Here is a 57,671-nt window from a genome sequence, read left to right as displayed (position 1 = left end):
CAGCGCCCAGCAGCAGGACTGGCTGGCCGGGGTCCTGCTCGGCAACGGCCGGATCGCCGCCGCCTACACCGACCTCAGCACCGGCAACGACGTGACCCGCACCGCCTTCCGGGCCGAGGTGCGCCGCGACGAACTCGTGCTGAACGGCCGCAAGGAGATCATCAACAACCTGGCCCGCGCCGAGGCGGTCACCGTGCTCGCCCGCACCAGCGAGGAGCCGGGCAGCCGCAGCCACTCGATGGTGCTGGTCGACATGGCCGCCGCGCCGCGCGACCGGCTGCGCTTCCTCCCCCGCTACCGCACCTCCGGCGTGCGCTCGATGTACCTGGGCGGCCTGGAGTTCCGGGACTGCCCGCTGCCGGTCACCGCGATCGCCGGCGGCACCGGCGAGGCGATGGAGACCATCCTGCGCGCCTTCCAGATCACCCGGGCCGTCCTGCCCGCCGCCGCCCTCGGCGCGGTGGACCAGCAGCTGCGCACCGTCACCGACTTCGCGCTCGGCCGCCGGCTCTACCACCGCACGGTGGCCGACCTCCCGCACGCCCGCTCGGTCCTCACCGGCGCCTTCCTCGACCTGCTGGTCGCCGACTGCTTCACCACCACCGTCTGCCGGGCCCTGCACGTGCTGCCCGAGCGCACCAGCGTGTACGCGGCCTCGGTCAAGCACCTGGTGCCGACGCTGTACCGGGAGTCCGTCGACCGGCTCGCGGTGCTGCTCGGCGCCCGGTCGTTCCTGCGCGAGGGCCCGTACGGGATCTTCCAGAAGCACGCCCGGGACCTGCCGGTGGCCTCGCTGGTGCACGCCGGCGGCACGGTCTGCCAGGCCACCGTCATCCCGCAGCTGCCCCGGCTGGCCCGGCAGAGCTGGCTGACCGGCGACCCCGCCCCGGCCGCCCTGTTCCACCTGGCCGGGGACCTGCCCGAGCTGGACCTCGGCCGGCTCGGGGTGACCGCCGGCCGGGAGGACCCGCTGCTCGGCACCCTGGTCGACGCCGCCGCCCGGCTGGCCGCCGAACCCGTGCTCGGCCCGCTCTGCGCCCAGCTGCTGGACGAGCTGCGCGCCCTCCGGCGGTCCTGCCTGGACCTGGCGCCGCGCGACCGCACGCCCCTGGCCGGACCGGTGAGCTTCCGGCTGGCCGAGCGGTACGGGGTGCTGCTGGCGGCCGCGAGCTGCCTGGGCGTCTGGCTGCACAACCCGGACCACCCGGGCGCGTTCCTGCGCGGCACCGGCTGGCTCGCCGCCGCGCTCGCCCGGCTGACCGCCCGGCTCGGCTGCCCGCCGGTGCCCGGCGCCGACGCCGCGCACGCCGAGGTGTTCGCCGAGCTGATCGAACGCCACCAGGACGGCCGCGGCTTCGACCTGGTCGGCCGGCAGCTCGCCTGAGGCCCGGGCCCGCCCCCGATCCCGAGGAGGAGGAGAGACAGTGGGCACATTTCTGCGGATCGAACCGGACGCCGCGACGGACGGGGCGGTGGCGACCGTCCGGCTGCTGCGGCCCCGGATCAGCGGCACCGACCCCCGGGTGCCGGCCGAACTTACCGCCGCCGCGCAGCAGTTGGACGCCGACCCGGCCGTCCGCGCGGTGGTCCTGTACGGCGGGCGGCGGGTCTTCGGCTCCGGCGCCGACGTCAAGGACCTCGCCGAGCGGAGTCCGGCCGAGGTGGACGCCTACACCGGCCGGTTGCACACCGCCCTGGACGCGCTGGCCCGGATCGGCAAGCCGGTGATCGCCGCGATCACCGGGTACGCGCTCGGCGGCGGACTGGAGCTGGCGCTCTGCGCCGACCTGCGGGTGGCCGGCGAGAGCGCCGTGCTCGGGCTGCCGGAGATCGAGCTGGGCGTCATCCCCGGCACCGGCGGCACCCAGCGGCTGCCCCGGCTGATCGGCGCCGGACCGGCCAAGCGGCTGATCCTCACCGGCCGGCGGCTGACCGCCGCCGAGGCCCTGCGGATCGGCCTGGTCGACGAGACCGTCCCCGACCCCGAGGTGTACGAGGCCGCACTGCGCACCGCCCGGCGGTTCGCGGCCGGTCCGACGGCGGCCCTGGCCGCCGCCAAACGGGCCGTGGACGACGGCCTCGACCTGCCGCTGGCCGCCGGACTCGACCTCGAACGACGGCAGTTCACCGCCCTGTTCGCCACCCAGGACCAGCGGACCGGCATGCGGGCCCAGCTCGACGGCACCCGGCCCGCCTTCCTCGGCCGCTGACCCCGGAACCCGGAACCCGGAAACCCGGACTCCCGGAAACCCCAGACTCCCGGAACCACAGACCCCCGGAACAGAAGACGACGATGACCGATCCACAGCAACTCTCCCACGCGCAGCAGGCGTTGTGGTTCCTCTACCGGCTCGCCCCGGACGCGGCGGTGTACAACACCGGCTGCGCGCTGACCGTGCGCTCCGCCGTCGACCTGCCGGCCCTGCGCGCCGCCGTCGAGGCGCTCGCCGAGCGGCACGACATGCTCCGCTCGGTGTTCCACGAGATCGACGGGCAGGCCGTGCGGCTGGTCCGGGAGCGCCACCCGCTGGGCCTGGAGGTCCGCGAACTGCCCGGCACCGATCCCGAGGGGCTCGCCGCGGCGGCCCGGGCGGCGCTGCGCGAGCCGTTCCGGCTGGAGCGGGACGGCGCCTTCCGCTTCGTCCTGCTGCGCCGGGGCGAGGCGGACGCCGTCCTGCTGACGGCCGGGCACCACATCGGCACCGACGCCACCTCCAACTGGCTGATCGTGCGCGACCTGCTGCACGGCTACCGCCGGCTGACCGGCGCCGACGGGCCGCAGGACGCTCTCGCGGTGGCCGGACCCCCGCCGCCGAAGGGCACCTACGCCGACCATGTGGCCAAGGAGCGCACGGTGCTGGACTCGCCGCGCGGGGCGCGGATGGAGCAGTACTGGCACCAGGTCTGCGCCGACGCCGCCCCCGCCGAGCTGCCCACCGACCGCCCCCGGCCCGCGAGTCCGAGCCGGACCGGCGCCACCCACCACCTCGACCTGGCGGACGGCCGGGTCGAGGCGCTGCGCGAACTCGCCCGCAGCAGTGGCGTCTCGCTGTTCTCGGTGCTGCTCGGGACGTTCCAGAGCCTGCTGCACCGCTACTCCCGCCAGAACGGCTTCCTGATCGGCTGCCCGACCACGACCCGGATGAGCCCGGTGGTCCGCGAGGTGGTCGGCAACTTCGTCAACACCCTGGTCTTCCGGGGCGACTTCGACCCCGGCACGACCTTCCGCGAGGCCGCCGCGGCAGCCGACCGGCAGGTGAAGGCCGGACTCGGCGGCGCCGGCTACCCCTTCGAGCTGCTGACCCGGACGGTCAACCGGCCGCGCACCGGCGCCGGCTCCTCGCTCTGCCGGATCACCTTCAACCTGGTCGGCACCGCCACCCCCGAGCCCCTGCTGCGGCTGCTGCTGGACGCCGACGGCGGCCGGCCGGCCGAGTTCGCCGGGCTCACCGTCGCGCCGTTCGAACTCCCGCAGGCCGAGGGGCAGCTGGACCTCGCGGTGAGCGTGCGGCAGAGCGCCTCCTCGCTCGCGGTGGACTTCCGCTACGACGTGGACCTGTTCGACCCCGCCACCGTCGAGCGCTTCGCCGGCCACTTCCTGCGGGCGGTCGACGCCGCGCTGGCCGACCCCGACGCCCCGGTGGCCCGGCTGCGCCTGGTCGACGGCGCCGAACTGGCCGGGCTGATGGGCTTCGGCGCCGAGCCCGCCCCGCGACGGAGGGCCCGCCGTGGCTGAGCCCTCGGAACTCCCGGCGCCGCCCGCACTCCCGGCACCCCTCGAACTACCCGCACTGCCCGAGTTCCCCGAGTTCCCCGAGTTCCCCGAACTGCCCGGGGTCACCCACCGGACGCTGCGGGTGGCCGGGCGCGCCATGCACGTCGCGGAGGCCGGCGAGGGGCCGCTGGTCCTGCTGCTGCACGGCTTCCCCGAGCTCTGGTACTCCTGGCGCCACCAGCTGACCGGGCTGGCCGCGGCCGGGTTCCGGGCCGTCGCCCCCGATCTGCGCGGCTACGGCCGGACGGACTCCCCCGCCGGGGCCGACCAGTACACGATCCACCACCTGGTCGGCGACGTCGTCGCGCTGATCGGGGCGCTCGGCGAGCGCCGGGCCGTGCTGGCCGGGCACGACTGGGGTTCGCAACTGGCCTGGCACACCGCGCTGATGCGCCCGGACCTGGTCCGCGGCGTGGCCGGGATGAGCATCCCCTACCGGCCCCGGCCCGGACTGCCGCCGCTGCCGGCGATGCGGCGCGCCATGGGTGAGCGCTTCTACATGCTGTACTTCCAGGAACCCGGCCGCGCCGAGGCCGAGTTGGGCCGGGACGTGCCGGCCGGACTGGTCCGGCTGCTGGCCGGCACCTCCGGGGAGGCGCCGGCGTTCGACCCCGCCGTCCCCGCGGGCGGCGGCTTCCTGGACCTGTTCCCGGCGGACGCCCGGCGGCCCGACTGGCTGACCGGGGCGGACCTCGCCGTGTACGCCGGCGAGTTCGCCCGCACCGGCTTCACCGGCGGCCTCAACTGGTACCGCAACCTGCACCGCAACTGGGACCTCACCGCCCCGCTCAACCGGGCCCGGATCGAGCCGCCCGCGCTCTACCTGGCCGGGGACCACGACTTCGTCGTCCGGGATCTCGACCACGCCCGGCTCGCCGACGACCTGCGGCTGTGGGCGCCCGGGCTGCGGGAGGCCCGGATCCTCCCCGGCTGCGGGCACTGGACCCAGCAGGAGCGGCCGGACGAGGTCACGGCCGCACTCGTCGAATTCGCCTCCGCGCTCGACTGACCCACCATCCCCGAGCACCACCCCTGATCACCCCTTCCGATGGAGATGTCCACCATGAGCACCACCGCGCCCGCCGCCGAACTGACCACCTGGCTGACCGAACGGGTCGCCTTCTACCTGGAGATCCCGGCCGAGCAGATCGCCCCGGACGTCAAGCTGGTCGAGTACGGCCTGGAGTCCGTCTACGCGCTGGCCCTGTGCGGCGACGTCGAGGACGAGTACGGGATCGAGGTCGAGCCGACCCTCGCCTGGGACTACCCGACGGTCGAGGCGCTGGTCGGCCTGCTCCAGGAGCGCCTGGCCACCTCGGCGACCCCGGTCTGATCCGGACGCGACGGAAACAGGAGGCCGGTCACATGCGCGCAGCCGTCACCCGTGCGGGGAAGCTCGTCGTCGAGGAGGTCCCCGACCCGGTGCCCCGGGCCGGGCAGGTGCTGGTGCGCACCCTGGCCTGCGGGATCTGCGGTTCCGACCTGCACGCGCTCGACGATCCCGAGGCGTTCAACGACGTCGTCCGGCGTTCCGGCGGGACGGCGCACGACATCCGCGACGGGCTCGTGCTCGGGCACGAGTTCGCCGCGGAGATCGTCGACTACGGCCCCGGCACGGTCGGGGCGCTGCCGGTCGGCACCGTGGTCTGCGGCCCGCCGATCGGCGCCGGGCCGCAGGGCACCGGGATCGTCGGCTACACGCCGGCCTACCCGGGCGGCTTCGGCGAGTACATGATCCTCTCCGAGGCCTTCACCCTGCCGGTGCCGAACGGGCTGGACCCGCACACGGCCGCGCTCACCGAGCCGTTCTCGGTGGCGGCGCGCGCCGTGCGCCGGGCCGAACTCGCCCCGGGCGCGGTCACCATGGTGATCGGCCTGGGCCCGGTCGGCCTGGCCGTGGTCGCGGTGCTCAAGGCCCGCGGCCACGGCCCGGTGGTCGCGGTCGACTTCTCCCCCCGGCGCCGGGCGCTGGCCGCGCAGCTCGGCGCCGACCTGCTGATCGACCCCGCGGTGGAGTCCCCGTACGACCGGTGGACCTCGCTCGGGGTGATCCCCGGCATGATGGACCGGATGGCCGCCGAGTACCGGGGCCTGCGCCCCACCGAGGCCGCCGTCTTCGAGTGTGTCGGCGCCCCCGGCATGCTCGCCCGGGTCGTGGAGGGCGCCCCGGCCGCCGCCAAGATCGTCCTGGTCGGCGTCTGCCTGCGCCCCGACCCCATCGACCCCGGGCTGCTCGCCAACAAGGAGCTGGACCTCAGGGGCTCCTTCGGCAGCAGTCCGGCCGAGTACCGGCAGACCCTGCGCGAAATCGCGGAGGGCCGGATCGACGCCGGTGCCGTCATCACCGGCACCACCGGCCTGAACGGGCTGACCGGAGCCATCGCCGAACTCGGTGAGCCGGACCGCCACGCGAAGATCGTCGTGGATCCTTCGCTGGACCGTGCAGCCATTCGGTGAACGCGATCCGACACATCTGGAGGACCAGTGATCACTGAACCCACATATCGGCGACTGCTCGACCTGTTCGACCGCGACCAGGTGCCCTACCGGCTGATGGACCATCCGCCGGAGGGCCGCACCGTCCACGCCAGCGAGCTGCGGGGCCACAAGCTCTCCGCCGCCGCGAAATGCATGGTCGTCACCGTGACCAGGGCCGGCGCGACACCGTCGCACCGGCACGTGCTCGCCGTCGTGCCCGGTGACCGCCGGGTGAAGCTCAAGCAGGTGGCCCGCGCCTGCGGCGGCGGCCGGGCCCAGTTCGCCGACCAGGACACCGCCGAGCAACTCGGCGGCACGGTGAGCGGAACGATCACCCCCTTCTCGTTCCACACCGAACTCGCGGTGTTCGCCGACCCGGCCCTCTTCGAGGAGCCCGAGCTGTACTTCAACGCGGCCAGGCTGGACCGGTCGGTGGCCATACCGGCCGCGGACTACCTGCGCGTCGCCGCCCCGCAGGTGGTCACCATCACCTGATCCGGCGGCGGATCCGGCCGGTCGGCGCCCCTTCACCCCGGGGGCGCCGGCCGGCCAATTCCCATTAACCATTGCGGCTCCGCACCCCCCGCCCGCTTTGCCCGGGTCGCGGATTCCCAAGAAATAACCAAGAGATCGCGCTCCGCTTGACTACCCAGCGCCCGGTGCCAGAGACTCAGAGCGAGGTCGGCAAGGATTCAACCGGGGGATTGATTCGCCGTGCGCACTCTTCGCGCAAGGCCATTTCATGCTGCCCGCGCACATTCCCTGGCGATCCGCCCATTTCTCCACTCCGCGCGACTTTTGGACGAGGGAATGCTCAGATCGCTCGGCCTTGATGCGCTGACCGAAGCCGTGTACAAGGAAATGCTCAAGGCGCCGACGAGCGGCACCGCCGCCATCGCGCAACGGCTCGGCCGCCCCGAGACCGAGATCCGCTCCGCCATGGACGAACTGGCCCGGCTGCTGCTGGTCAGGCCGTCCTGGCAGGAACCCGGGGAGCTGCGGCCGGTGGAGCCCGAGGCCGGGCTGCGCTCCCTGCTCGACCGTCGCGAGGCCGAGCTCCAGCGGCGACTGGAGGAGGTCGAGTACGGCCGGCGCGAACTGGCCCAGGTGGTCGCCGACTACGCGGACCTCACCAACACCCGGCAGCATCCGGACAGCGAGATCCTCACCGGGATCGACGCCGTCCGACTGCGGATCGAGTCGCTGGCCTCCGGCTGCACCGAGGAGGTCATGGGCTTCGTCCCCTCCGGGGCGATGTCCCCCTCCAACATCGAGGCGAGCCGCCCGCTGGACACCTCGGTGCTGAGCCGCGGCGTCCGGATGCGCTCGATCTACCTGGAGAGCATCAAGAACGACAACGACACCATGGCCTACGCCCGGCGGCTCACCGAGCAGGGCGCCCAGGTCAGGGTCGCGCCGACCCTGCCGCCGCGGATGGTGATCTACGACCGCGCCACCGCGATCGTGCCGGTCGATCCGGAGCAGAGCCGCAAGGGCGCCCTGGTGCTGCGCGGCCACGGCGTGGTCAGCGCGCTCTGCGAACTCTTCGAACGGGTCTGGCAGGGCTCCCAGCCGGTCGTCGACACGCCCGCCACCGCCGGACCGGGGCTGTCGCCGCGCTCCCAGGCGATCGTGGTCCTGCTCGCCAAGGGCCACACGGACGAGATGATCGCCCGCCGGCTGGACGTCTCGGTGCGCACCGTCCGCCGGGAAACCGCCGACCTGGCAGCCCAGTTGGGCGCCCGGACGAAGTTCCAGGCCGGAATGATGGCCCTGCTCCAGGGCTGGGTCGATCCGGGCCTCGTGGGCTAGATCCCCCCCGTGGCCACACCCTGCCACGTCAAGGTCCTGACGGTCGTCACACCTGCCCCCCGCCGAAATGTGCGCACAGAATCGCTGCTGGGCGGAAGGCCGGCACTCCGGTGCCGGACTCCTCCGCCCGTCGGCTCATCGTCCACAAACAGCAGGGGGAGACATGCACCTCGGTGTCCTGGGTCCGGTGGAGGTCCACGACGACGACGGCAGGATGGTCGAGCTGCCCGGCACGAAGGTGCACACCGTGCTGGCCACGCTGATCCTCGCCGACGGGCAGACCGTCTCGGACGACCGGCTGAGCAGCATGCTGTGGGCCTGGGACCCTCCGACCACGATGAGCGCGCAGATCTACACCTACGTCTCGCGGCTGCGCAAGCGGCTCGGCCCCGACGTCGAACTGATCCGCCGCCCGCGCGGCTACCTGCTGCGGGCCGACCGGGCCGGACTCGACCTCACCGAGTTCGAGCGCTCCGCCGGGGCCGGCCGGACGGCACTGGCCGGCCGGCGCTGGGCCGAGGCCGCCCGCGAACTGCGCAGTGCGCTGGACCTGGTGCGCGGCCCCGCCCTCACCAACGTCACCGAGCACCTCGCCGACGTCGAGCGGCCGCGCCTGGAGGAACTGCACCTCGCGGCCCTGGAGGACTGGTTCGAGGCCGAGCTGGCACTCGGCCGGCACCACCGGCTGGTGCCCGACCTCACCAGCCTGACCGCCGAGCACCCGATGCGCGAGCGGATGCGGGCCCAGCTGATGACCGCCCTCTACCGCTGCGGCCGGCAGTCCGACGCGCTCGCCGTCTTCCACTCCGGGCGCCGGATCCTCGCCGAGGAGCTGGGCGTCGACCCCGGCGAGGCGCTGGCCGGCGTCCACCTGGGCGTCCTGGACGGCAGCCTCGCGCAGAACGCGCCCGAGCCGGCGCCGGAACCGGTCGCGCTGCGGCCCGCCACCCCCGCCATGCTGCCGCCGGACCTGCCCGACTTCACCGGCCGGCAGGACGAACTCGGCCGGCTGCTCGGCCTGGTGGAGCCGCACCCGATCGCCCGCACCCGGCGCGCCTTCCTCACCGGCCCGGCCGGCATCGGCAAGTCCGCGCTCGCCGTGCACGCCGCACACCTGTTGCGCGAGCGGTTCCCGGACGGCCAGCTCTACGCCGACCTCGGCGACGGCGAGGGCGGGGCCAAGGACCAGGCCGAGGTACTGGGCTGCTTCCTGCGCGCGCTCGGCGTCGAACCGGCCGGCCAGGACCTCGGCCTGGACGAACTCACCCGGCTCTACCGCACCCACAGCGCCGGCCGCCGGCTGCTCGTCCTGCTCGACAACGCGCCCGGCACCGGCCGGATCACCGCGCTGATGCCCACCGGACCCGACGCGGCCGTCATCGTCACCAGCCGCCGCCACCTGACCGGCGCCTCGGCCCGCGACACCACCGTGCTCACGCCGTTCACCGAGGACGAGTCGACGGACCTGCTCGCCGCCGTCGCCGGGGAGCGGATCGGGGCCGACCCGCGGGCCGCCCGGGAGATCACCGCCGCCTGCGCCGGACTGCCGCTGGCCGTCCGGATCGCTGGGGTCCGGCTGGCCGCCCGGCCGCAGTGGTCCGCCGCCCGGCTGGCCGACCGGCTGGCCGACCCGAACACCCGGCTCGACGAGCTGAGCTTCGGCGAACTCCGGGTCCGCGACAGCCTGCTGCGCTCGCTGGACGGCGTCGACGAGCGGACCCGGCGGGTCCTGCCCGCGCTGGCGGCGTTCGGCACCCGCGTCTTCCCCGCCGAGGCCGCCGCCCGGCTGCTCCGGCTGCCCGGGGCCACCGCCGAAGGCGCCCTGGAGGAGCTGGTCGACGCCCGGCTGCTGGAGCCCGTCGCCGTCCCCGGGCGGCCCGGCGGGTCCGCCTACCGGCTGCCCGAGCTGGTGCTGCTGCTCACCCAGGGCCTCGGCGACGACGCCCGGCACGACTACCCGGACCCCTGGCGCGGCATCGCCCGCGCGGTGGTCAACCTCCGCCCGACGGGCTGAGCCGATCCGGCACCGTCCTGGCCCGGCCGTGGGATCCCCGCGGCCGGGCCCGGGCGCGTCCGGGTCCGCGTCCGGGTCCGCGTCCGGGTCCGCGTCCGGGTCCGCGTCCGGGCGGGCCCTCCGGGCCGGGCGCCTCAGCCGCGGGTCTCCGCCCTGACCGTCGGGCTCAGCGCGACCGTCAGGGTCAGCACCAGCAGCACCGCCCCGATGCCCAGCCCGGTCCGGGCGGCGCCCAGGTGGGCCAGCGCGTAGCCGCCCAGCAGCGAGCCGAGCGCGTTCGCCCCCGAGGTCAGGAAGGCCGAGGTGCCCATCACCCGCCCCTGCAGCTCCTCCGGCGTGGTCCGCGCCATGTAGACGCTGCCGGAGACGTTGAACACGCTCGCGACGAACATCACCACCGTCGCCACCGCCGCGATCACCACCACGTCGTGCTGGACGGCCAGCAGCGGGATCAGCACCAGCCAGATCAGATGGCCGAGCACCGCCGTGGCGTACAGGCCGAACCGCGCCGACCACCAGCCCGCGGCCAGCGCGCCCAGCAGGGCGCCGGTCCCGCCGACCGCCGACACCACGCCCAGCACCGTCGGGGTGCCGCCGTTCTCCTTGATCACCACCATCAGGGTCAGGCCGAGCACCTGGAACACCAGGTTGCTGCCGGCGAAGACGCCCGTCATGATCCGCAGGAAGCGCCGCCGCCAGAGCCAGACCAGGCCGTCCTTGATGTCCACGTGCAGCCGCTTGGGCGGCTCCGTCCTGACCGGGCGCAGATCCCGGCGGATCAGCAGCAGGCAGACCAGGGCGACCGCGTTGAGGGCCGCCGTCAGGGCGAACGGCAGCCAGCGGACCAGGGTGAACACCAGACCGCTGAGCGGCTGCCCGAGCAGGCCGATCGCCGCGCCCCGGGCCTGGTTCTGCGACAGCGCCGCGGGCAGCTGACCGACCGGGACGACACTGCGCACGGCCGCCTGCTCGGCGGTCCCGTACAGGATGCCCAGGGTGCCCTCGACGAAGGCGGCGGCCAGCACCAGCGGCAGCCACACCGCCCCGTGCCAGGCCGCCACCGCCACGGCGGCGAAGGCGAGCAGCCGGACGAGGTCGCACCAGAGCATCACCCGACGGCGGTCCCAGCGGTCCACCAGCGCCCCGGCCGGCAGCTGGACCAGCAGATTGGGCAGGGTCGCGGCGAAGCCCACCGCACCGGTGGCGGTCGCCGAACCGGTCTGCCAGAGCACCAGCATCGGGTAGGCCACCATGCTGACGGTGGATCCGAAGCGGGAGACGCCCGCACCGATCCAGAGTCGGAGGAAGTCCTTGTTCGCGCGCAGCGGTTGATCGGGCCGCGGATCGGGCCGCGGATCGTTCCGGCCGTCGGCGTCGGTCGCCCCGGGGGCGATCAGGTCGGTCATGTCCGGAGTCTGGCCGCCGTGCCTATCCCGTCCCTATACGACCGGACGGCGGCCCCGTCGGGGCCGGGGCCCGCCGCGAATATCGGCCGCGTATAGGACCCCCGGCGATCCTGTCCGGCGGCCACCGGTCCGGGTGGCACCGAGCGATGCGAAGGGGCCCCCGACAATGGGTGCGGGCACTGGCTGGAAGCCGTACGAGATCTACCCGGAGACCGGTGCGGCGGGCGTCGACGGGCTGCTGTCCCGGCTCGCCGCCGACGGCGACCCGGAGGCGCTGCTCGACCGGGAGAAGGCGCTGGTGTTCCGCGGCTTCGGCGTGACCGAGGAGCGGGTCGACGAGGTGCTGGACCGGCTGCTGCCGAACCGGCTCGCCTATGTGCACGGCAACTCCCCGCGCACCAAGGTCGGCCGGAACGTCTACACCTCCACCGAGTACCCGGCCGAGTTCACCATCTCGATGCACAACGAGCTCTCCTACGCGCACAGTTGGCCGGCCCGGCTGGCCTTCTGCTGCGTCACCGCGGCGGAGACCGGCGGCGCCACCCCGGTGGTCGACGCGGCGCTGTGGCTGGAGTCGCTGGACGACGCGGTGCGCGAGCGCTTCGCCGGCGGCGTCCGGTACACCCAGAACCTGCACGGCGGACTCGGCCTCGGCAAGAGCTGGCAGGACACCTTCGAGACCGACGAGCGCGACCGGGTGGACTCCTTCCTCGCCGCCGCGGGCGCCGAGGCCGAGTGGCGCCGGGACGGCGGCCTGCGGGTCACCCAGCACCGGCCGGCCACCGTCCGCCACCCGCGCACCGGCGCCGAGGTGTGGTTCAACCAGTCCGACCAGTGGCACCCCGCCGCCCTCGGCGACGAGACCGCCGCCGCCCTGGCCCGGCTGCTGCCGGTGGACCAGCTGCCGCAGTCGGTGGCCTTCGCCGACGGCTCGCCGATCCCCGCCGAGGACGTGGTGCAGATCCGCGACCGGGGCCTCGCCGCGGCGGTCGACGTCGACTGGCGCCGGGGCGACGTCCTGCTGATCGACAATGTGCTGGTCGCACACGGACGGCGCCCGTTCGCCGGGGCCCGCCGGGTCCTGGTGGCCATGTCGGACTGACCGCCGGAACGCCCCCTGGCAGCACCCTGCCATGGCAGCACCATGGCTCCGGGATCTGCTGACACCCCGTTCCACCCCGTGTGAGGATCGATTCCAGACGGCAGGAAACGCGCCGAACCGCGCGAAACCGCCGCAAACACATTGGATCTGGTGCATGGCCGACGCCGACGCACCGACACTGGGGGTTCCATCGTGACCAGCACCGCCTTCCTCGCCCGCCGCCTCTCCCCGGCCGCCGGCCTCCTGCTCGCCGCCGCCGTGTTCGCCGGGCCCGCCGCCACCACCGCGGCCACCCACTTCCCGACCACCACCGCCTCCGTCGCCGACGGCCTTGGCATCACCGCCGCCGTCGACGCCGCCCCGGGCGGCACCGTCGTCGTCGCCATGAACAACGGCTGGGACTGACCTGCGGAAAGGCCGTAGAGTCCGGTGTGCCGGGGGTACCACGCCCGGCCCCGGAGCACCGCCCGGGGAACGACCCGGGCACCCGTCCGGGGAACGACCCGGGCACCCGTCCGGCGAGCGGTCGGGGAACGACCCGGGCAGCGGCCCGGCGAGCGGTCGGGGAGGGGATCCGGGTGACGTCGGCGAGCGAAACCGCACGACCGGCCCGGCGGCCGCACCGGGGGCCGACGGCACCGGACCTGTGGCGCGCCGGCGCCCACCTCGCCACCGACGGCCTCGCCGCACTCGCCGGCCTCGCCGTCCTGCTCACCCTGGTGACCGGGGTCTGCCTGCTGCCCGTCGCCCTGACCGGCCTGCCGGTGATACTCCTGGCGGGCCGGGCCCTGCACCTCCTCGCCGCCGCCGAACGCGCCCGGCACGCCGCCACCGGCGGCCCCGACCTCCCCGCCCCACCGCTCCCCGGGCTCTCCGCCGCGGCCCCGCTGCGCTCCGCCCGCACCCTCGCCACCGACCGGGGCACCCGGCGGCAGGCCGGCTACTTCCTCGCCCTGCTGCCGCTGTCCGTCCTCACCAACGGCGGCGCCGTCCTGGCCTGGGCCGTCCCGCTCACCCTGCTCGCCCTCCCCGCCTACTGGTCCCGGCTGCCCGACGGGCACGCCGTGCTCGGCCCGCTCACCGTGGACAGCACCGGGACCGCCCTGCTCGTGGCCCTCGCCGCGGCACTCACCGGGCTCTTCCTCTCCCCGCCCGCGGTCCGGGCCCTGCGCGCCCTGGACACCGCCCTCGCCCGGGCCCTGCTCGCCCCGCCCCGGGACCAGCAACTCACCCGCCGGGTCGAGGAACTCACCGAGAGCCGGGCGCAACTGGTGCGCGCCGTCGATGAGGAGCGCCGCCGGATCGAACGCGATCTGCACGACGGCGCCCAACAGCGCCTGGTCGCCCTCTCGATGGCCCTCGGCCGCGCCGTCTCCCGGCTGCGGAAGAGCGGCGACGACGACACCCGGCAGATCGTCGAACAGGCCCGCGCCGACGCCCGCGCCGCCATCGCCGAACTGCGCGACCTGGCCCGCGGCCTGCACCCGCCGGTGCTCACCGACCGGGGCCTGGAGGCCGCGCTCTCCGCCGTCGCCGCCCGCTCCCCCGTGCCCGTCCGGCTGGACGTCCGGGCCGAACCGCGCCCGCCCGCGACCGTCGAGGCCGTCGCCTACTTCGTGGTCAGCGAGGCGCTGACCAACGTCGCCAAGCACGCCCGGGCCCGCAACGCCTGGGTGGAGATCCGCCGGGCCGGCGACCGGCTCACCGTTACCATCGGCGACGACGGCCGCGGGGGCGCCGACCCCGCCGGGGGCAGCGGGCTCTCCGGACTGGCCGGGCGGGTCGCCGCCGTGGACGGCCGGCTGCGGGTGACCAGCCCCGCCGGCGGACCGACCCTGATCGAAGTGGATGTGCAATGCGGGTAGTGATCGCCGAGGACTCCACCCTGCTGCGGCAGGGCATCGCCCTGCTGCTCACCGAGGCCGGCCTGGAGGTGGTCGCCGCCGTCGCCGACGGCGAGGCCCTGCTGCGCGCCGTCGCCGAGCACCACCCCGACGTCGTCGTCACCGACGTCCGGATGCCGCCGACCTTCGTCGACGAGGGCCTGCGCGCCGCGCTCGCGATCCGCGCCGAACGGCCCGGGACCGGGGTGCTCGTGCTCTCCCAGTACGTCGAGGAGCGCTACGCCGTCGAACTGGTCGGCAGCGGCGGCAGCGGCATCGGCTACCTGCTGAAGGACCGGGTCGACGACGTCGACGACTTCGTCGCGGCCCTGGAGCGGATCAGCGCCGGCGAGACCGTGCTCGACCCCGAAGTGGTCAAGCAGCTGCTGGCCCGCGGCGGCCGGCGCGACCCGCTGGCCGCGCTGAGCGCCCGCGAACTGGACGTGCTCAAGCTGATGGCCGAGGGCGCGTCCAACACCGACATCGCCGAGGGCCTGACGATCAGCATGAGCGCCGTCGGCAAGCACATCAACAGCATCTTCACCAAGCTCGACCTGCCGAAGGTGGACGGCGGGCACCGCCGGGTGCTGGCCGTCCTGCGCTACCTGGGAGCCTGAGATCACTGCCCCGCCCGGCCCGAACGGGTCGACACCCGCCCGGGCCCGCTGGATCGTCGCCGCCGGGCTCGCCGTCCTGGCCCTCTCCGTCGCCGCCGCCTCCTGGGGGATCGTCTCGCTGCTCTCCTCCGAGCGCCACTACACCGAGACGCTGCGCGCCGACGCCGCCGACAGCACCCGGCTGCGGATCGAGTCCGCCAGCGCCGGGGTCGTCCTCGTCCCGGGCGACGACTCGGTGGTGCGGGTCTCGGCGACCAGCAGCTACCAGGGGACGGCGCCCGGCGTCGCGGTCACCACCGCCGGCGGCGAGGTGCTCGTCCGGGCCGACTGCGGGACGGTGTGCTCCCTGCAGCTGCGGGTCACCGTGCCGGCCGGGCTGGCCGCCTCGGTCGAGTCCTCCACCGGCGAGGTCACCGCGAGCGGACTCGGCGGAGCACTGGACCTGACCAGCCGCAGCGGGGCGATCAGCGTCGTCGGCTCGGCCGGTCCGCTGGCGCTGCGCAGCGACTCGGGCAGCGTGACGGTGACCGACAGCCGCTCGCCCGGCGTCCGGATCACCACCGGGAACGGCACGGTCCGGGCCGCCTTCGCGGCTCCGCCCACCGGTGTGGAGATCACCACCGGCGACGGCGGCGCCGACCTGTCGGTGCCCGGCGGGGCCGAGTACTCGATCGACGCCCGCAGCACCGCGGGCACCCCGCCGCAGATCAACCTGCCGGTCGACCGCAACGCCACCCGCACCATCACGGTCCGCACCGCCGCCGGCGCGATCACCATCAGATAGTCGCCCGCTCGCCTCCGGGCCGGGGCGGCTCGGGGCGGGGCATCGTGTCCCGCTGTTCCGCGACGACGCGCTCGACCACCGTCATGGCGTTCAGGGCGCGCGGGAAGCCGGCGAACGGCACGATGTGCATCACCGCCTCGACCACCTGCTCGAGCGTCAGGCCCACCGTGAACGCGGCCCGGACGTGGGCGGCCAGCTGGGGTTCGGCGTCGCCGAGGGCGGCGAGCACGCCGAGGGTGATCAGCTGGCGCTCCGGGGTGGTCAGCCCGCCCCGGGCGTAGATGTCCCCGAACGCGAACTCCACCGCGTACCGGGCGAGGTCCGGCGCGATGCCGTCCACCGCGTCGAGGTGCGGGGTGTGGCCGCCGGTGATCCTGGCCATTTCGGCCAGGCCCCGGTCCAGCCGGTCGTCAGTGGTCGGCGGCGTACTCAATGCTCTCCTCCAGGGTGAGGTCCGGTTCCGGGGTCGGTCCTGCGTTCGGTCCCGCGGTCGGTCCTGCGTTCGGTCCCGCGGTCGGTCCCGCGGTCGGTCCCGCGGCCGGTCCCGGGCGGCGGACGGTGACCAGGCCGGGCGGCGCGGTCACCCGGGCTCCCGCCGGGACGTCCTCGGTGACCAGGGCCCCGGCGCCGATCAGCGCGTCGTCGCCGATCAGGACCGGCCCGAGCACCGTGGCACCGGCGCCCAGCACCACCCGGTCGCCGACGACGGGGTGCCGCCGGGCGCCGGGGGCCCGGCCGTTGTCGCGCCACCAGCCCACGGCGCCGAGGGTGACCTGGTGGTAGATGGTGACGTCGTCGCCGACCACCGCCATCTCGCCGATCACCACTCCGGCGCCGTGGTCGACGAAGACCCGCCGGCCGAGCGTCGCCCCGGGGTGGATCTCCACCCCGCCGGACGCCAGCCGGCCCAGGTTGCCGACCAGCCGGGCGGCCAGCCGGTGCCCGCGCAGGTGCAGCGCGTGCGCGAGCCGGTACGTCCACAGCGCGGGCAGCGCCGGGTGCAGCAGCGCCTCCCGGCGCCGCCGCACCGACGGGTCCCGGGCCACGATCACGTCCAGGTCCTCGCGGGCGGTCGCGACCGCCCGTACCGGCAGCCGCTCAGGACGCCGCTCAGGACGCCGCCCGGGCATACGCCCGCTCCCACTCCTCGGCGGCTCCGGCGTCCGGGAACACCGTCACCACCAGGTCCTCGGGGCCGAGCGCCGCCGCCGTGTCCCAGGCCACCTGCCAGTTGGCGGCGGCCGAGGTGCCGATCCGCAGCCCGGTGCGGGCCTCGAACCGGACCATCGCGTCCAGTGCCGCGCCGTACCCGACGCTGCGGTGGTCCGCGTCGGCGGCCAGACCCGCCACGAAGGGCTGGCGCACCCCGTGGCCCAGGCCGCCGGAGCCGGCGAACTTGGTGAGCCCGTTGGGCGGGCCCTCGGTGCCGTAGGGCATCTCGCCCGGGGTGTTGCCGACGACGACCAGGTCCGGGAACTCCCGGCGCAGGGCCCGGGCGACGCCGGTGAGGGTGCCGCCGGTGCCGATCGCCGCCACCCAGTGGGTGGGCCGGCGGCCGTCCAGCTGGGTGAGCACCTCCTGGCCGGTGGTCCACTCGTGGACGGCCACGTTGGCCTCGTTGCGCATCTGGTGCAGCAGGGTCCAGGACGGGTCCTCGGCCTTGGCGGCGAAGGCCCGGTCGATGATCCCGGCGATGCCGAGTTCCACCGGGACCGGGTCGACCCGCACCCCGCTGGCGGTGATCTGCCGCAGCCAGCTGTCCGGGATCGTGCTCGGCACGGCGAACCGCATCGGGATCCCGGTGATCCGGCCCAGCTGCCCGAAGGAGCGGACCAGGCTGCCGCCGGAGTAGTCCAGCAGCTTCAGCGGCCCGGGGCCCTCGTGCTCCAGTACGGCGCGGCAGAGCAGCGCGTACGCCACCCGGTCCTTGACCGAGCCGGTGGGGTTCTCGAACTCGCACTTGGCCACGATCCGGGCGCCGCCGGCGGGCGCCGGGACGTCCAGCAGGGTGGTGCCGCCGAGCCGGGCCCGGAAGTAGCGCAGGTCCGGGTGGCGCTCCAGGACGGGGGTGTCGTCCGGGAGCCCGGCGGCGCCCGCGGTGACCGGTTCAGCCATCCGAGGCCCCCCGGCCACCGCCACCGCCGCCGGTGCCTCGTCGAGCCGCGTCATGCGTTCGCCTCCTCGCGGGGCCGTTTGCGGAACAGCACGTGCAGGGTCATCCGGAACACCGGGCGGCCCGAGGTGTCGGTGAGTTCGCACCGGTGCCGCAGCACCGAGCAGTCCGGGCGGCTGAGCGAGGGGCCCGGTTCGCCGACCACGGTCGCGGTGCCGCGCAGGACGTCGCCGGGCCGCACCGGGCTGAACCAGCGCAGTTCGTCGACCCCGGGCGAGGCGGCGACCGCGGCCCCGCTGAGCAGGCCGTCGACGTAGAGCCGCTGGAACATGGCCGCGGTGTGCCAGCCGCTGGCGATCAGTCCGCCGAAGCCGTGCTTCTCGCCCGGCTCCTCGCCGAGGTGGAACGGCTGCGGGTCGAACTCGGCGGCGAACGCCAGCAGTTCGTCCGCGGTGACCTCGACACTGCCGAGGTCGAAGGTGTCGCCGGGGGCGAAGTCCTCCGCGTAGCGCATCTCGGCCCCCATCAGTCGACGCCGGCGAGGAGGTACTTGTCGGCCACGCGGCGCAGCGTGCGGAAGTCCTCGATGTCCAGGTTCTGGACGTCGACCGGGACTTCGGTGAGCCGGCCGAGCAGGTAGACGAACTCGGCGAAGGCCAGCGAGTCGACCAGCCGGTTCTCGATCAGGTCGAGGTCCGGGTCGATCTCGGTGTACTGCGGATTCTTGTCCAGGATCCACTGCTCCAGCCGCTGCAGGGGCGTCGGCACGGTGTCCTCCTCGCTCTGGGTGCCGTCCGGGGCCGGACGGTCCTGTCTGGTGGTTCGGGTCGGGCTGGAGACCGCCATCGCGACCGCGTAGTCCCCGTCGTGGCTGATGCTGATGTCGATGGCGTGCACGCCCGCCTCCTCTGCGAGCGCGGCGATCCGGCCGCTGAGCGTCGCCAGGGGGGCGCCGCCGGGCTGCCGGCTGACCTCGACGTCCAGCCACGGGAGCACGATGTCGCGGGCGCGCAGCAGCTTGAAGACCGCCTCCTTGGCGGCGATCCGCCCGCTCGCGGTGAGCAGGTCGAGGCCCACCGCGGTGGCGCTGTCCGCGAGTTCGCGCGCGGTCAGCATGGTGGTCAGAATGCCGGGACCGTGGTCGCGCAGGAGGTCCCGGACCCGGTCGGTGCGGACGATGTCCACGCCGACGCGGACGGCTCCCTCCGCGGGGATCCCGTCGGTGCCCCGGGCCGGCCTCGGCCTAGCCGACATCGGCCCGCGCACGGACGACGGCGGTGAGGGCCGCGTCCCAGTCCCCGGCGAAGTGGTCGGCCAGCGCGTGCACCCAGCGTTCGAAGCCGAAGCCGACGCAGCTGGTGAAGGCCGGCCCCTCCTGCCCGTCGAGGCTGATCCCGCAGCGCTCGCCGAAGAAGTTGCGGTGGGTGTTGACCGAGGCGATGGCCGTGCCGCCGTACAGGAACTCGTACTTGACCGGGATCAGCCGCTGCATGAGGGCGCGCGGCCCCTCCCGGTCGAAGAACGGGTCGGTCGCGGCCTCCTTGACCACCGGCAGCCCGATCGCGCGGGTGAACCGCTCGGTGAGGTCCGCGTAGTGGTCCACGTGCCGCTGGGCGAACTCGGCGCTGCCGAGTGCCACCACCTCCCGCATCCGGAAGGACATCAGGCGGCGCAGCCCGTCGTAGTGCTCCTCGTTGCGGAAGCACTGGCCGACCAGGGTGACCGCGGTGTTCTCCGCGAGCACGGCGCCGGTGTGGCCCAGGTAGACGCCGTAACAGACGGTGGAGGGCAGGGCGAGCGCCGCCGGGTCCAGGTCCGCCCCTGGGACGGCCCCGGCGGCGGCCGCGCCGGTGGGCGCCGGGCGGCCGTCGGCGAGGTCGAACCGGCTGGCTACCAGCGCGAGTTGGGGGAAGTTCTGGTAGAAGTCGAGCTTGGCGAGCCCGGCCACCGGCAGTAGCGCCGGGGCCGTCATCGGGCGGGCGCCGTCACGCAGGGCCCACTCGCGGAAGGTCTCATCCAGCAGCCGGACCAGCTCGGTCGGCTCGGGGCCGAGGGTGGCGAATCCGCCCTCCGTGCTGTACGGCGGGTGCAGGGTTTCGGTCCGCATGGCGTCAGACCGCCGCCGGGACGAGCAGTTCGGCGTCCTTGAAGATGCCGGACTTGACCATGAACGAGACCGGCTTGCGGACCATCCGGCGCTCGAAGGCGCGGCGGTTCGGGTCGCGCATGACGGCCGCGCGCACGGCCAGCGGGTCGGCCAGACCGGCGTCCTCGTAGGCGTTGAGGCTGTAGAAGGAGTGCAGGCAGAACTGGATGTACTCCTTGAGGTAGCGCTCGACCCCGGCCAGCTCCTCCTCGTTCTTGGTCCGCTCGAGCTCCGCGTACAGCAGCGAGACCAGCTCGCGCCCGAAGGCGATGTGCCGGGACTCGTCGCGGTGGTGGATCCGGTTGACCTGGCGGACCGTCTCGGGCAGCGTCGCGTCGTCGGCCATGTGGGCGTTGTAGAAGTCGACGATCTCCTCGAACAGCAGGATCCGCGCGAAGACCAGGAAGTTCTCGGTCGCCTCGTCGCCGGGCACGGTCGTCTTGACCCGCGGGAACGGGTAGATCTTCTTCCCGTAGCGGCGGCAGAACTCGGCGAAGAACCACATGTGCTCGTTCTCCTCACCGATGAAGTGGTGGAAGAACTCCGAGGGGGCCTCGAATCCGGGCATGTGCACCCGGTTGACGACCTCGATCAGCAGTTCACGGATTCCGTGCACATTGAGGCTGTAGAAATTGACGCTCTCCCAGCGGGCGAGCCGCAGCAGCTGCTCCCGGTCGAGTTCGTCGAAGGCCGGCGTGCCGTGGAGGCTGATCAGCTCCTTGCTCATCCACAGCTGGTCGGCGGGGAGTTCCTCCGGCCACTCGAACATCCGGTACGGGTTGTAGTAGTCGTCGATGGACATCCGGCCCAGACGATCCAGAATCTCGCGGAACCGGTCGGATCCTTCGATGGCAGTCCTCATGACCGCGAAGCTCCATATTCGTTGGGGGAGAATTCATGCACGGGTATCTTCGGGAGCGGCACTATAGGGGTCCTATATCTCCTCGACCGGGGTCCTACATCTCCTCGACGACCGTGCCGCGCACGGAGATCAGCCGCTGGGCGCGGTCGAGCAGTTCCTCCGCGAGGTCATCCGAGGGCTCGCCGTCGACGAGCGCGGTGACCGCGTAGTGGTCGAAGCCCGCCGCCAGCAGCCCCGCCCAGCCGGCCGGATCGGACAGCAGGTGGGTGATCCGCTGCCGGTCGACCAGGTCGACCAGCGCGGCGGCGTCCGCCCCGGGGGCGAGCACCGCGCGGGCGCCGGTGGTGAGCGCCAGGTGGGCGTCCACCCCGGTGATCCCGGCCACCAGCCAGGCCGCCCGGCCGCCGGAGCCGACGGTCCCGCGCCCGGCCTCCAGCAGCGCGTGCAGCTCCCGGTGGCTGACCGTGACCCGTGCGCCGTCCCGGTCGACCACCCAGGCGGCGCGGTCCGGCGCGGTGGGCGGCAGCGGGGCGTCCCCGTCCACGGTTCCGGACGCGATGTCGTCCGTCACCACGAGGGCCCCGGCGGCGGGCGCGTCGGTGTACGCCGCCCCGGCCTGCCAGATGCCGTACAGGGCGGACAGCGGCTCGGCGCCGCGGATGCCGACCTCGTCCCCGGGCCGGACGCCCGCGGCGAGCAGGTGCCGGGCGATCCGCCCGGCCCGCCCGGCCAGTTCGCGGTAGCTGACGGCGGCGCCGTCCACGACCACCGCGGTCGCCTCCGGGGCGGCCTCGGCCCGGGCCGCGAACAGCTCCGGGGTGAGCGGCTCCGCGGCCGGCCCGGCCGCGGCCCCGGCCGGCTCCTCCGGCAGGTAGGAGGCGGCGGCGTCCCCGTCCGGGTCGGCGGCCATCGCCTCCAGCACCAGCCGGTACATCCGGCCCAGCCGGGCCAGCTGCTCGGCGCCGATGACGGCGGTCGAGGTGCTCAGGTTGAACCTGCCCCGGTTCGGGACGACGTTCAGGGTGAACTCGTTGACGCCGTCGTTCAGGCCCTCGGCGACGTCCACGGTGTCGGTGTCGACGTGGTGGAAGTCCAGGTACTCGAACAGGATCGACAGCAGCTCGCGGGTGTTCCCGGCGGCCCGCTGGATCGCGGGCAGCGGGTAGCGGCGGTGCGACCAGATCTCGGTCTCCCGGGCGTACACCCGCTCCACCAGCTCGCGCCAGGTCGCCGCGCCGCCCCGGGTGGCCGGGAACGGCAGGGTGTTGAGGTGCATGCCCAGCACCCGGTCCGCGCCCGGCGCCTCCAGCCGGCCGTGGTAGACCACGCCGGTGTGGAAGGACTCCTCCGCCGACAGCATGCCCAGCACCTTGAGGTGTACGGCGAGCAGCACGCTCTTCATCGAGGTGCGGGCCTCGCCGGCCAGCCGGCGCAGCCCCTCCTCCAGGTCCTCGAACGGCACCTGCACGGCGTGGCCGCGCGGCGCGGCCCCGGCCTGCGCCCAGCCCTCCGGGATCGCCACCGGGGTGTGCGTGTCCACCAGGTCCTGCCAGAACTCCTGGTCACCCGGGTCGGCCAGGGAGGCCAGCTCGGCGGCGACGAAGTCCGCGTAGCGCACGGCGGGCGCCTCGTACGGCGCCGGCTCGGCACCGTCGCGCAGGCTCCGGTAGCACTCCAGCACCTCCATCAGCAGCGAGTTGTAGCTCCAGCCCTCCGAAATGGCGTGGTTGTAGGTGAAGTTGAGCCGCCAGGCGGCGTCCGACTCGACCACGGCCGAGATCCGCATCAGCGGCGCGGTGGCCAGGTCGAAGCGGAACTCCTGCTCCTGGCGCAGGTATCCGCGCTTGGCCGCGAGCTGCTCGGCCTCCGGCAGGCCGCGCAGGTCGACCGTCCGCACCGGGTACGGCGCGGTGGCGTGCACCAGCTGCATCGGGCGGGCGAAGCCGTCCAGGTGCATCGAGGTGCGCAGGATGTCGTGCCGGGCGACCACGGTGTCCACCGCCCGCTGGAGCGCCGCCGCGTCGAACGGCCGCTCGTCGCGGATCATGAACGAGTTGAGGTTGTGGTACAGGCTCCGCCCGTGCGGCGACTCGGCGGCCAGCATCTCCACCAGCATGCCGGTCTGCACCTGCGACATCGGGTACGCGTCGACCACGTCGGCCGGCAGCTTCGCCCGGTCCCGCCCGTCGATCAGCGCGAACGGCGCCACCGCCCGCACCAGCGACTCCCCGGCCGCGAGGCCGGACGCCTTCCCGGCCAGCGCGGCGATCGTGCGCAGCTGGAACACGTCCGGGATCGACACGTCGAACCCGGCCGCCCGCAGCGCGCCGACCAGGCGCACCGCCCGCATCGAGTCGCCGCCGAGGTCGAAGAAGCTGTCCTCGACCCCGACCCGCGCCAGGCCCAGCACCTCGGCCCAGATCGCGGCCAGCCGCTCCTCGGCCGGCGTGCGCGGGGCGACGAAGGACGCGGAGCCGAAGGCCGCCAGGTCGGGCTGCGGCAGCGCACTGAAGTCGATCTTCCCGCTGGCGTTCAGCGGCAGCGCGTCCAGCACCACGAAGGCCGACGGCACCATGTACTCCGGCAGGCTCTCCGCCAGGTGCTTGCGCAGCTGCACCGGGTCGGCCTCCCGGCCGTCGCCGACCACGTAGGCGATCAGAGACTTCTCGCCCTGCGGGTTGGCCCGCACCACGACCACCGCGTCCAGCAGCTCGGCGCGCTCACGCAGCGCCGCCTCGATCTCGCCCAGCTCGACCCGGTAGCCGCGGATCTTGATCTGGTTGTCCGCCCGGCTGAGGAACTCGATGCTGCCGTCCGCCAGCCGCCGTCCCAGGTCGCCGGTGCGGTACAGCCGCGCACCGGCCGGGCCGAACGGGTCCGGCACGAAGCGCTCGGCGGTCAGACCGGGCCGGTCCAGGTAGCCGCGGGCCACGCCCGGGCCGCCGACGAACAGCTCGCCCGGCACGCCGACCGGCACCAGGTGCCCGTCCGCGTCCAGCAGATGGATGCTCAGGTCGTCCAGGTTCGCGCCGAGCAGGCTGCGCGAGGGGTGGTCGAAGTCCTCCGGGCGCAGCACGTGGTAGGTGCAGTGCACGGTGATCTCGGTCGGACCGTACTGGTTGACCAGCGTCGTCCGCTCCAGGCCGACCCGGTCCACCCACGGCCGCAGCTCCGCGACCTCCAGCCGCTCGCCGCCGAACACCACGGCGCGCAGGGCGAGTTCGTCGATCCGCGGATCGCCCGAGCCCGCCAGTGCGGCCAGGCCGCGGAAGGCCGACGGGATCTGGCAGAGCACCGTGACCCGCTCCCGGACCAGCAGGTCCAGCAGGTCCTCCGGCGAGCGGCCCACCAGCGGCGGCACCATCACCAGACGGCCGCCGTGCAGCAGGGCGCTCCACATCTCCTGGACGCAGAAGTCGAAGGCGTAGGAGTGCGACTGCGCGCTCACGTCCTCGGCGGTGAAGCCCATCCGCTCCTGGATCGCGGTGAACAGCCGCAGCACGTTGCCGTGCGTCAGCGTCACGCCCTTGGGCAGACCGGTCGAGCCGGAGGTGTAGATCACGCAGCTCAGGTGGTCCGGCGCGGTCGCGGTGACCGGGTCGGTGGCCGGCTGCGCCGCCAGGGCGGCCGCCTCCTCGTCCAGGTCCACCAGCGCGCCCCCGAAGGAGCCCGCCAGCCGGGCCGCCGGCTCGCCCCGGCTCACCAGGATCGGCGAGCGGGCGTCGGCCAGCATGTAGCCGAGCCGCTCCACCGGGTTCGCCGGGTCCAGCGGCAGGTACGCCGCACCGGACTTCAGCACGCCCAGCAGTGCCGGGACGAGGTCCTCGTCGCGCTCCAGCGAGACACCGACCACCGCGTCCGGGCCGGCGCCCAGCGCGACCAGCCGGTGCGCGAGCCGGTTGGCGCGCTCGTTCAGCTCCCGGTAGGTCAGCCGGGCGCCGCCGCCGGTCAGCGCGACCGCGTCGGGCGTCCGGGCGGCCTGCGCGGCGAACGCCTCGTGCAGGGTGCCGCGCACCGGGCGGTGCGCGGTGACCGTGCCGAGCGCGAGCAGCCGCTCCCGCTCACCGGCCGGCAGGTGGACCGCCACGGCGTCGCCGAACGGGTCGGCGGCCATCGCCTCCAGCACCGAGCGGTACATCGCGGCCAGCCGGGCCAGCTCCGCCCGGCCGAGCACCCCGGTGGTGGTGTTGAGCGTGAGCCACCCGCCGCCGGCCACCGCGGTGAGCGGGAACTCGGTGGCGCCGTCGCCGAGACCGGCGTCGACGTCGACCGCCCCGGTGTCGACCTGGTGGAAGTCCTGGTGGTCGAAGAGCACCGTGATCAGCCGGCCCGCGCCGCCGGACCCGGCCGCGCCACCGGCCCCGGCCGCGCCGCCCGTCACCCGCTGGATCGCGGGCAGCGGGTAGCGGCGGTGCGACCAGACCTCGGCCTCCTGCCGGTACACCCGCTCCACCAGCTCGTGCCAGGTCCGGGCACTCCGGTCGGCCGGGAACGGCAGCGTGTTGAGGTGCATGCCCAGCACCCGGTCCGCACCCGGCGCCTCCAGCCGGCCGTGGTGGACCACGCCGGTGTGGAACGCCTCCGCGGTGGTGAGCGCGGCCAGCACCTTCAGGTGCGCGGCCAGCAGCACGCTCTTCAGCGAGGTCCTGGCCCCGGCGGCGAGCCGCCGCAGGCCCTCCTCCAGGTCCCCGTACGGCACCCGGGTGCCGTGCCGCTCCGCTGCTCCCGCGGACTCGTCCACCCAGGCGGCGGGCAGCGTCAGCGGGCTGTGCTCCTCCACCACCCGCTGCCAGAAGGCCTGGTCGGCGGGGTCGGCCAGGGAGGCCAGCTCGGCCGCCACATAGTCCGCGTAGCGGACGGCCGGCGGCTCGTGGGCGGCCGGCTCCCGGCCGTCCCGGACGGCCCGGTAGACCTCCAGCAGCTCCATCAGCAGCGAGTTCAGCGTCCAGCCGTCGGTGACGGCGTGCAGGTGGCTGGCGGTCAGCCGCCACGCGTCCCCGCCCTCGACGTGCACGGCGATCCGCAGTAGCGGCGCCGCCGTCAGCACGAAGCCGGCGGCCCGCTCGGCCGCCACGTACGCCGCGGCGCGCTCCGCCCGCTCCGCGCCGGCCAGGCCGCGCAGGTCGTGCACCGTGAGCGGCACCTCGGCGGCGGAGTGCACCAGCTGCAGCGGCTGCGAGAAGCCGTCCAGGTGGACGGAGGTCCGCAGCACCTCGTGCCGGGCCGTCACCAGGTCCAGCGCGGCGCGCAGGGCGTCCGCGGCGAACGGGCTGCCGTCGGGGATCCGGAAGGAGTTGATGCTGTGGTACAGCCCCGCGTCCTCGGCCGTCAGCAGCTCGATCAGCATGCCGGTCTGCACCTGGGTGAGCGGGTAGGCGTCCACGACGCCCGCCGGGAGGGCGGTCCGGTCGCGGTCGCCGATCAGGGCGAACGGCTCCACGGTCTCGACGAGGGACGCGCCGGTCCGCTGCCCGCCCACCTCGGCCGCGAGTCCGGCCACCGTCCGCAGCCGGAACACGTCCGGGACGGTCAGGTCGTACCCGGCGGCGCGCAGCGCGCCGACCAGGCCGACCACCCGCATCGAGTCGCCGCCGAGGTCGAAGAAGCTGTCCTCGACCCCGACCCGGGCCAGGCCCAGCACCTCCGCCCAGACCGCGGCCAGCCGCTCCTCGGCCGGCGTGCGCGGGGCGACGAACCGCTCCTGGGCGTACGCCTCCTGCTCCGGCGCGGGCAGGGCCCGCAGGTCGGTCTTGCCGTTGACGGTGAGCGGCACCCGCTCGATCGCCGTGAACGAGGCCGGGACCATGTACTCCGGCAGCCGGCTCCCGAGGTGCCGGCGCAGCTCCTCCGCCGCGACCGGCCCGCCGACCAGGTACGCGGCGAGCCGCTCGCCCCCGTCGGTCCCGTGGACGGTCACCACGGCGTCGCGCACCGACGGGTGCTCGCGCAGCGCCGCCTCGATCTCGCCCAGCTCGATCCGGTAGCCGCGCAGCTTGACCTGGCTGTCGACGCGGCCGAGGAACTCGATGCCGCCGCCGGCCAGCCGTCGGCCGAGGTCGCCGGTGCGGTACAGCCGCGCGCCGGCCGGGCCGAACGGGTCCGGCACGAAGCGCTCGGCGGTCAGGCCGGGCCGGTTCAGGTAGCCGCGGGCCAGCGCCGGGCCGCCGACGTACAGCTCGCCGGGCACCCCGACCGGCACGAGCCGGCCCTCCGCGTCGAGCAGGTGCGCCGTCAGGTCGCCGAGCGGGCCGCCGATGACGCTGCGGCCGGTGTGCGCCAGGTCGGCGGCGCCGAGCCGGTGGTAGGCGCAGTGCATGGTGGTCTCGGTCGGGCCGTAGAGGTTGACCGGGACGGTGCGGTCCAGGTCGACCGCCGCCGCCCACGGCCGCAGCTCCGAGGGCTCCAGCCGCTCGCCGCCGAAGCCGGTGAGTCGCAGCGCCAGCCGGCCCGTCCGCGGGTCGCCGTCCGCCGCGAAGGCGGAGAGCGCGCGGAACGCCGTCGGGGTCTGCAGCAGCACGGTGACCTGCTCGCGGACCAGCAGGTCCAGCAGGTCCTCCGGGGAGCGGCTCACCGACGGCGGGACCACCACGAGGCGGCCGCCGTGCAGCAGGGCGCTCCACATCTCCCAGACGGAGACGTCGAAGGCGTAGGAGTGCGACTGGGTGACCACGTCGGCCGCCGAGAAGCCGAACTGCCCGGCGGTGGCCGCGAAGTGGCGGGCCACGTTGGCGTGGGTGAGGCAGACGCCCTTGGGCAGGCCGGTGGAGCCGGAGGTGTAGATGACGTAGATCAGGTTGTCCGGCGTGGTCGCCGTGGCGGGGGCGGTGGCCGGGCGGGCCGCGATCGCCTCCGCGTCGCGGTCCAGAACGACCCGGGTACCGGCGAACTCCAGCGCCGGCGGGCCGGAGTGGGTGACCAGGATCGGCGCCTGCGCGTCGGCCAGCATGTAGGCCAGGCGCTCGGCCGGGTTCACCGGGTCCAACGGCAGGTAGGCCGCACCGGACTTCAACACACCCAGCAGCGTCGGGATCAGGTCCGGACCGCGCTCCAGCGAAACGCCGACGATCACGTCCGGACCGGCACCGGCGGCCACCAGGTGGTGGGCGATCCGGTTGGCCCGCTCGTCCAGCTCCCGGTAGGACAGGTGCAGATCGCCGCTGGTCAGCGCCACCGCGTCCGGCGTACCGGCCGCGACGGCCGCGAACAGCTCGTGCACGGTCGCCGTCACCGGCTGCCCGACCGGCGCATTCCACGCCCCCAGCAGCAGCGCACGGTCCACCTCCGGCAGAACGGGACCGGTCGCGTCACCGAACGGATCCGCCGCCATCGCCTCCAGCACCGACCGGTACATCGCCCCGAGGCGGGTCAGCTCGGCCCGGCCCATCACGGCGCCGGACGTCCCGAGGTTGATCCGCCCACCGGCCGCGATCGCCGCGAGAGCGAACTCGTTGGCACCGTCACCGAGCGTCGCGCCGACGTCCACGGAGCCGGCGTCCACCTGGTGGAAGTCGTGGCACTCGAAGACGGTCGACAGCAGCTCCTGCGCCCCGGCGGTCCCGGCGGCGCGCTGGATGGCGGGCAGCGGGTAGCGGCGGTGCGACCAGATCTCGGTCTCCCGGGCGTACACGCCCTCGACCAGCTCGTGCCAGGTCCGGGCCGCGCTCCGACCCGCCGGGAACGGCAGGGTGTTGAGGTGCATACCCAGCACCCGGTCCGCACCCGGCGCCTCCAGACGGCCGTGGTAGACCACGCCGGTGTGGAACGCCTCCTCGGCGGTCAGCGCGCCCAGCACCTTCAAGTGCGCGGCCAGCAGCACGCTCTTGAGAGCCGTCCCGGTCGCGGTCGCCAGCTTGCGCAGGCCGTCCTCCAGGTCGGCGAACGGCACGCGCTCGTTGAGCTGGGTGGCGCTTCCCGTGGTGTCGGCCCAGGCGGTGGGAAGCACCATCGGGGCGTGGGTGTCCAGGACCCCCTGCCAGTAGGACTGGTCGGACTCGCTGCTCAGCGACGCCTGCTCGGCGGCGATGAAGTCCGCGAACCGGACCGACGGCGCCTCGTAGGCGGCCGGCTCCCGGCCGTCGCGCAGCTCGCGGTAGACCGCGACCAGCTCCATCAGCAGCGAGTTGACCGTCCAGCCGTCCGTGGTCGCGTGGATGTGGCTGAAGGTGAGCCGCCACGCGTCGTCCGCCTCGAGGTGCACGGCGACCCGCAGCAGCGGACCGGCGGCCAGGTCGAAGCCCGCCGCGTGCTCGTCGGCGACGAAGGCGAGGCTGCGGTCGGTCTGCTGCTCGGCCGAGAGACCACGCAGGTCGTGGACGGCCACCGGGATCGTGGTGCGCCCGTGGACCAGCTGGAGCGGCTGCGAGAAGCCGTCCAGGTGCATGGTGGTCCGCAGGATGTCGTGGCGGGCCACGACGGTGTCCACGGCCGCACGCATCGCGGTCCCGTCGAAGGGCTCGGCGTCCGGGATCCGGAAGGAGTTGATGTTGCGGTAGACGTTGCCGTCCCCGGCGGCCAGCATCTCGATCAGCATGCCGGTCTGCACCTGGGAGAGCGGGTAGGCGTCCACCACGCCCGCCGGGAGGGCGGCCCGGTCGCGGTCGCCGATCAGGGCGAAGGGCTCGACGGCCTCGATGAGGGAGGCGCCCGCCTCCTGGCCGGCCACCCGGCCCGCGAGGGCGGCGATGGTCCTCAGCTGGAAGACGTCCGGGATCGAGACGTCGAAACCGGCCGCCCGAAGCGCACCGACCAGACGGACGGCCCGGATGGAGTCGCCGCCGAGGTCGAAGAAACTGTCCTCGACACCCACCTCCGACAGGCCCAGCACCTCGCACCAGACGGCGGCGAGACGCTCCTCCAACGGCGTGCGCGGCGCGACGAACGCCGCACCGGCGAAGGCGGCCAGGTCGGGGGAGGGCAGGGCGCGGTGGTCGACCTTGCCGTTGGCGGTGAGGGGGATGCTCCCGATGGCCATGACGGCGGCGGGGACCATGTAGTCCGGGAGGGAGTCGGCGAGGAAGGTGCGGATGTCGGGGGTGGTGGTGTCGCTGGTGTCGTCGGCGGTGACGAGGTAGGCGATGAGGGACTTCTCGCCGGAGCCGTGGGCGCGGACGGCCACAACGGCGTCGCGGACGTGGGGGTGTTCGCGCAGGCGGGCTTCGATCTCGCCGAGTTCGATGCGGTAGCCGCGCACCTTCACCTGGTTGTCGATGCGGCCGAGGGTCTCCAGGGTGCCGTCGGGGAGGAAGCGGGCGAGGTCGCCGGTGCGGTAGAGGCGGGAGCCGGCCGGGCCGTGCGGGTTGGGGAGGAACTTCTCGGCGGTGAGGTCGGGGCGGCCGAGGTAGCCGCGCGCCAGACCCGCCCCGTCGATGTACACCTCGCCCGCGACGCCGATCGGGGTCGGCCGGAGGTCTTCGGTGAGGACGTACATGCCCGTGTTGGGGATCGGGGCGCCCAGCGGGATGGCCTCGGTCACCGGGAGGGTGTCGATGATCAGACCGGAGTTGCCGATGGTGATCTCGGTGGGCCCGTACTCGGTGGCGACCTTGGTGCCGTCCGCACCGGCCAGTTGCTGCCAGCGTTCGGCGAGGGAGACGGGGAAGTTGTCACCGGCGGCGATGACGACGCCGGCGAGGTCGTGGGCCTGGTCGGCGGAGAGCTGGTGGGTGAGGAGGTCGAGGTGGCCGGGGGTGAGCTTCACGAAGCTGAACGGACCCGCTTCGGCGAGCGCCGCGCCCAGGGAGGCGGTGTCGATGCCGTCGGGGAGCAGGGTGACGGCCTGGCCGCAGATCAGCGGCGTGAACAGGTCGGGGATGCCCAGGTCGAAGGAGATGGAGGAGAACAGCGGAGCACCACCCGTGCCGTGGGAGGCGTAGGTGTCCACCGTCCAGGTCAGGTAGTTGGCCAGACCGGCGTGGTGGATCATCACGCCCTTGGGGCGGCCGGTGGAGCCGGAGGTGTAGATGACGTAGGCGAGCTGTGCGGGGTCGGTCGAACGGGCGGGGACGGTTGTGGGTCCGTCGATCAGCTCGTTCACCAGCAACGTGGTGCCCTCGAAGGACCCCTCGGTGTCCGTGACCAGGATGGTGGCCCGGGTGTCCTCCAGGATGAACGCGCGGCGTTCGGCGGGCAGGGTCGGATCGAGCGGCAGGTACGCCGCACCGGCCTTCCAGATACCGAGGAGAACCGGCACCAGCTCCGGTCCGCGCTCCAAGCACACGCCGACGAGCGAGTCGGCGACCGCGCCGGCGGCGAGCAGGTGGTGCGCCACCTGGTTCGCCCGCTCCTCCACCTGCCGGTAGGAGAGCTTCACGCCACTCGCGACAACAGCGACGGCCTCCGGCGTCGCGGCGGCCTGCGCCTCGAACAGGTCCAGCACCGTCCCCGCCGGCCGCTCCACGCGACCACCCGAAGCCCAACCGCTAAGCAGCGAACGCTCGGCGTCCGCCAGGAACACCGCACCCGCGTCCCCGTCCGGGTCCCCCGCCATGGCCTCCAGCACCGAGCGGTACATCCCGCCCAGCCGCTCCAGGTTCTCCCGACTGACCACATCGGTCGCGCTGGTGAGTCCGAAACTGCCGCGCGAGACGACCACGTTGAGCGCGAACTCGTTGGTGCCGTCGACCATCGTCGCGTCGACGTCCACGGCCGCAGTGTCGACCAGGTGGAAGTCCAGGTACTCGAACAGGATGGTCAGCAGCTCACGCGAGTTCCCGGCCGCGCGCTGGATGGCGGGCAGCGGGTAGCGGCGGTGGGCCCAGATCTCGGTCTCCTGCCGGTACACCCCTTCCACCAGCTCACGCCAGGTACGCGCCGCACCCCGAGTCGCCGGGAACGGCAGGGTGTTGAGGTGCATGCCCAGCACCCGGTCCGCACCCGGCGCCTCCAGCCGACCGTGGTAGACGACACCGGTGTGGAAGGACTCCTCCACCGTCAGCATGCCCAGCACCTTGAGGTGCGCCGCCAGCAGCACACTCTTGAGTGACGTCTTCGCGTCGACGGCGAGCCGGCGGAGGTCGTCCTCCAGGTCCAGGTACGGGACGCGGAGGTGCAGCGGCTCGCGCACAGCCTCCGACCCGGCCCAGGCTGCGGGCAGTTGGGCCGGACTGTGGGTGTCCACGACGTCCAGCCAGAAGGACTGGTCGGACTCGCTGCTCAGCGACGCCTGCTCGGCGGCGATGAAGTCGGCGAAGCGAACGGCCGGAACTTCGTACGCCGGGACACCGCGACCCTCGACCAGGCTGCGGTAGCAGGTCAGGACCTCCATCAGCAGGGTGTGGTAGCTCCACCCCTCGGTGATGGCGTGAATGTGGCTGAACGTCATCCGCCACGCGGCGTCCGACTCGATGTGGACCGAGAGCCGCAGCAGCGGTCCGGCCTCGATGTCGAACCCGGCGGCGCGCTCCTGGCCCACGAAGGAGAAGGCGAGCTCGCTCTGCTGCTCGGCCGACAGCCCGCGGACATCGTGAACGCCGACCGGGATCCGCACCTCGCCGTGGACCAGCTGGAGCGGCTGCGCGTAGCCGGTCAGGTGCATGGTGGTCCGCAGGATGTCGTGGCGGGCCACGACGGTGTCCACGGCTTCGCGCATCGCCTCGGCGGAGAACGGCTGCACGTCCGGGATCCGGAAGGAGTTGATGTTCTGGTAGACGTGCTCGTCGCCGGAGGCCAGCATCTCGACCAGCATGCCGGTCTGCACCTGCGACAGCGGATAGGCGTCCACCACGCCCGCCGGGAGCTGCGCCCGGTCACGGTCGCCGATCAGCGCGAACGGCTCGACCGTCTCCACCAGGGAGCCGGTCACCTCCTGGCCGGCCACCCGGCCCGCCAGCGCGGCGATCGTCTTGAGCTGGAAGACGTCCGGGATCGAGACGTCGAAACCGGCCGCCCGAAGCGCACCGACCAGACGCACGGCGCGGATCGAGTCGCCGCCGAGGTCGAAGAAGCTGTCCTCGACACCGACCTCCGGCAGGCCCAGCACCTCGCACCAGACGGCGGCGAGACGCTCCTCCAGCGGCGTGCGCGGAGCGACGAACGCCGCACCGGCGAACGCGGCCAGGTCCGGCGCCGGAAGCGCTCGGTGGTCCACCTTGCCGTTGGCGGTCAGCGGGATCTCGGTCAGCTCGACGAAGGCCGCCGGGACCATGTACTCCGGCAGCGCGGCACCGAGGTGCTCGCGCACCGCGGCCACGTCCAGCACGACGCCGTCCGCCAGGACCAGGTAACCGATGAGGGACTTCTCGCCGGAACCGTGGGCGCGGACGGCCACGACGGCGTCGCGGACGTGGGGGTGTTCGCGCAGGCGGGCTTCGATCTCGCCGAGTTCGATGCGGTAGCCGCGGATCTTGACCTGGTTGTCGATGCGGCCGAGGGTCTCCAGGGTGCCGTCGGGAAGGAAGCGGGCGAGGTCGCCGGTGCGGTAGAGGCGGGAGCCGGCGGGGCCGTGCGGGTTGGGCAGGAACTTCTCGGCGGTGAGGTCGGGGCGGCCGAGGTAGCCGCGCGCCAGGCCCGCCCCGTCGATGTACACCTCGCCCGCGACGCCGATGGGGGTGGGCTGCAGGTCTTCGGTGAGGACGTACATGCCGGTGTTGGGGATCGGCGCACCCAGCGGGATCGCCTCGGTGGTGGGGAGGGTGTCGATGATCAGGCCGGAGTTGCCGATCGTGATCTCCGTGGGCCCGTACTCGGTGGCGACCTTCGTACCATCCGCACCGGCCAGCTGCTGCCAGCGCTCGGCCAGGGAGACGGGGAAGTTGTCACCGGCCGCGATCACCACACCCGCGAGGTCGCGAGCCTGGTCGGCGGACAGCTGGTGGGTGAGAAGGTCCAGGTGGCCGGGGGTGAGCTTCACGAAGCTGAACGGACCCGCCTCCGCCAGAGCCGAACCCAGCGACGCGGTGTCCAGGCCGTCCAGCAGCAGCGTGACGGCCTGGCCGCAGATCAGCGGCGTGAACAGGTCCGGAATACCCAGGTCGAAGGAGATGGAGGAGAACAGCGGAGCACCACCCGTGCCGTGGGAGGCGTAGGTGTCCACCGTCCAGGTCAGGTAGTTGGCCAGACCGGCGTGGTGGATCATCACGCCCTTGGGGCGGCCGGTGGAGCCGGAGGTGTAGATGACGTAGGCGAGCTGTGCGGGGTCGGTCGAACGCGCGGGGACGGTTGTCGGTCCGTCGATCAGCTCGTTCACCAGCAACGTGGTGCCCTCGAAGGACCCCTCGGTGTCCGTGACGAGGATCCGCGCGCGGGTGTCCTCCAGGATGAACGCGCGGCGTTCGGCGGGCAGGGTCGGGTCCAGCGGCAGGTAGGCCGCACCGGCCTTCCAGATACCGAGGAGAACCGGCACCAGCTCGGGGCCGCGCTCCAAGCACACACCCACCAGGGAGTCCGCGACCGCCCCGGCGGCGAGCAGGTGGTGCGCCACCTGGTTCGCCCGCTCCTCCACCTCACGGTAGGAGAAGCGAGCATCGCCGGTGACAACAGCGACGGCATCCGGCGTCGCGGCGGCCTGCGCCTCGAAGAGGTCCAGCACCGTCCCCGCCGGCCGCTCCACACGACCACCCGAAGCCCAACCGCCCAGCAGCGAACGCTCGGCCTCCGACAGGAACACCGCACCCGCATCCCCGTCCGGATCCCCCGCCATGGCCTCCAGCACCGAACGGTACATCCCGCCCAACCGCTCCAGGTTCTCGCCGCTCACGACGGCACCCGTGCTGTACAGGTTGATCCGGCCACTGCGGGCGATGACGTTGAGGCCGAACTCGTTGGCGTCGCTGCCCATGTTGGCCGACGTGTCCACGGCCGCAGTGTCGACCTGGTGGAAGTCCAGGTACTCGAACAGGATGGTCAGCAGCTCACGCGAGTTCCCGGCCGCGCGCTGGATCGCGGGCAGCGGGTACCGGCGGTGGGCCCAGATCTCGGTCTCCTGCCGGTACACCCCCTCCACCAGCTCACGCCACGTCCGCGCCGCACCCCGACTCGCCGGGAACGGCAGCGTGTTGAGGTGCATACCCAGCACCCGGTCCGCACCCGGCGCCTCCAGCCGACCGTGGTACACCACGCCGGTGTGGAAGGACTCCTCCACCGTCAGCATGCCCAGCACCTTGAGGTGCGCGGCGAGGAACACGCTCTTGAGCGACGTCTTCGCCGAGGCGGCGAGCCGCTGCAGGCCCTCCTCCAGGTCCGCGAAGGGCGCCCGGGCGTGGAAGGTCTCGCGCGACGCGGCTTCGTCCGCCGCCCAACTCGCGGGAATCCGGGCCGGGCTGTGGTTGTCGACGACCTGCTGCCAGAACGCCTGGACGCCCGTGTCGGTCAGGGCGGCCTGCTCGGCGGCGATGAAGTCGGCGTACCGGACGACGGGCGCCTCGTAGGGAGCCGGCTCCTGGCCGTCCCGCAGGCTGCGGTAGGCGGCGACGAGCTCCATCAGCAGGGTGTGGTAGCTCCACCCCTCGGTGATGGCGTGGATCTGACTGAACGTCATCCGCCAGGCGTCGGCGCCCTCGGTGTGGACGGCGATCCGCAGCAGCGGGGCCGCCGTGAGGTCGAAGCCGGCGGCGTACTCCTCGTCGACGTAGGCGAACGCGGCTTCCTGCTGCTGCTCCGCCGAGAGCGCGCTCACGTCGTGCACGGTGAGCGGGATCTCGACGTGCGCGTGGACGAGCTGGAGCGGCTGGCTGAAACCGTCCAGGTGCATCGAGGTGCGCAGGATGTCGTGGCGGGCGGCGACGACGGCGAGGGCCGCACGCATCGCGGCCTCGTCGAAGGGCGCGGCGTCGGGGATCCGGAAGGAGTTGATGTTCTGGTAGACGTGCTCGTCGGCCGAGGCCAGCATCTCGACCAGCATGCCGGTCTGCACCTGCGACAGCGGATACGCGTCCACCACGCCCGCCGGCAGCTGCGCCCGGTCACGGTCGCCGATCAGCGCGAACGGCTCGACCGTCTCCACCAGGGAACCGGCCACCTCCTGACCGGCCACCCGACCCGCCAGCGCGGCGATGGTCCTCAGCTGGAAGACGTCCGGGATCGAGACGTCGAAACCGGCCGCCCGAAGCGCACCCACCAGGCGCACGGCCCGGATCGAGTCACCGCCGAGGTCGAAGAAACTGTCCTCGACACCGACCCCCGACAGGCCCAGCACCTCGACCCACACCGCGGCGAGGCGCTCCTCCAGCGGCGTGCGCGGCGCGACGAACGCCGCACCCGCGAACGCGGCCAGATCCGGCGCCGGAAGCGCGCGCAGGTCCACCTTGCCGCTGCCGTTCAGCGGGACGGCGGCCAGCTCGACGAAGGCCGCCGGGACCATGTACTCCGGCAGGGCCTGCGCCAGGTGTGCCCGCAGCGCGGCGGTGTCGAGCGCCGCCCCGTCCGCCGGGACGACGTACGCGACCAGGGACTTCTCGCCCGCGTCGCTCTCGCGCACCGCCACGACGACGTCGCGGACGAGCGTGTGCTCGCGCAGGCGGGCCTCGATCTCGCCCAGCTCGATGCGGTAGCCGCGCACCTTCACCTGCTTGTCGATCCGGCCGAGGAAGTCGATCGAGCCGTCGGGGAGGAAGCGCGCCAGGTCACCGGTCCGGTAGAGGCGGCTTCCCGCCGCGCCGAAGGGGTTGGGGACGAACTTCTCCGCCGTGAGCCCGGCCCGGCGCAGGTAGCCCTGGGCGAGGCCGGGGCCGCCGATGTGCATCTCGCCGGGGACACCGACCGGCACCAGGTGCCCGTCCGCGTCGAGGAGGTGAATGGTGAGGTCGGACAGGCGGTGGCCGATGACGCTGCGGCCGGGGTGGGCCAGGTCGTGGTCGCCGATCCGGTGGTAGGTCGCGTAGACGGTGATCTCGGTCGGGCCGTACATGTTGACCAGGGCCGGGCACCGCACACCGAACCGGGCGGTCCACGGCTCCAGTTCGGACATGTCGAGTCGCTCGCCGGCGAAGACCACGGCGCGCAGGGCGAGCCCGTCCACGGCTGCCTCGGCCTCGCCGGCCAGGGCGGCCAGCGAGCGGAAGGCGGACGGGGTCTGGCACAGCACGGTGACCTGCTCGCGGACCAGCAGGTCCAGCAGGTCCTCCGGGGAGCGGCCGACGGTCGGCGGGACGACCACGAGCCGGGCGCCGTGCAGCAGGGCGCCCCACATCTCCCAGACGGAGACGTCGAAGGCGTAGGAGTGGAACAGCGCCCACACGTCCCCGGCCGAGAACTCGATCTGCTCGCGCGTCGCGGTGAACAGCCGGGCCACGTTGGCGTGGGTGAGGCAGACGCCCTTGGGCAGGCCGGTGGACCCGGAGGTGTAGATGACGTAGATCAGGTTGTCCGGCCGCACCTCGGTCACGGGGGCGGTGGCCGGACGGGCCGCGATCGCCTGCGCGTCGCGGTCGACGAGCACCCGGTTACCGGCGAACTCCAGTTCCGGCAGGGCGGAGTGGGTAACCAGGATCGGGGCCTGTGCGTCGGCCAGCATGTAGGCCAGGCGCTCGGCCGGGTTCACCGGGTCCAGCGGCAGGTACGCGGCACCGGACTTCAACACGCCCAGCAGCGTCGGGATCAGGTCCGGACCGCGCTCCAACGAAACGCCGACGATCACGTCCGGACCGGCACCGGCGGCCACCAGGTGGTGGGCGATCCGGTTGGCCCGCTCGTCCAGCTCCCGGTAGCTCAGGTGCACGTCCCCGCTGGTCAGCGCCACCGCCTCCGGGGAGGAGGCGGCCACGGCCGCGAACAGCTCGTGCACGGTCGCCGTCACCGGCTGCTCCACCGGCGTGTTCCACACCCCCAGCAGCAGCGCACGGTCCACCTCAGGCAGAACAGGACCGGTCGCGTCACCGAACGGATCCGCCGCCATCGCCTCCAGCACCGAGCGGTACATCGCCCCGAGCCGCGCCAGGTTCTCCGCCGCGAAGACGGTGCCCGCGCAGCTGAGCCTGAACGCGCCGCCGCTCGCGATGGCCACGAGGTCGAACTCGTTCGCACCCTCGCCCATGGTGGCCTCGACGTCCACGGAGTCGGCGTCGACCTGGTGGAAGTTCTGGTGGTCGAACAGCACCGAGAGCAGGGCGCCGACACCGCCGACACCGCCGGCGGCGCGCTGGATGGCCGGCAGCGGGTACCGGCGGTGCGACCAGATCTCGGTCTCCCGGGCGTACACGCCCTCGACCAGCTCGTGCCAGCTCCGCGCGCCCCGGCCCGCCGGGAACGGCAGGGTGTTGAGGTGCATACCGAGCACCCGGTCCGAGCCGGGAGCCTCAAGGCGGCCGTGGTAGACCACGCCGGTGTGGAACGCCTCCTCGGCGGTCAGCGCGCCCAGCACCTTCAAGTGCGCGGCCAGCAGCACGCTCTTCATCGAGGTCTTCGCCTCGACGGCCAGCTTGCGCAGGCCGTCCTCCAGGTCCGCGAACGGGACCCGCAGGCCGTGCCGCTCACTGGCGTCGGCGGACTCGTCGGCCCAACTGGTCGGCAGCACGAGCGGGCTGTGGGTGTCCACGACGCCCTGCCAGAACGCCTGCTCGGCGGGGTCGGCGAGAGCGGCCTGCTCGGCGGCGATGAAGTCCGCGTACCGGACGGCGGGCGCCTCGAACCCGGCCGGCTCCCGGCCGTCGCGCAGCTCGCGGTAGACCGCGACCAGCTCCACCAGCAGGGAGTTGACCGTCCAGCCGTCGGTGATCACGTGCAGGTGGCTGAAAGTGAGGCGCCAGGCGTCGTCGGCCTCGATGTGCACGGCCAGCCGCAGCAGCGGCCCCTCGGCGAGGTCGAACCCGGCCGTGCGGTCCTCCTCGACCCAGGCCAGGGTCTGCCGCGTCTGCTCCTCCGGCTCCAGCCCCCGCAGGTCGGTGACCAGCACGGGGACGGCGACGTCGGCGCGGACCAGCTGGAGCGGCTGCGAGAAGCCGTCCAGGTGCATGGTCGTCCGCAGGACCTCGTGCCGGGCGACGACCGTGTCCACGGCCGCGCGCATGGCCTCCGCGTCGAAGGAGCGAGGGTCCGGGATCCGGAAGGAGGTGATGTTCCGGTAGGTGTTCCGGCCGTCGCCGGCCAGCATCTCGACCAGCATGCCGGTCTGCACCTGCGACAGCGGGTACGCGTCCACGGCGTCCACCGGCAGCAGCGCCCGGTCCCGCCCGGTGACGAGTGCGAACGGCTCCACGGCCGTGACCAGCGAGTGGCCGAGGTCGCGGGTGCCCAGCAGCTCGGCGAGGGCGGCGACAGTGCGGTTCTGGAAGACGTCGGGGATCGAGACGTCGAAACCGGCGGCACGCAGCGCACCGACCAGGCGCACGGCCCGGATCGAGTCGCCGCCGAGGTCGAAGAAGCTGTCCTCGACACCCACCTCCGGCAGGTCCAGCACCTCGCACCAGACGGCGGCGAGGCGCTCCTCCAGCGGCGTGCGCGGGGCGAGGTACTCCTCGGTGGCGAAGGCGGCCAGATCGGGCGCGGGCAGGGCGCGGTGGTCGACCTTGCCGTTGCCGGTGAGGGGGATGCGGTCGATCAGCTGGTAGGCCACGGGGACCATGTAGTCGGGCAGGGCGGCCCCGAGGTACGCGCGCAGGGCGGTGGTGTCGGGGGTCGCGTCCTCGGCCGGGACCAGGTAGGCGGTGAGGCGCTTGTTGCCGGGCTGCGGCTCGCGGACGGTCACGACGGCGTCGCGGACGTGGGGGTGTTCGCGCAGGCGGGCTTCGATCTCGCCGAGTTCGATGCGGTAGCCGCGGATTTTGACCTGGTTGTCGATGCGGCCGAGGGTCTCCAGGGTGCCGTCGGGGAGGAAGCGGGCGAGGTCGCCGGTGCGGTAGAGGCGGGAGCCGGCGGGGCCGTGGGGGTTGGGGAGGAACTTGTCGGCGGTGAGGTCGGGGCGGCCGAGGTAGCCGCGCGCCAGACCCGCCCCGTCGATGTACACCTCGCCCGCGACGCCGATCGGGGTCGGCCGCAGGTCCTCGGTGAGGACGTACATGCCCGTGTTCGGGATCGGCGCACCGAGCGGGATGGCCTCGGTCACCGGGAGGGTGTCGATGATCAGACCGGAGTTGCCGATCGTGATCTCGGTGGGCCCGTACTCCGTTGCCACCTTCGTACCGTCCGTGCCGGCCAGCTCCCGCCAGCGCTCGGCGAGGGAGACGGGGAAGTTGTCACCGGCCGCGATCACCACACCGGCGAGGTCGCGGGCCTGCTCAGCGGACAGCTGGTGCGTGAGGAGGTCGAGGTGGCCGGGGGTGAGCTTCACGAAGCTGAACGGACCCGCCTCGGCGAGCGCCGCGCCCAGGGAGGCGGTGTCGATGCCGTCCGGCAGCAGGGTGACCGCCTGGCCGCAGATCAGCGGCGTGAACAGGTCGGGGATACCCAGGTCGAACGAGATCGACGAGAACAACGGGGCACCACCGTTGCCGTGCGAGGCGTAGGTGTCCACCGTCCACGCCAGGTAGTTGGCCAGACCGGCGTGCTGGACCATCACACCCTTCGGACGACCCGTGGAACCGGACGTGTAGATCACATACGCCAGCTGCGCCGGGTCGGTCGAACGCGCCGGAGCCGTGGTGGGGCGACGGTTCAAGCGGCGGTCGGTGTCCAGGACGACAAGGGTGCCCTGGTGAACGGCCGAGAGCGTGGCGGTGTGTGCGGTGCTGGTGACCAGGACCGGGGCCGCCGTGTCCGTGAGGATGTACGCGAGGCGTTCGGCGGGAAGGGTCGGATCGAGCGGCAGATAGGCCGCACCGGCCTTCCAGATGCCCAGCAGGACGGGCACCAGCTCCGGACCGCGCTCCAGGCACACGCCCACCAGCGAGTCCGCGACCGCACCGGCGGCGAGCAGGTGGTGCGCCACCTGGTTCGCCCGCTCCTCCACCTGCCGGTAGGAGAGCCTGACGTCACCCGCGACAACAGCGACGGCGTCCGGCGTCGCGGCGGCCTGCGCCTCGAACAGGTCCAGCACCGTCCCCGCCGGCCGCTCCACGCGACCACCCGAAGCCCAACCACCCAGCAGCGAAAGCTCGGTGTCCGACAGGAACACCGCACCCGCGTCCCCGTCCGGGTCCCCCGCCATGGCCTCCAGCACCGAGCGGTACATCCCGCCCAACCGCTCCAGGTTCTCCCGGCCGACCACATCGGTCGAGCTGCTCAGCCCCAGATTTCCGCCCCGGGCAATGGCGTTGAGCCCGAACTCGTTGCCGCCGACGCCCATGGTGGCGGTGGCGTCGATCGTGTCGGTGTCGACCTGGTGGAAGTCCAGGTACTCGAACAGGATGCCGAGCAGGTCGCCCGAGGCGCCGGCCGCGCGCTGGATGGCGGGCAGCGGGTACCGGCGGTGCGACCAGATCTCGGTCTCCTGCCGGTACACCCCCTCCACCAGCTCACGCCACGTACGCGCCGCACCCCGACTCGCCGGGAACGGCAGCGTGTTGAGGTGCATGCCCAGCACCCGGTCCGCACCCGGCGCCTCCAGCCGACCGTGGTAGACCACGCCGGTGTGGAAGGACTCCTCCACCGTCAGCATGCCCAGCACCTTGAGATGCGCCGCCAGCAGCACACTCTTGAGTGACGTCTTAGCCGAGGCCGCCAGCGCCCGCAGGCCCTCCTCCAGGTCTCCGTACGGCACCCGTACGTGCACCTTCTCGCGGGTGGCACCCTGCTCCGCCCAGGAGGCGGGGAGCGCGGTCGGGGCGTGGGTGGTCACCACGTCCTGCCAGAACGCCTGGTCGTCGGCGTCGGCCAGCGAGGTGAGTTCGGCCGCGATGAAGTCGGCGTACCGGACGGCGGGGGCCTCGTACGCGGGCAGACCGTGGCCCTCGACCAGGCTGCGGTAGCAGGCCAGAACCTCCATCAGCAGGGTGTGGTAGCTCCACCCCTCGGTCACGGCGTGGATGTGGCTGAACGTCATCCGCCAGGCGCTGTCGGCCTCGACGTGCACGGCGACCCGCAGCAGCGGCGCGGCCGTGAGTTCGAAGCCCGCCGCCCGCTCGGCGGCGACGTACGCCGTCGCGCGCCCGGTCTGCTCCTCGGCGGACAGGCCGCGCAGGTCGTGCACGGCGAGCGGGACGTCGACCTGTGCGTGGACGAGCTGGAGCGGCCGGCTGAAACCGTCCAGGTGCATCGAGGTGCGCAGGATGTCGTGGCGGGCGACGACGGTGGCGAGCGCCTCCCGCATCGCCTCGGCGGAGAACGGCCGACTGTCCGGGATCCGGAAGGAGTTGATGTTCTGGTAGACGTGCTCGTCACCGGAGGCCAGCATCTCGACCAGCATGCCGGTCTGCACCTGCGACAGCGGATAGGCGTCCACCACGCCCGCCGGGAGGGAAGCCCGGTCCCGGTCACCGATCAGCGCGAACGGCTCGACCGTCTCCACCAGGGAACCGGTCACCTCCTGACCGGCCACCCGACCCGCCAGCGCGGCGATCGTCTTCAGCCGGAACATGTCCGGGATCGAGACGTCGAAACCGGCCGCCCTAAGCGCACCGACCAGACGGACGGCCCGGATCGAGTCACCGCCGAGGTCGAAGAAACTGTCCTCGACACCGACCCCCGGCAGGCCCAGCACCTCGGCCCACACCGCGGCGATGCGCTCCTCCACCGGGGTACGCGGCGCGACGAACGCCGCACCCGCGAACGCGGCCAGGTCCGGCGCCGGGAGGGCGCGCAGGTCGACCTTGCCGTTGGCGGTCAGCGGGACGGCGGCCAGCTCGACGAAGGCCGCCGGGACCATGTACTCCGGCAGCGCGGCACCGAGGCAGGTGCGCAGCTCGGCCGCGTTCAGGGTGGCGCCGGGGGCGACGACCAGGTAGGCGGCGAGGGTCTTCTCCCCCGCCTCGCCCTCGCGCACCGCCACCACGGCGTCGCGCACCGACGGGTGCTCGCGCAGCGCCGCCTCGATCTCGCCCAGCTCGATGCGGTAGCCGCGGATCTTGACCTGCTTGTCGATCCGGCCGAGGGACTCCATGGTGCCGTCGGCCAGGCGGACGGCGAGGTCGCCGCTGCGGTAGAGGCGGGAGCCGGCGGGACCGTACGGGTCGGGGACGAAGCGCTCGGCGGTCAGCTCGGGGCGGTTGAGGTAGCCGCGGGCGGCGGCCGGGCCGCCGACGTAGATCTCGCCGGGGACGCCGACCGGCACCAACTGCCCGTCGGCGTCGAGGATGTGGATGGTGAGGTCGGTGAGCGGGGAGCCGATGGGGCTGTGGGCGGGGCGGGCGAGGTCGTCCTCGGTCACCCGGTGGTAGGTGGAGTGGACGGTGGTCTCGGTGATCCCGTACATGTTGATCAGCGCGGGGCGGTGGGCGCCGAGGCGGGCCGTCCAGGGCCGGAGTTCGGACATGTCGAGCCGCTCGCCGGCGAAGACCACGGCGCGCAGGGCGAGCCCGTCCACGGCTGCCCCGGCGTCGCCGGCCAGGGCGGCCAGCGAGCGGAAGGCGGTCGGGGTCTGGCACAGCACGGTGGCCCGCTCGCGGACCAGCAGGTCCAGCAGGTCCTGGGGGGAGCGGGTCACCGTCGGCGGGAGGACGACGAGGCGGCCGCCGTGCAGCAGGGCGCCCCACATCTCCCAGACGGAGACGTCGAAGGCGTAGGAGTGGAAGAGGGGCCAGACGTCGTCGGCGCCGAAGGCGTACTGGTCGCGGGTGGAGTCGAAGAGGCGGACGACGTTGGCGTGGGTGAGGCAGACGCCCTTGGGCAGGCCGGTGGAGCCGGAGGTGTAGATGACGTAGATGAGGTTGTCCGGCCGCACCTCGGTCACGGGGGCGGTGGCCGGACGGGCCGCGATCGCCTCCGCGTCACGGTCCAGGACGACCCGGGTGCCGGCGAACTCCGGTGCGGTGACGGCGGAGTGGGTGACCAGGATCGGCGCCTGCGCGTCGGCCAGCATGTAGGCCAGCCGCTCGGCCGGGTTCACCGGGTCCAACGGCAGGTAGGCGGCACCGGACTTCAAGACACCCAGCAGCGTCGGGATCAGGTCCGGACCGCGCTCCAGGCAGACGCCGACGATGACGTCCGGTCCCGCGCCCAGCGCCACCAGGTGGTGGGCGATCCGGTTGGCCCGCTCGTCCAGCTCCCGGTAGGACAGGTGCAGTTCGCCGCTGGTCAGCGCCACCGCGTCCGGGGAGGAGGCGGCCACGGCCGCGAACAGCTCGTGCACGGCCTCCGTCACCGGCTGCCCGGTGGTGGCGTTCCAGGCGCCGAGCAGCAGCTCGCGCTCGCCCTCGGGCAGGACGGCGCCCCGGGCGCTGCCCTCCCCGCCGGCGGCCATCGCGGCCAGCACGGCGCGGTACATCGAGCCGAGGCGCGCCAGGTTCTCCCGGCTCACCACGGCGGTCGTGGTGCTGAGGTCGATGCCGCCGCCGCGGGAGGTCGCGGTGAGCTCGAACTCGTTGCCGCCGTCGCGCAGTCCGCCGTCGACCTCGGTGGTGTCGCGGTCGACCTGGTGGAAGTCCTGGTGGTCGAACAGCACCGGCAGCAGCTCGCCGCCGACACCGGCGGCGCGCTGGATCGCGGGCAGCGGGTAGCGGCGGTGCGACCAGATCTCGGTCTCCTGGCGGCGCACCCGCTCGACCAGCTCGCGCCAGGTGCGGGCGGCGCCCGGACGGGCCGGGAACGGCAGGGTGTTGAGGTGCATGCCGAGCACCCGGTCGGAGCCGACCGCCTCCAGACGGCCGTGGTACACGACGCCGGTGTGGACGGCCTCCTCCCTGGACAGCGTGCCCAGCACCTTGAGGTGGGCGGCCAGCAGCACGGTCTTCAGCGAGGCGCCGGACTCGGCCGCGAGCGTGCGCAGCCCGTCCGCCAGGTCGCCGTACGGGACGCGCAGGTGCAGCGGCTCCGCGGACACCGGACCACCGGCCGCCGCCCAGGAGGCGGGGACGGACACCGGCGCGTGGGTGCCCACGACCCCGGCCCAGAACGCCTGCTCGGCCGGGTCGGCCAGCGCGTCCAGCTCGGCGGCGACGAAGTCGGCGTAGCGCACGGCGGGCGCCTCGGACGCCGCCGGCTCCCGGCCGTCGCGCAGCGCGCGGTAGCAGTCCAGCAGCTCCGCCAGCAGCGAGTTGACGGTCCAGCCGTCGGTCACGGCGTGCGAGTGGCTGAAGGTGAGCCGCCAGGCTTCGTCGGACTCGATGTGCACGGCGATCCGCAGCAGCGGCGCGGCGGTCAGCTCGAACCAGGCGGCGCGCTCCTCGCGGCCGAAGTCCTCGGCGAGCCGCTCCTGCCGCTCGGCCGACAGGGCGCGCACGTCGCTCACCGCGACCGGGACCTCGGCCCGCGCGTGCACCAGCTGCAGCGGGCGGCCGAAGCCCTCCAGGTGGACGGAGGTGCGCAGGATCTCGTGCCGGCCGGTGAGCAGTGCGACGGCCGCGCACAGCGCCTCGGCGGAGAACGGCTCGGTGTCGGGGATCCGGTAGGAGCTGATGTTGCGGTAGGCGTTGCCGCCCTCGCCGGTCAGCATCTCGACCAGCATGCCGGTCTGTACCTGCGACAGCGGGTAGGCGTCCACGGCGTCGGCGGGCAGCAGCGCCCGGTCGGCGGCGTCGATCAGCGCGAACGGCGCGACCGCGGTGGCGGCGGCGGGGGTGTCGCGGTCGGCGACGACGGCGGCCAGCGCGGCGACCGTCCGGTGTTCGAAGAGGTCCCGGACGGCGACCTCGTACCCGGCCTCGCGCAGCGCGCCGGCCAGCCGGACGGCGCGGATGGAGTCGCCACCGAGGTCGAAGAAGCCGTCCTCGGCGCCGACCCGCGGCAGGCCGAGCACCTCGGCCCACACCCGGGCGATCCGCTGCTCGGTCTCCGTGCGCGGGGCGACGTACCGGCGGGCGGCGAGGTCCTCGGCGCCCGGCGCGGGCAGTGCCCGCCGGTCGAGCTTGCCGTTGGGGGTCAGCGGCAGTGCCTCCAGCGCGACGACCGCCGACGGGACCATGTACTCGGGCAGCCGGGCGGCGACCAGCTCGCGCACCTCGCGGGCCTCGATCCGGGCGCCCGGCGCGGCCACCGCGTAGGCGACGATCGTCCGGTCCCCGGGCCGGTCCTCGCGGACGACGACGGCGGCCTGCCGGACGCCGGGGCAGCCGGTGACGGCGGCCTCGATCTCGCCGGGCTCGATCCGGTAGCCGCGGACCTTGACCTGCTCGTCGGTGCGGCCGACGTACTCCAGCCGGCCGTTCCGGCGGCGGCGCACCAGGTCGCCGGTGCGGTAGAGCCGCTCACCGGCGGCGCCGAACGGGTTCGGCAGGAAGCGCTCGGCGGTCAGCTCCGGGCGGCGCAGGTAGCCGCGGGCGAGCTGGTGGCCGGCGACGTACAGCTCGCCCGCCGCACCGGCCGGGACCGGGCGCAGGGCGGCGTCGAGCACGTGCAGCCGGGTGTTGCGGACCGGGCTGCCGAGCGGCACGGTCGCGGTGTCGGCGGCCGGGTCGAAGGTGTGGGTGGTGATCTGGACGGTGGTCTCGGTCGGGCCGTACAGGTTGTGGATCCGCACGCCCCAGGCGGCGGTGACCTCGGCGGCGAGCGCGGGGGCGATCGGCTCGCCGCCGACGAACACCCGGCGCAGCGGCAGCGGCGCGCCCGGGCGGTGGGCGCGGGCGGCCACGGCGAGCAGCGAGGGGACGAACTGGGCGACGGTGACACCGTGGTCGGCGATGTGGGCGAGCAGCAGCTCGGGGTCGCGCAGCACCTCGGCGGGGGCGACCCGGACGGCGGCGCCGGTCAGCAGGGGCAGCCACAGCTCCCACACCGAGGCGTCGAAGGTCAGCGCGGTGCGGGACAGCACCCGGTCGTCGGCGGCGAGCGGGAACTCGGCGGCCATCCAGGCCATCTGGTTGGCGAGGGCGCCGTGGCCGACCAGGACGCCCTTGGGGCGGCCGGTGGAGCCGGAGGTGTAGATGGCGTAGGCGGGGTGGGCGGGCAGCAGCGGCACGGTCCGCTCGGCGTCGGCGGGGGCGGTGGCGGGCTGTGCGGCGAGCGCCTCGGCGGTGGCGTCGGTGCCGAGGACGATCCGGGCGAGGGCCGGGTCGGTGAGCAGGCCGTCGGTGCCGGCGGCGGTCAGGGCGAGGGCCGGGCGGGCGTCGGCGAGCTGGAAGGCGATCCGCTCGGCGGGGTGGGCCGGGTCGATCGGCAGGTAGGCGGCGCCGGACTTGAGTACGGCGAGCACGGCGACGACCAGCTCGGCGGAGCGCGGCAGGGCGAGGGCGACCAGCTGCTCGGGGCCGACGCCGCGGCCGATCAGCAGCCGGGCGAGGCGGTTGGACCGCTCGTCCAGCTCCCGGTAGTCGAGTGCGGTGTCCCGGAACAGGACGGCGGGCGCGTCGGGGGTGCGGCGGGCCTGCTCGGCGAAGAGCGCGGGCACGGTGGCGGTGGCGGTGACGGCGAGCGGCCCGTCGGCACCGGCCGGCGCCTGCGTCTGCGTCTGCGCGTGCCCCTGCCCCTGCGTCTGCGTCTGCCCCTGCCCCTGCCCCTGCCCCTGCCCCTGCGTCAACGCCAGCTCGGCCTCGTCGAGCATCGGCAGGGCGGAGAGCCGGGCGGCCGGGTCGGCGGTGGCGGCGTCCAGCAGCCGGACGTAGTGCGCGGCCATCCGCTCGACGGTCTCCCGGTCGAACAGGGCGGTGGCGTAGCGCAGCCGGGCGTGCAGCGCGCCGTCCCTGGCGTCCTCGATGTCGAGGGTGAGGTCGGTCTTGGCGATGCGGTCGGCGGTCTCGGCGCGCACGCTCAGGCCGGGCAGCTCGAAGGCCGGGGCCTGGTGCTCGCGAAGGATGAAGTCGGCCTGGTAGAGCGGGGTGCGGGAGGCGTCGCGCTCCGGCTGCAGCTCGTCGACGAGACGGGCGAAGGGCACCGCCTGGTGGGCGAAGGCGTCCAGCACGGTGGCGCGGCCGGCGTCGAGGAGGTCCCCGAAGGCCGGGTCGCCGGTCCAGCCGAGGCGGGCGACGACGACGTTGATGCCGTAGCCGATCAGCGGCTGCAGCTCGGGCCGGGCGCGGCCGGAGACGGTGACGCCGACCGGGATGTCGCTGCCGCCGGTCCAACGGGCCAGCAGGCCCTGGAAGGCGGTGAGCAGCACGGTGAAGCGGGTGGTGTCGTGGGCCGTGGCCAGCGCGAGGGCGCGGCGGGCGGTCTCCGCGGGGACGGTGAAGGAGACGGCGTCGCCGGCCGGGTCGCGGCGGGCCGGGCGCGGCCGGTCGGTGGGCAGGTCGAGGACGGGCACGCCGGCGAGCCGCTCGCGCCAGTGGCCGAGCTGGCGCTCCAGGGCCTCGCCGGTGACCTCGCGGCGCTGCCAGGCGGCGAAGTCGGCGTACTGGACCGGCAGCGGCGCCAGCGGGTCGGCCCGGCCCGCCGTATACGCGGCGTAGCGGGTGCCGAGCTCCTCGGCGAACAGGCCGACCGACCAGGCGTCGCAGGCGATGTGGTGGAAGGTGACCACCAGCAGGTGGTCGTCCTCGGCGAGGGCGATCAGCCGGGCCCGGGCGGAGAGGTCCCGCTCCAGGTCGAACGGGGTGGCGATCTCGGTCTCGGCCGCCGCGCGGGCGTGCCGCTCGCGCTCGGCGGCCGGGACGGCGGTCAGGTCGGTGACCGGCAGCGGCGCCGGGCGGGGCTCCTCGACCACCTGGACCGGCTCCTCGCCCACCAGCGCGTAGCGGGTGCGCAGGATCTCGTGCCGGGCGACGATCCCGGTCCAGGCGGCACCGAGCGCCTCGCGGTCGAGGGCGCCGGTCAGACGCAGCACCAGCGGCACCAGGTACTCGGCGCTGTCCGGCTCCAGGCGGTTGAGGAACCACATCTGCTGCTGGCCGAAGGACAGCGGCAGCGGCTGCTCCCGGTCGGCCCGGGTGATGACGGACCGGCGACCCCCTCGCTTGCCGGCCAGCCGGCGCCGCAGCAGCTCCTCGCGCCGCTGTGCCACGTCCTGCTCGGTCGACCGCTTGTCGCCGGTGCTCATTGCTACTGCTCCTCGTGTTCTTGCCGGTTGTCGGTCGGCGCTTGCCGCGTGTCGGGCGCTGTCGGGCGCTGTCGGTGCGAGGTGGGGGGGGGTGCCGGGTCCTGCCCCGGGCTCCAGGGCCTGCCTTCTGCCCTAGACGAGTTCGGAGTCGTCCAGCTGCTCGATCTCGGCCCTGACGAGGTCCTCCACCGCCTCCGCCAGCCGGCTCACCGTCGGGTGGCCGAAGACGGTGGCGATCGAGAGGTCGACGTCGAACTCGTCCTGGAGCCGGGAGGTCATCCGGATCGCGAGGATCGAGTGCCCGCCGAGCTCGAAGAAGCTGTCGTGGACGCCGACCGAGGACAGGCCCAGCAGTTCGGCCCAGACCTCGGCGATCCGCTCCTCGGTGGGCGTGCCCGGCGCGTCCAGGTCGCCGGCGGCCTGCTCGGTCGCGGGCAGGGCCCGGCGGTCGACCTTGCCGTTGGCGGTGAGCGGGATCCGGTCCACCGCGGCGACGGCCGCGGGCACCATGTACTCGGGCAGCACCGCGGCGAGGCGGGCGCGCAGCGCGTCGGCGGCGAACTCCCCGCCCTCCGGGACCACGTACGCGGCGAGCGACTTCTCGCCGGTCGCGCTCTCCCGGACGAGGACGACGGCGTCCCGCACGGCCGGGTCGGCGGTCAGTACGGCCTCGATCTCGCCGAGTTCGATCCGGTAGCCGCGCAGCTTGACCTGGGTGTCGATGCGGCCGAGGAACTCGATCGCGCCGCCGTCGAGCACCCGGGCCAGGTCGCCGGTGCGGTAGAGCCGGGAGCCGGCCGGTCCGTACGGGTCGGGGACGAAGCGCTCGGCGGTGAGGTCCGGGCGGCCGTGGTAGCCGCGGGCGAGCCCCGCGCCGCCGACGTGCAGTTCGCCGGCGACGCCGACCGGGGCGGGCCGGCCGGCCTGGTCCAGGACGTACGCCGTGGTGTTGGGCAGCGGGCCGCCGAGCGGGACGGTGCCCTCCTGCGGCCGGTCGACCGGGTGGGTCGTGGAGCCGATCGAGGCTTCGGTGGGCCCGTACTCGTTGATCAGCCGGCCGGGGCCGAGCGCCGCCAGCCAGTGGTTGGCGGTCCGCGCGGGCAGCGCCTCGCCCGCCACCAGCACGAGGTCCGCCAGGGCGGCCGCCCGCTCGGTGCTCAGCTGGTCGGTGAGCAGCTCCAGGTGGCCGGGGGTGAGCTTGACGAAGCTGTACGGCGCGCCGGCGGCGAGCGTCTCGCCGAGGCGGCCGAGGTCGAGGTCGGCGGGCAGCACGTGCACCGGGCGGCCGGTGATCAGCGGCGCGTACAGGTTGGTGGCGGGCAGGTCGAAGGCCAGTGAGGAGAACAGCGGCGCGCCGCCGGGGCCGCGGACCAGGTCGCGGGCCGCCCAGCGCAGGTGGTTGGCGAGGCCGCGGTGGTGCACCGTGACGCCCTTGGGGCGGCCGGTGGAGCCCGAGGTGTAGATGAGGTACGCCGGGTGCTCGGGGTCGGTGGCGCGGGCGGGCGCGGTGGCCGGGCGGGCCGCGACGGCCTCCCGGTCTGCGTCCAGCAGGATCCGGGTGCCCGGGAAGCCGCCGGTGGTGGCGGTCAGCGCGGTCTCGGTGACCAGCAGCGGCGCCCGGCAGTCGGCGAGCACGTGGCGCAGCCGTTCGGCGGGCAGGGCCGGGTCGAGCGGCAGGTAGGCGGCGCCGGCCTTCCAGATCGCGAGCAGGGCGGGCACCAGGTCGGGCCCGCGCTCCAGGCAGACGCCGACGACGGTCTCCGGTCCGGCGCCGGCGGCGGCCAGGTGGTGGGCGAGGCGGTTGGCCCGCTCGTCCAGCTCCCGGTAGCTCAGGGTCGCGCCGTCGGTGACCACGGCCGGGGCGTCCGGCGTGGCGGCGGCCTGCGCCTCGATCAGGTCGAGGGTGGTGCCGGCCGGCCAGTCGGCCCGCTCGCCGGTGCCCCAGTCGCCGAGCAGCCGCGCCCGCTCGGGGGCGGAGAGCAGCTCGGCCGCGCCGAGGGCGGTCGCCGGGTCGGCGGTGAAGGTCTCCAGCAGGCGGCAGAACTGCTCGGCCAGCCGCTCGACGGTGCCGTGCTCGAACAGCGCGGCGGCGTACTCGAAGGCGCCGCTCCAGGTGCCGTCGGCCTCGCTGCGGACGTACAGGGTGAGGTCGGTCTTGGCGACCCGGCGGGCCGGGTGCAGGTAGTCGAGGTCGGCCCGGTCGGGCATGCCGCCGATCAGCCGGCCGTCGTGGAGGTTGAAGGCGACCTGGTAGAGCGGGGTGCGGGAGAGGTCGCGCTCCGGGTTCAGCTCGTCCACGATGTGCTCGAACGACAGCTCCTGGTGCGCGAAGGCGTCCAGGCAGGTGGCCCGCAGCCGGTCCAGCGCCTCGGTGAACGGCAGACCGCCGTCGAGCCGGCAGCGCAGCACCAGCGAGTTGAGGAAGAAGCCGACGGTCCGCTCGACCTCGGGCCGGGTGCGGCCGGCCACGGGTGTGCCGACGACCACGTCCCACTGGCCGCTGTGGCGGGCGAGCAGGGTGCCGAAGGCGGTGAGCAGGGTCATGAACGGGGTGGCCTCGCGGCTCTGCCCCAGGCGGGTGACCGCGTCCATGAGCCGCGGCGGGATGCCGAAGCCCACCACGCCGCCGCGCGGGTCGCGCCGGGCCGGACGGGGGTGGTCGGCGGGCAGCTCCAGCGGGACCAGGCCGTCCAGGACGCCGCGCCAGTGGTCGAGTTCGCCGGCCAGCCGGTCCTTGGAGTGCCACTGCCGCTCCCAGGACGCGTAGTCGGCGTACTGGACCGGCGGTTCGGGCAGGCGGGCGGCGGTGCCGGCCCGGTGGGCGGCGCACAGGGTGCGGAACTCGTCCTCCAGGACGGCGACCGACCAGCCGTCGCAGGCGATGTGGTGGATGGTCACCAGCAGCAGCCGCTCGTCCCCGGCCTCCGGGGTGGCGGCCAGGGTGGCCCGCCAGATCCGGCCGGCGGCCAGGTCGAAGGGGGTCTCGAACTGCTCGCGGAACAGTTCCACGACCTGCTCGCGGCTGCCCTCGACGGTGCGCAGCTCGATCGGCAGGGTCTCGCCGACCTCCTGGACGGGCTCGCCGTCGACGGTGCGGTAGCGGGTGCGCAGGACCTCGTGGCGGTCGGCGAGGGTGTCGAGCACCAGGCGGACGGTCCCGTCGTCCAGGTCGCCGGGCACCCGCAGGAAGAACGGGGCGGCCCACTCGGGGCCGGGCTCCATGGTGTCGAGCAGCCAGATCCGGCGCTGGCCGGAGGAGAGCGGCAGCGGGCGGTCGCGGGGCACCGGGACGACGCCGGGGACGGCCCGCTCGGCGGCGGGGACGGCGTCCGCGCCCTCCTCGAGCGCCAGCAGGGCGGCCTGCTCGCGGACGGTGACGGCGGTGAACAGGTCGGCGAGGACGACGGCCGTGCCGGTGGCGGTGTGCAGGCGGCGGGCCAGCTCGGTGAGCAGCAGCGAGTAGCCGCCGAGCTGGAAGAAGTTGTCCGCGGCGCCGACCTCGGCGACCTCCAGCAGCTCCGACCAGACCTGGGCGACGGCGCGCTCGGCGGCGGTGGCCGGGGCCACGTACGCGGGGCGGGCGAACGCGGCGGCCGGGGCGGGCGCGGGCGCGGCGGCGGCCTCGTCCAACTGCTCCAGGGTGCCGTCGTTGCGCCAGCGCACGGGGGTGCCGGTGGCGTGCATCCGGCTGCCGGGGGCGCCGAAGAAGGCAGGGCGCAGGCGGTCGGCGGTGGCCCTCGGGTCGCCGGCCCAGCCGCGCGGCAGGCCGAGGCCGGCCACGTGCAGTTCGCCGGGGACGCCCGGCGGGACGGGGTCGCCGTACTCGTCGACGACCAGCACCCGGACCTGGGCGACCGGGCGGCCGAGGACGGGGGCGGCGCTCTCCCGGGCGGTGTTCTCCTGGGCGGTGTTCTCCCGGGCGGGGTCGACGTCGGCGGCGGTGACGATCAGCGCGCCGGGCTCCAGGACGTGCAGGGTGCGCGCCTCTTCGGCGCGGGCGGCCAGCGCGCGGCCGGCGGCCGGCGGCAGGGCGGCGCCGAGGGCGAGCACCAGCCGGAGGTCCGGGGTCGGCACGTTGGCATCGGCCGCCTCGGCGAGGGCGGCGGCGGGCGCGACCAGCACGGTGGCCCGCTGCTCGGCGGCGGCGTCCAGCAGCCGGGCCGGGTGCGGCGCCGGGGCGGGCAGGACGGCGGTCGCGTCGGCGGTGAGCGCGGCGAACAGCGCCCAGGTGGCCGCACCGGCGGGGCCGGTGACGAGGACCCGGTCGGTGGCGTCCAGGCCGTGGTCCTCGGCCAGCCAGCTGACCTGGTTGACGACGGTGGCGTGGTCGAGGACGGCCGCGGGGGCGCCGTCCGCGCCGGGGGCGATCCAGGCGGCGGCCTGCGGGTCGACGTCCACCGGGGCGGCGATCGCGGTGGCGCGCAGCGCCTCGGCGAGGGTGCTCCGGGCGGCTCCGTCCTCCTCGCGGCCGTCCTGGCGGCTGTCCGTCAGGACCAGGTCGGCGGCCGCCCCGGCCGTGTCGGGCCGCCCGTCGGCGTCCAGCGGCAGCACCGCGGCACCGGCCCGCCACACGCCGAGGACGGCCGCGGCCAGGTCGGCGCCGGCCGGGAGCCGGATTCCGACCACCGATTCCGGACCGATTCCGGAACCGGCCAGGAATCCGGCGATCCGATCGGCCCGCTCGTCGATTTCGCGACGGCCGACCTCGTGGTGGCCGTCGAATACGGCGACCGAGTCGGGAACCCGTTCCACCGAGTTCGCGAAAAGGTGATGCACAAAGGACTGCCGTGCCACGAGAGCTCCTCGCTCGGTCACTAAGGGGCGGATCAGCTGCTGTGCCGGGCTCAGCCGGCGACGGTCCCGGCCGCGACGGCCCCGGCGGCGGTCCCGGCGGCGGCCTCGGCCATCCGCAGGCGCAGGCTCAGCGGGCGCATGTCGGTCCACACCTCGCCGATCCTGGCCAGGCACTCCTCCTTGCTGCCGGAGAAGCCCTCCTGGTGCCAGCCCGCCGGGAGCGCCCGGTCGGCCCACCAGATCGAGTACTGCTCCTCGTCGTTGAGGACGACGAGGTAGGTCTGCGTGTCAACGTTCAGCTCGGCCACAGCCGGGTCCCCGATCACTTGAGGCTGGTGTCGCACGGGGCGGTCGGCCCGCACCCGTGCCCTTCATACGGAGCGAGTCTGGGGATGCCCGCTATAGGTGCTCTATACGTCCCCGGGGGAGGCTCGGGACCGGCCGGACGGCGTCCCGTCGGGACTCTTCCGAGGGCTTCTCCGGGTACTCCTCGAAGGCTTCTCCGAGTGCCCTTCGAGGGCTCCTCGGGGGCTCCGATTGCCGTTTGCCGCAGTCCCGGGGTGTAGCGGACTACACCCCGGAAACAGAACTCCGCTTCATTGCCCGACCAACGGGCCGGAAGGTGTACTTGCTGCCATGACCGCCACAGCCCGCGGCACGGAATTCGCCGTCGAACTCCGCTCCGTCTCCAAGACCTACCGCTCCGGCCCCGAGCCCGTCGTCGGCCTCGACGAGGTGAGCCTCGGCTTCCCGTTCGGCACCTTCACCGCCGTCATGGGCCCGTCCGGCTCCGGCAAGTCCACCCTGCTGCGCGCCGCGGCCGGCCTGGAGGGCATCGACGGCGGCCAGGTGCTGGTCGGCGGCACCGAGCTGGGCGGCCTCAAGGACAAGGAGCTGACGCTGCTCCGCCGGGAGCGGATCGGCTTCGTCTTCCAGTCCTTCAACCTGCTCCCCTCGCTCACCGCCGCGCAGAACGTCGCGCTGCCGCCGAAGCTGGCCGGCCGCCGCCCGGGCAAGGCCGAGGTGCTGGCCGCGCTGGGCTCGGTCGGCCTGGCCGAGCGGGCCGGCCACCGCCCCGGCGAGCTGTCCGGCGGCCAGCAGCAGCGGGTCGCCATCGCCCGCGCCCTGATCAGCCGGCCCGCCGTCGTCCTGGCCGACGAGCCGACCGGCGCGCTGGACACCAAGAGCGGGCGCGAGGTGCTCGCCCTGCTCCGCGGCCTGGCCGACGACGCCGGGCGCGCCGTCGTCATGGTCACCCACGACCCGGTCGCCGCCTCCTACGCGGACCGCGTGGTCTTCCTGACCGACGGCCGGCTCGCGGGCTCCCTGGAGGAGCCGACGGCCGACCGCGTCGCCGCCCGGATGACGAGCCTGGAGGCCCTGGCGTGCTGAGCGTCGCCCTGTCCACCCTCCGGGTCCGCTGGACGTCCTTCGTCGGCACGTTCGTCGCGCTCTGCCTCGGCGTCGGCCTGATGGCCACGGCGATGCTGGTCATCGGCGCCACCGCCGGGGTCGCCGACCTCGCGCAGCAGCGCTGGTCCGGCGCGCCCGCCGTCGTGGTGCCGGACACCGGCATCGACCTCGCCGACAGCGAGGGGCAGATCCAGAGCGCCGCGGTGGTCCAGCAGCCCGGCCTGACCCCGGAGCTGGTGGCCTCCGTCGCCCGCACCGGCCGGGTGGTCGAGGACCACACCTTCTACGCCCAGCTGGCCGGCGGCCCGGCCGACCAGGTCGGGCGCGGCTGGTCGGCCGCCGAGGCCGGCGGCTACCGGCTGGCCGCGGGCGCCGCCCCGGCCGAGGCCGGACAGGTCGTGGTCGGCGGCGGGGAGGCCGGGCTGATCGGCCGCACCCTGCCGCTGCTGACGGCCGACGGCCCGCGCCAGGTCACCGTCACCGGCGTCACCGACGCCGTTCCGTTCGAGCACGCGGTGTTCTTCACCGACGCCGAGGCCACCCGGATCTCCCCGGCCGTCGACGCGCTGGCCGCCTACGGTCCGGCCGACGCCGTCCGCCGGGCCGTCACCGAGACCGGCCGGGGTCCGGGGCGGGCCGCCGTCCTCACCGGCAAGGAGCGCGCCACCGCCGACCCGCACCACGCCTTCCTGCTCAGCCAGATGGACAACGTGGACACCCCGCTCGGCCTGGCCGCCGGGGTCGCCGGCTTCGTCGCCGTGTTCGTGGTCGCCGGCACCTTCGCCCTGTCCATCGCCCAGCGCCGCCGGGAGCTCGCCCTGCTCCGGCTGATCGGCTCCACCCGCCGCCAGCTGCGCCGGCTCATCCACGCGGAGGCCGTGCTGGTGGGCGTGCTCGCCTCGGCGGCGGGCTGCGGGCTGGGCCTGGTCGGCGCACCGCTGTGCCGTGGCTGGCTGGTCGACCGCCACATCGTCAGCTCCGACTTCACCGTGCCGATCACCGGCTGGGCGCTCGCCGCGGCGGCCACCATCGGTCTGGTCACGGCGGTCGTCGGCGTCGTCGTCTCCTCCGTCCGGGCCGGGCTGATCAGCCCCGGCGAGGCGCTGCGCGAGGCCGCCGTCGAGCGCAGCCCCAAGGGGGCGAACCGCTTCCGCTGGGTGGTCGGCGGGCTGGCGCTGGCGGCGGGCGTGGTGGCCGTCAGCGGCACCGCGACCATGCAGCCGGAGGCCGGGTCCAACGCGGCCGCCTCGGCCTCGCTGGTGCTGGTCATCGTCGGCGCCTTCGTCACCCTCGCCGGGGTGCTCGCCGGGCCGGTGATCCGCCTGGTGACCGGCCTGCCCGCACGGTTCTCCCGCTCCGCCGCCGACTCGCAGGACGCGGGGGGCGCCGTCTGGTCGACCGCCCGGCAGAGCGCCCTCACCGCCTTCCGCCGCACGGCCGCGACCACCACCCCGGTGGTCATCGTGGTCAGCCTGGCCGGCTGCCTGCTCGGCAGCATCGGGACGATCAACGCGGCCCAGGTCAGCGCCGTCGGGCGGCAGCTGTCCCGGACGGACTGGGTGGTCTCCCCGGCCGGGACCCCGGGCCTCACCCGGGCCCTGGTCGACCGGGTCCGGGCCGTCCCGGGCATCACCGCCGTGGTCTCCACCCCCACCACCGTCTACGCGGAGGAGGAGGGGCCGACCGCCGTCTCCCTCCAGGCGGCGGCGGTCGACGCGGCCGGGCTGGCCACGGTCGCCGAACTCCCCGTCGTCAGCGGCTCGGCGGCCGACCTCGGGCCGGGCTCGATCATCGTCAACTCCATCTGGCCGGGGAGTCCGCACGCGGGCGACGAGGTCGGCACCTGGCTCGCCGACGGGACGCGGAAGACCTTCAAGGTCGCGGCCGTCCTCCAGGCGGGCGCCGACAGCACCCAGGCGTACCTGGACGCCTCCGACGCGGGCGCCGGGTCCGTCCTCCCGTCCCGCATCATCGTCAAGCTCGCCCCGGGTGCCGACCGCGAGGCCGCGAGCGCCGCGCTGCAGGCGGCCGTCTCCGGCCTCGGCGCCCGGATCAGCACACCGGACGAGGTGTCGGCGGCGGCGACGGACGCCAACCAGGAGAGTTCCAAGGACGGCATGCTGATGATCCTCGGCCTGTCGGTGCTCTACGCCCTGGTGGCCCTCGCCAACACCCTGGTGATGACGCTGGGCGACCGCCGCCGCGAGCTGGCGATGCTGCGCCTGGCGGGCGCCACCCGGGGCCAGGTCCTGCGGGCCGTGGCCACGGAGACCCTGCTGTGCGTCGGCGCCGGCGCCCTGGTGGGTGCGGTCGCCTCGGCCATCAGCATCGGCGGCTCCTGGGCCGCGCTGCACCAGCTGGTCGGCCCGACCCCTGCGGTGGTGCCGTGGGCGACGCTCGGCGAACTCCTCGCCCTCTGCGCGGCCATCGGCCTGACGGCCGCCGTCGTCCCTGCGGCGCTGGCACTGCGGGGCGGTGACGGCCGCAGCATCCTCGCCGGCATCGCGGGCGAAGCGGGCTGAGCGAACAGCCCTGGGCAACGGCGGGAGTGGGGGGGGGGGGCGGGGGGGGTGGCCCCCCCCGCCGCCCGGCGGGACCCGGCGG

The 57,671-nt window shown here is 74.2% G+C and carries 27 protein-coding genes (1 of these 27 running past the window's edge); 16 read left to right on the top strand and 11 right to left on the bottom strand.

The features are described 5' to 3' along the window. The 9 genes from SM793_RS12225 to SM793_RS12185 all read left to right on the top strand — a co-directional run. On the top strand, positions 1-1,384 hold the 3' portion of the coding sequence (locus SM793_RS12225) for an acyl-CoA dehydrogenase (RefSeq protein ID WP_320438147.1). Its footprint begins 338 nt before the window's first position; only the last 1,384 of its 1,722 coding nucleotides appear in the window; its start codon lies beyond the left edge, outside the window; its stop codon occupies positions 1,382-1,384. Between the two features lie 40 nt (positions 1,385-1,424). After that, entirely contained in the window at positions 1,425-2,210 is a 786-nt protein-coding gene (locus tag SM793_RS12220; RefSeq protein ID WP_320438146.1) for an enoyl-CoA hydratase/isomerase family protein, read from the top strand. An 83-nt stretch (positions 2,211-2,293) separates the two neighbouring features. Then, positions 2,294-3,736, top strand: a complete 1,443-nt coding sequence (locus tag SM793_RS12215) for a condensation domain-containing protein (RefSeq protein WP_320438145.1) — start codon at positions 2,294-2,296, stop codon at positions 3,734-3,736. Then, positions 3,729-4,784, top strand: a complete 1,056-nt coding sequence (locus SM793_RS12210; RefSeq protein ID WP_320438144.1) for an alpha/beta fold hydrolase — start codon at positions 3,729-3,731, stop codon at positions 4,782-4,784. The genes SM793_RS12215 and SM793_RS12210 overlap by 8 nt, the downstream gene beginning before the upstream one ends. A gap of 54 nt (positions 4,785-4,838) precedes the next feature. Continuing rightward, positions 4,839-5,108: an acyl carrier protein gene (locus tag SM793_RS12205; RefSeq protein ID WP_320438143.1), complete on the top strand. Its 270-nt coding sequence runs from the start codon at positions 4,839-4,841 to the stop codon at positions 5,106-5,108. A gap of 32 nt (positions 5,109-5,140) precedes the next feature. Beyond that, the gene (locus SM793_RS12200) at positions 5,141-6,232 is read left to right on the top strand and encodes a zinc-binding dehydrogenase (RefSeq protein ID WP_320438142.1); all 1,092 of its coding nucleotides are present in this window, start codon (positions 5,141-5,143) and stop codon (positions 6,230-6,232) included. Positions 6,233-6,259: 27 nt separating this feature from the next. Then, positions 6,260-6,748, top strand: coding sequence for a YbaK/EbsC family protein (locus SM793_RS12195; RefSeq protein ID WP_320438141.1), 489 nt, complete (start codon positions 6,260-6,262; stop codon positions 6,746-6,748). 315 nt (positions 6,749-7,063) lie between these two features. Then, positions 7,064-8,065 (top strand): LuxR C-terminal-related transcriptional regulator, encoded by a 1,002-nt coding sequence (locus tag SM793_RS12190; RefSeq protein WP_320438140.1) that lies wholly within the window; start codon positions 7,064-7,066, stop codon positions 8,063-8,065. 163 nt (positions 8,066-8,228) lie between these two features. Then, positions 8,229-10,079: a BTAD domain-containing putative transcriptional regulator gene (locus SM793_RS12185; RefSeq protein ID WP_320438139.1), complete on the top strand. Its 1,851-nt coding sequence runs from the start codon at positions 8,229-8,231 to the stop codon at positions 10,077-10,079. Between the two features lie 134 nt (positions 10,080-10,213). Here the strand turns inward: SM793_RS12185 and SM793_RS12180 are convergent, their stop codons facing one another. Continuing rightward, positions 10,214-11,485, bottom strand: a complete 1,272-nt coding sequence (locus tag SM793_RS12180) for an MFS transporter (protein WP_320438138.1) — start codon at positions 11,483-11,485, stop codon at positions 10,214-10,216. Between the two features lie 166 nt (positions 11,486-11,651). Between SM793_RS12180 and SM793_RS12175 the strand changes: the two genes are divergently transcribed. The 5 genes from SM793_RS12175 (at position 11,652) to SM793_RS12155 (ending at position 15,871) form a co-directional block, all read left to right on the top strand. Then, on the top strand, positions 11,652-12,587 hold the full coding sequence (locus SM793_RS12175; protein WP_320438137.1) for a TauD/TfdA family dioxygenase: 936 nt from the start codon (positions 11,652-11,654) through the stop codon (positions 12,585-12,587). 192 nt (positions 12,588-12,779) lie between these two features. After that, complete coding sequence (locus SM793_RS12170) at positions 12,780-12,992, top strand: hypothetical protein (protein WP_320438136.1); 213 nt, start codon at positions 12,780-12,782, stop codon at positions 12,990-12,992. A gap of 173 nt (positions 12,993-13,165) precedes the next feature. After that, positions 13,166-14,452, top strand: coding sequence for a sensor histidine kinase (locus tag SM793_RS12165; RefSeq protein ID WP_320438135.1), 1,287 nt, complete (start codon positions 13,166-13,168; stop codon positions 14,450-14,452). Further along, the gene (locus tag SM793_RS12160; protein ID WP_320438134.1) at positions 14,443-15,087 is read left to right on the top strand and encodes a response regulator transcription factor; all 645 of its coding nucleotides are present in this window, start codon (positions 14,443-14,445) and stop codon (positions 15,085-15,087) included. Before SM793_RS12165 ends, SM793_RS12160 begins: the two co-directional genes overlap by 10 nt. Before the next feature lie 238 nt (positions 15,088-15,325). Beyond that, positions 15,326-15,871: a DUF4097 family beta strand repeat-containing protein gene (locus SM793_RS12155; protein WP_320438133.1), complete on the top strand. Its 546-nt coding sequence runs from the start codon at positions 15,326-15,328 to the stop codon at positions 15,869-15,871. On the opposite strand, the gene SM793_RS12150 is transcribed toward SM793_RS12155, so the two are convergent. The 10 genes from SM793_RS12150 to SM793_RS12105 all read right to left on the bottom strand — a co-directional run bounded on the left by SM793_RS12150 (position 15,864) and on the right by SM793_RS12105 (position 53,953). Continuing rightward, a complete protein-coding gene (locus tag SM793_RS12150) occupies positions 15,864-16,304 on the bottom strand; it encodes a carboxymuconolactone decarboxylase family protein (RefSeq protein ID WP_320438132.1) in 441 nt (146 codons plus the stop codon). The genes SM793_RS12155 and SM793_RS12150 overlap by 8 nt on opposite strands. Continuing rightward, on the bottom strand, positions 16,282-17,001 hold the full coding sequence (gene epsC / locus SM793_RS12145; RefSeq protein ID WP_320438131.1) for a serine O-acetyltransferase EpsC: 720 nt from the start codon (positions 16,999-17,001) through the stop codon (positions 16,282-16,284). The genes SM793_RS12150 and epsC overlap by 23 nt, the downstream gene beginning before the upstream one ends. Then, positions 16,982-18,040 carry a pyridoxal-phosphate dependent enzyme gene (locus tag SM793_RS12140; protein ID WP_320438130.1) on the bottom strand — a complete coding sequence of 353 codons (1,059 nt, stop codon included), beginning with the start codon at positions 18,038-18,040 and terminating at the stop codon, positions 16,982-16,984. Before SM793_RS12140 ends, epsC begins: the two co-directional genes overlap by 20 nt. After that, positions 18,037-18,510: a MaoC family dehydratase gene (locus SM793_RS12135; RefSeq protein WP_320438129.1), complete on the bottom strand. Its 474-nt coding sequence runs from the start codon at positions 18,508-18,510 to the stop codon at positions 18,037-18,039. The genes SM793_RS12140 and SM793_RS12135 overlap by 4 nt, the downstream gene beginning before the upstream one ends. After that, positions 18,510-19,169, bottom strand: a complete 660-nt coding sequence (locus tag SM793_RS12130; protein ID WP_320438128.1) for a holo-ACP synthase — start codon at positions 19,167-19,169, stop codon at positions 18,510-18,512. Before SM793_RS12130 ends, SM793_RS12135 begins: the two co-directional genes overlap by 1 nt. Positions 19,170-19,227: 58 nt before the next feature. Beyond that, a complete protein-coding gene (locus SM793_RS12125; RefSeq protein WP_320438127.1) occupies positions 19,228-20,091 on the bottom strand; it encodes a hypothetical protein in 864 nt (287 codons plus the stop codon). Positions 20,092-20,095: 4 nt separating this feature from the next. Next, a complete protein-coding gene (locus SM793_RS12120; protein WP_320438126.1) occupies positions 20,096-20,992 on the bottom strand; it encodes a diiron oxygenase in 897 nt (298 codons plus the stop codon). 94 nt (positions 20,993-21,086) lie between these two features. Continuing rightward, entirely contained in the window at positions 21,087-48,860 is a 27,774-nt protein-coding gene (locus SM793_RS12115; protein ID WP_320438125.1) for a non-ribosomal peptide synthase/polyketide synthase, read from the bottom strand. Positions 48,861-48,992: 132 nt separating this feature from the next. Further along, positions 48,993-53,612: a non-ribosomal peptide synthetase gene (locus tag SM793_RS12110; protein WP_320438124.1), complete on the bottom strand. Its 4,620-nt coding sequence runs from the start codon at positions 53,610-53,612 to the stop codon at positions 48,993-48,995. A 92-nt stretch (positions 53,613-53,704) separates the two neighbouring features. Next, on the bottom strand, positions 53,705-53,953 hold the full coding sequence (locus SM793_RS12105; RefSeq protein WP_320438184.1) for an MbtH family protein: 249 nt from the start codon (positions 53,951-53,953) through the stop codon (positions 53,705-53,707). A 337-nt stretch (positions 53,954-54,290) separates the two neighbouring features. Here SM793_RS12105 and SM793_RS12100 point away from each other — a divergent pair, with 337 nt between their 5' ends. Together SM793_RS12100 and SM793_RS12095 are read left to right on the top strand one after the other, a co-directional pair. Then, positions 54,291-55,046 carry an ABC transporter ATP-binding protein gene (locus SM793_RS12100; protein ID WP_320438123.1) on the top strand — a complete coding sequence of 252 codons (756 nt, stop codon included), beginning with the start codon at positions 54,291-54,293 and terminating at the stop codon, positions 55,044-55,046. Further along, positions 55,040-57,589, top strand: coding sequence for an FtsX-like permease family protein (locus tag SM793_RS12095; RefSeq protein WP_320438122.1), 2,550 nt, complete (start codon positions 55,040-55,042; stop codon positions 57,587-57,589). Before SM793_RS12100 ends, SM793_RS12095 begins: the two co-directional genes overlap by 7 nt. The last annotated feature ends 82 nt before the right edge of the window (positions 57,590-57,671 follow it).

Source organism: Kitasatospora purpeofusca (genome assembly GCF_034043715.1).
In the GTDB taxonomy this organism is placed as follows: domain Bacteria; phylum Actinomycetota; class Actinomycetes; order Streptomycetales; family Streptomycetaceae; genus Kitasatospora; species Kitasatospora purpeofusca_A.
This window is presented reverse-complemented; position numbering and strand designations above follow the sequence as displayed.

What these genes read in the sequence shown, in the direction of transcription:
- SM793_RS12215 (WP_320438145.1), top strand. Translation starts at nt 2,294, where the DNA reads ATGACCGATCCACAGCAACTCTCCCACGCGCAGCAGGCGTTGTGGTTC.
- SM793_RS12205 (WP_320438143.1), top strand. Translation starts at nt 4,839, where the DNA reads ATGAGCACCACCGCGCCCGCCGCCGAACTGACCACCTGGCTGACCGAA.
- SM793_RS12200 (WP_320438142.1), top strand. Translation starts at nt 5,141, where the DNA reads ATGCGCGCAGCCGTCACCCGTGCGGGGAAGCTCGTCGTCGAGGAGGTC.
- SM793_RS12190 (WP_320438140.1), top strand. Translation starts at nt 7,064, where the DNA reads ATGCTCAGATCGCTCGGCCTTGATGCGCTGACCGAAGCCGTGTACAAG.
- SM793_RS12185 (WP_320438139.1), top strand. Translation starts at nt 8,229, where the DNA reads ATGCACCTCGGTGTCCTGGGTCCGGTGGAGGTCCACGACGACGACGGC.
- SM793_RS12180 (WP_320438138.1), bottom strand. Translation starts at nt 11,485, where the DNA reads ATGACCGACCTGATCGCCCCCGGGGCGACCGACGCCGACGGCCGGAAC.
- SM793_RS12175 (WP_320438137.1), top strand. Translation starts at nt 11,652, where the DNA reads ATGGGTGCGGGCACTGGCTGGAAGCCGTACGAGATCTACCCGGAGACC.
- SM793_RS12160 (WP_320438134.1), top strand. Translation starts at nt 14,443, where the DNA reads ATGCGGGTAGTGATCGCCGAGGACTCCACCCTGCTGCGGCAGGGCATC.
- epsC (WP_320438131.1), bottom strand. Translation starts at nt 17,001, where the DNA reads ATGCCCGGGCGGCGTCCTGAGCGGCGTCCTGAGCGGCTGCCGGTACGG.
- SM793_RS12140 (WP_320438130.1), bottom strand. Translation starts at nt 18,040, where the DNA reads ATGACGCGGCTCGACGAGGCACCGGCGGCGGTGGCGGTGGCCGGGGGG.
- SM793_RS12135 (WP_320438129.1), bottom strand. Translation starts at nt 18,510, where the DNA reads ATGGGGGCCGAGATGCGCTACGCGGAGGACTTCGCCCCCGGCGACACC.
- SM793_RS12125 (WP_320438127.1), bottom strand. Translation starts at nt 20,091, where the DNA reads ATGCGGACCGAAACCCTGCACCCGCCGTACAGCACGGAGGGCGGATTC.
- SM793_RS12120 (WP_320438126.1), bottom strand. Translation starts at nt 20,992, where the DNA reads ATGAGGACTGCCATCGAAGGATCCGACCGGTTCCGCGAGATTCTGGAT.
- SM793_RS12115 (WP_320438125.1), bottom strand. Translation starts at nt 48,860, where the DNA reads ATGAGCACCGGCGACAAGCGGTCGACCGAGCAGGACGTGGCACAGCGG.
- SM793_RS12100 (WP_320438123.1), top strand. Translation starts at nt 54,291, where the DNA reads ATGACCGCCACAGCCCGCGGCACGGAATTCGCCGTCGAACTCCGCTCC.